The 56,047-nt window shown below is 71.3% G+C and carries 51 protein-coding genes, 1 tRNA gene and 4 pseudogenes (2 of these 56 only partly in view); 25 read left to right on the top strand and 31 right to left on the bottom strand.

The genetic code is table 11. From position 1 onward, the window contains the following. From BLV72_RS21255 to BLV72_RS21240, 4 genes are all read left to right on the top strand, one after another. On the top strand, positions 1 to 837 hold the 3' end of the coding sequence (locus tag BLV72_RS21255) for a dolichyl-phosphate-mannose--protein mannosyltransferase (protein ID WP_093464130.1). Its footprint begins 942 nt before the window's first position; only the last 837 of its 1,779 coding nucleotides appear in the window; the start codon falls outside the window, past its left edge; it ends in the stop codon at positions 835 to 837. Positions 838 to 984: 147 nt separating this feature from the next. Continuing rightward, positions 985 to 2,628, top strand: coding sequence for a penicillin-binding transpeptidase domain-containing protein (locus BLV72_RS21250; protein WP_093464128.1), 1,644 nt, complete (start codon positions 985 to 987; stop codon positions 2,626 to 2,628). 155 nt (positions 2,629 to 2,783) lie between these two features. Beyond that, the gene (locus BLV72_RS21245; RefSeq protein ID WP_093464127.1) at positions 2,784 to 3,284 is read left to right on the top strand and encodes a YbaK/EbsC family protein; all 501 of its coding nucleotides are present in this window, start codon (positions 2,784 to 2,786) and stop codon (positions 3,282 to 3,284) included. Continuing rightward, positions 3,281 to 4,180: an EamA family transporter gene (locus BLV72_RS21240; RefSeq protein ID WP_093464125.1), complete on the top strand. Its 900-nt coding sequence runs from the start codon at positions 3,281 to 3,283 to the stop codon at positions 4,178 to 4,180. Before BLV72_RS21245 ends, BLV72_RS21240 begins: the two co-directional genes overlap by 4 nt. Positions 4,181 to 4,231: 51 nt before the next feature. Here BLV72_RS21240 and BLV72_RS21235 read toward each other — a convergent pair whose 3' ends face one another. Next, a complete protein-coding gene (locus tag BLV72_RS21235) occupies positions 4,232 to 4,999 on the bottom strand; it encodes an alpha/beta fold hydrolase (RefSeq protein ID WP_093464124.1) in 768 nt (255 codons plus the stop codon). Then, positions 4,999 to 5,376: a DUF1330 domain-containing protein gene (locus BLV72_RS21230; protein ID WP_093464122.1), complete on the bottom strand. Its 378-nt coding sequence runs from the start codon at positions 5,374 to 5,376 to the stop codon at positions 4,999 to 5,001. The genes BLV72_RS21235 and BLV72_RS21230 overlap by 1 nt, the downstream gene beginning before the upstream one ends. A 74-nt stretch (positions 5,377 to 5,450) precedes the next feature. On the opposite strand from BLV72_RS21230, the gene BLV72_RS21225 reads away from it, so the two are divergent. From BLV72_RS21225 to BLV72_RS21215, 3 genes are all read left to right on the top strand, one after another. Then, positions 5,451 to 6,068, top strand: a complete 618-nt coding sequence (locus BLV72_RS21225) for a TetR/AcrR family transcriptional regulator (RefSeq protein WP_093464121.1) — start codon at positions 5,451 to 5,453, stop codon at positions 6,066 to 6,068. 109 nt (positions 6,069 to 6,177) lie between these two features. Then, complete coding sequence (locus BLV72_RS21220; protein WP_208905680.1) at positions 6,178 to 6,570, top strand: effector-associated constant component EACC1; 393 nt, start codon at positions 6,178 to 6,180, stop codon at positions 6,568 to 6,570. A gap of 2 nt (positions 6,571 to 6,572) precedes the next feature. Next, on the top strand, positions 6,573 to 9,299 hold the full coding sequence (locus BLV72_RS21215; protein WP_093464119.1) for a caspase, EACC1-associated type: 2,727 nt from the start codon (positions 6,573 to 6,575) through the stop codon (positions 9,297 to 9,299). Here BLV72_RS21215 and BLV72_RS21210 read toward each other — a convergent pair. After that, positions 9,272 to 10,072 carry an SDR family NAD(P)-dependent oxidoreductase gene (locus BLV72_RS21210; RefSeq protein WP_093464118.1) on the bottom strand — a complete coding sequence of 267 codons (801 nt, stop codon included), beginning with the start codon at positions 10,070 to 10,072 and terminating at the stop codon, positions 9,272 to 9,274. The two genes, BLV72_RS21215 and BLV72_RS21210, sit on opposite strands and share 28 nt — an antisense overlap. A gap of 143 nt (positions 10,073 to 10,215) precedes the next feature. Here BLV72_RS21210 and BLV72_RS21205 point away from each other — a divergent pair, with 143 nt between their 5' ends. Then, complete coding sequence (locus BLV72_RS21205) at positions 10,216 to 11,484, top strand: serine hydrolase domain-containing protein (RefSeq protein WP_093470467.1); 1,269 nt, start codon at positions 10,216 to 10,218, stop codon at positions 11,482 to 11,484. A gap of 162 nt (positions 11,485 to 11,646) precedes the next feature. Here BLV72_RS21205 and BLV72_RS21200 read toward each other — a convergent pair whose 3' ends face one another. Next, entirely contained in the window at positions 11,647 to 11,871 is a 225-nt protein-coding gene (locus tag BLV72_RS21200) for a DUF397 domain-containing protein (protein WP_093464116.1), read from the bottom strand. Beyond that, positions 11,855 to 12,697, bottom strand: coding sequence for a helix-turn-helix domain-containing protein (locus BLV72_RS21195; RefSeq protein WP_093470466.1), 843 nt, complete (start codon positions 12,695 to 12,697; stop codon positions 11,855 to 11,857). The genes BLV72_RS21200 and BLV72_RS21195 overlap by 17 nt, the downstream gene beginning before the upstream one ends. A 308-nt stretch (positions 12,698 to 13,005) precedes the next feature. On the opposite strand from BLV72_RS21195, the gene BLV72_RS21190 reads away from it, so the two are divergent. Genes BLV72_RS21190 through BLV72_RS21180 form a run of 3 tightly spaced genes read left to right on the top strand, consistent with a single transcriptional unit; the run spans position 13,006 to position 13,729 of the window. Continuing rightward, a complete protein-coding gene (locus tag BLV72_RS21190; protein WP_093464115.1) occupies positions 13,006 to 13,200 on the top strand; it encodes a hypothetical protein in 195 nt (64 codons plus the stop codon). Next, complete coding sequence (locus tag BLV72_RS21185) at positions 13,197 to 13,514, top strand: hypothetical protein (RefSeq protein WP_093464113.1); 318 nt, start codon at positions 13,197 to 13,199, stop codon at positions 13,512 to 13,514. The genes BLV72_RS21190 and BLV72_RS21185 overlap by 4 nt, the downstream gene beginning before the upstream one ends. Beyond that, the gene (locus BLV72_RS21180; protein WP_093464112.1) at positions 13,511 to 13,729 is read left to right on the top strand and encodes a hypothetical protein; all 219 of its coding nucleotides are present in this window, start codon (positions 13,511 to 13,513) and stop codon (positions 13,727 to 13,729) included. Before BLV72_RS21185 ends, BLV72_RS21180 begins: the two co-directional genes overlap by 4 nt. 87 nt (positions 13,730 to 13,816) lie before the next feature. Here the strand turns inward: BLV72_RS21180 and BLV72_RS21175 are convergent, their stop codons facing one another. From BLV72_RS21175 to BLV72_RS21155, 5 genes are all read right to left on the bottom strand, one after another. Further along, positions 13,817 to 14,587 carry an energy-coupling factor ABC transporter ATP-binding protein gene (locus BLV72_RS21175; RefSeq protein WP_093464110.1) on the bottom strand — a complete coding sequence of 257 codons (771 nt, stop codon included), beginning with the start codon at positions 14,585 to 14,587 and terminating at the stop codon, positions 13,817 to 13,819. Continuing rightward, complete coding sequence (gene cbiQ / locus BLV72_RS21170; RefSeq protein WP_059144757.1) at positions 14,584 to 15,348, bottom strand: cobalt ECF transporter T component CbiQ; 765 nt, start codon at positions 15,346 to 15,348, stop codon at positions 14,584 to 14,586. Before cbiQ ends, BLV72_RS21175 begins: the two co-directional genes overlap by 4 nt. Before the next feature lie 2 nt (positions 15,349 to 15,350). Further along, positions 15,351 to 16,505 carry an energy-coupling factor ABC transporter permease gene (locus BLV72_RS21165; protein ID WP_093464108.1) on the bottom strand — a complete coding sequence of 385 codons (1,155 nt, stop codon included), beginning with the start codon at positions 16,503 to 16,505 and terminating at the stop codon, positions 15,351 to 15,353. A 183-nt stretch (positions 16,506 to 16,688) separates the two neighbouring features. Then, a complete protein-coding gene (locus BLV72_RS21160; protein WP_093464107.1) occupies positions 16,689 to 18,932 on the bottom strand; it encodes an MMPL family transporter in 2,244 nt (747 codons plus the stop codon). A 136-nt stretch (positions 18,933 to 19,068) separates the two neighbouring features. Beyond that, a complete protein-coding gene (locus BLV72_RS21155) occupies positions 19,069 to 19,677 on the bottom strand; it encodes a TetR/AcrR family transcriptional regulator (protein WP_244321420.1) in 609 nt (202 codons plus the stop codon). Between the two features lie 150 nt (positions 19,678 to 19,827). Here BLV72_RS21155 and BLV72_RS21150 point away from each other — a divergent pair. Next, positions 19,828 to 23,192: pseudogene (locus BLV72_RS21150) on the top strand (S41 family peptidase). Between the two features lie 142 nt (positions 23,193 to 23,334). On the opposite strand, the gene BLV72_RS21145 reads toward BLV72_RS21150, so the two are convergent. The 4 genes from BLV72_RS21145 to BLV72_RS21130 form a co-directional block, all read right to left on the bottom strand. Continuing rightward, positions 23,335 to 23,670: a hypothetical protein gene (locus BLV72_RS21145; RefSeq protein WP_093464105.1), complete on the bottom strand. Its 336-nt coding sequence runs from the start codon at positions 23,668 to 23,670 to the stop codon at positions 23,335 to 23,337. Between the two features lie 119 nt (positions 23,671 to 23,789). Beyond that, positions 23,790 to 24,698 carry an SDR family oxidoreductase gene (locus BLV72_RS21140; RefSeq protein WP_093464103.1) on the bottom strand — a complete coding sequence of 303 codons (909 nt, stop codon included), beginning with the start codon at positions 24,696 to 24,698 and terminating at the stop codon, positions 23,790 to 23,792. Beyond that, positions 24,695 to 25,645, bottom strand: coding sequence for an alpha/beta fold hydrolase (locus tag BLV72_RS21135; protein WP_093464102.1), 951 nt, complete (start codon positions 25,643 to 25,645; stop codon positions 24,695 to 24,697). Before BLV72_RS21135 ends, BLV72_RS21140 begins: the two co-directional genes overlap by 4 nt. Further along, positions 25,642 to 27,171, bottom strand: a complete 1,530-nt coding sequence (locus tag BLV72_RS21130) for a flavin-containing monooxygenase (protein ID WP_093464100.1) — start codon at positions 27,169 to 27,171, stop codon at positions 25,642 to 25,644. The genes BLV72_RS21135 and BLV72_RS21130 overlap by 4 nt, the downstream gene beginning before the upstream one ends. Positions 27,172 to 27,359: 188 nt before the next feature. Here BLV72_RS21130 and BLV72_RS21125 point away from each other — a divergent pair, with 188 nt between their 5' ends. Next, entirely contained in the window at positions 27,360 to 28,061 is a 702-nt protein-coding gene (locus BLV72_RS21125; protein WP_244321419.1) for a MerR family transcriptional regulator, read from the top strand. An 80-nt stretch (positions 28,062 to 28,141) separates the two neighbouring features. Here BLV72_RS21125 and BLV72_RS21120 read toward each other — a convergent pair whose 3' ends face one another. Next, complete coding sequence (locus BLV72_RS21120) at positions 28,142 to 28,945, bottom strand: exodeoxyribonuclease III (protein ID WP_093470464.1); 804 nt, start codon at positions 28,943 to 28,945, stop codon at positions 28,142 to 28,144. 63 nt (positions 28,946 to 29,008) lie between these two features. Between BLV72_RS21120 and BLV72_RS21115 the strand changes: the two genes are divergently transcribed. Further along, entirely contained in the window at positions 29,009 to 29,563 is a 555-nt protein-coding gene (locus BLV72_RS21115; RefSeq protein ID WP_093464097.1) for a GNAT family N-acetyltransferase, read from the top strand. A gap of 61 nt (positions 29,564 to 29,624) precedes the next feature. On the opposite strand, the gene BLV72_RS21110 is transcribed toward BLV72_RS21115, so the two are convergent. Continuing rightward, positions 29,625 to 30,791: a trypsin-like serine peptidase gene (locus BLV72_RS21110; protein WP_093464095.1), complete on the bottom strand. Its 1,167-nt coding sequence runs from the start codon at positions 30,789 to 30,791 to the stop codon at positions 29,625 to 29,627. Between the two features lie 322 nt (positions 30,792 to 31,113). On the opposite strand from BLV72_RS21110, the gene BLV72_RS21105 reads away from it, so the two are divergent. After that, the gene (locus BLV72_RS21105) at positions 31,114 to 31,614 is read left to right on the top strand and encodes a Dps family protein (RefSeq protein WP_093464094.1); all 501 of its coding nucleotides are present in this window, start codon (positions 31,114 to 31,116) and stop codon (positions 31,612 to 31,614) included. Positions 31,615 to 31,780: 166 nt separating this feature from the next. Here the strand turns inward: BLV72_RS21105 and BLV72_RS21100 are convergent. Next, positions 31,781 to 32,248, bottom strand: a pseudogene (locus BLV72_RS21100) (ArsI/CadI family heavy metal resistance metalloenzyme). An 81-nt stretch (positions 32,249 to 32,329) separates the two neighbouring features. Here BLV72_RS21100 and BLV72_RS21095 point away from each other — a divergent pair. Further along, positions 32,330 to 32,731, top strand: a complete 402-nt coding sequence (locus tag BLV72_RS21095) for an ArsR/SmtB family transcription factor (protein WP_093464093.1) — start codon at positions 32,330 to 32,332, stop codon at positions 32,729 to 32,731. A gap of 412 nt (positions 32,732 to 33,143) precedes the next feature. Here the strand turns inward: BLV72_RS21095 and BLV72_RS21080 are convergent. From BLV72_RS21080 to galU, 7 genes and pseudogenes are all read right to left on the bottom strand, one after another. After that, positions 33,144 to 33,217, bottom strand: a tRNA-Ala gene (locus tag BLV72_RS21080). 75 nt (positions 33,218 to 33,292) lie between these two features. Beyond that, positions 33,293 to 34,491, bottom strand: a pseudogene (gene sepX / locus BLV72_RS21075) (divisome protein SepX/GlpR). Positions 34,492 to 34,633: 142 nt separating this feature from the next. Then, positions 34,634 to 35,257 carry a GNAT family N-acetyltransferase gene (locus BLV72_RS21070; RefSeq protein WP_059148783.1) on the bottom strand — a complete coding sequence of 208 codons (624 nt, stop codon included), beginning with the start codon at positions 35,255 to 35,257 and terminating at the stop codon, positions 34,634 to 34,636. Beyond that, a complete protein-coding gene (locus BLV72_RS21065; RefSeq protein WP_093464091.1) occupies positions 35,254 to 35,805 on the bottom strand; it encodes a MogA/MoaB family molybdenum cofactor biosynthesis protein in 552 nt (183 codons plus the stop codon). Before BLV72_RS21065 ends, BLV72_RS21070 begins: the two co-directional genes overlap by 4 nt. After that, positions 35,802 to 36,284 (bottom strand): cyclic pyranopterin monophosphate synthase MoaC, encoded by a 483-nt coding sequence (gene moaC, locus BLV72_RS21060; RefSeq protein WP_093470463.1) that lies wholly within the window; start codon positions 36,282 to 36,284, stop codon positions 35,802 to 35,804. Before moaC ends, BLV72_RS21065 begins: the two co-directional genes overlap by 4 nt. A 65-nt stretch (positions 36,285 to 36,349) precedes the next feature. Continuing rightward, the gene (gene glp, locus BLV72_RS21055) at positions 36,350 to 37,669 is read right to left on the bottom strand and encodes a molybdotransferase-like divisome protein Glp (protein ID WP_093464089.1); all 1,320 of its coding nucleotides are present in this window, start codon (positions 37,667 to 37,669) and stop codon (positions 36,350 to 36,352) included. 4 nt (positions 37,670 to 37,673) lie between these two features. Beyond that, on the bottom strand, positions 37,674 to 38,576 hold the full coding sequence (galU, locus tag BLV72_RS21050) for a UTP--glucose-1-phosphate uridylyltransferase GalU (RefSeq protein ID WP_093464087.1): 903 nt from the start codon (positions 38,574 to 38,576) through the stop codon (positions 37,674 to 37,676). A gap of 85 nt (positions 38,577 to 38,661) precedes the next feature. Here galU and BLV72_RS21045 point away from each other — a divergent pair, with 85 nt between their 5' ends. Further along, the gene (locus tag BLV72_RS21045) at positions 38,662 to 39,261 is read left to right on the top strand and encodes a 5-formyltetrahydrofolate cyclo-ligase (protein ID WP_093470462.1); all 600 of its coding nucleotides are present in this window, start codon (positions 38,662 to 38,664) and stop codon (positions 39,259 to 39,261) included. A gap of 124 nt (positions 39,262 to 39,385) precedes the next feature. On the opposite strand, the pseudogene BLV72_RS21040 reads toward BLV72_RS21045, so the two are convergent. Next, a pseudogene (locus tag BLV72_RS21040) lies at positions 39,386 to 42,147 on the bottom strand (penicillin acylase family protein). Between the two features lie 234 nt (positions 42,148 to 42,381). On the opposite strand from BLV72_RS21040, the gene BLV72_RS21035 reads away from it, so the two are divergent. The 5 genes from BLV72_RS21035 (at position 42,382) to mscL (ending at position 46,889) form a co-directional block, all read left to right on the top strand. Further along, complete coding sequence (locus tag BLV72_RS21035) at positions 42,382 to 43,887, top strand: potassium/proton antiporter (protein WP_093464086.1); 1,506 nt, start codon at positions 42,382 to 42,384, stop codon at positions 43,885 to 43,887. A 176-nt stretch (positions 43,888 to 44,063) separates the two neighbouring features. Then, positions 44,064 to 44,438 (top strand): FmdB family zinc ribbon protein, encoded by a 375-nt coding sequence (locus BLV72_RS21030; RefSeq protein ID WP_093464084.1) that lies wholly within the window; start codon positions 44,064 to 44,066, stop codon positions 44,436 to 44,438. 97 nt (positions 44,439 to 44,535) lie between these two features. Beyond that, positions 44,536 to 45,381, top strand: a complete 846-nt coding sequence (locus tag BLV72_RS21025) for an S-methyl-5'-thioadenosine phosphorylase (protein ID WP_093464083.1) — start codon at positions 44,536 to 44,538, stop codon at positions 45,379 to 45,381. A gap of 182 nt (positions 45,382 to 45,563) precedes the next feature. Further along, positions 45,564 to 46,289: a hypothetical protein gene (locus BLV72_RS21020; protein ID WP_093464082.1), complete on the top strand. Its 726-nt coding sequence runs from the start codon at positions 45,564 to 45,566 to the stop codon at positions 46,287 to 46,289. A 132-nt stretch (positions 46,290 to 46,421) separates the two neighbouring features. Further along, positions 46,422 to 46,889 carry a large conductance mechanosensitive channel protein MscL gene (mscL, locus tag BLV72_RS21015; RefSeq protein WP_093470461.1) on the top strand — a complete coding sequence of 156 codons (468 nt, stop codon included), beginning with the start codon at positions 46,422 to 46,424 and terminating at the stop codon, positions 46,887 to 46,889. A 7-nt stretch (positions 46,890 to 46,896) separates the two neighbouring features. Here mscL and BLV72_RS21010 read toward each other — a convergent pair whose 3' ends face one another. After that, entirely contained in the window at positions 46,897 to 47,085 is a 189-nt protein-coding gene (locus tag BLV72_RS21010; RefSeq protein WP_093464080.1) for a hypothetical protein, read from the bottom strand. A gap of 3 nt (positions 47,086 to 47,088) precedes the next feature. Further along, positions 47,089 to 47,631, bottom strand: a complete 543-nt coding sequence (locus BLV72_RS21005; RefSeq protein ID WP_244320888.1) for an AMP-binding protein — start codon at positions 47,629 to 47,631, stop codon at positions 47,089 to 47,091. Between the two features lie 202 nt (positions 47,632 to 47,833). On the opposite strand from BLV72_RS21005, the gene BLV72_RS21000 reads away from it, so the two are divergent. After that, positions 47,834 to 48,976 carry a P1 family peptidase gene (locus BLV72_RS21000; RefSeq protein ID WP_093464077.1) on the top strand — a complete coding sequence of 381 codons (1,143 nt, stop codon included), beginning with the start codon at positions 47,834 to 47,836 and terminating at the stop codon, positions 48,974 to 48,976. Positions 48,977 to 49,062: 86 nt separating this feature from the next. After that, positions 49,063 to 50,103: an FAD-dependent oxidoreductase gene (locus BLV72_RS20995; protein WP_093464076.1), complete on the top strand. Its 1,041-nt coding sequence runs from the start codon at positions 49,063 to 49,065 to the stop codon at positions 50,101 to 50,103. Between the two features lie 7 nt (positions 50,104 to 50,110). Here BLV72_RS20995 and BLV72_RS20990 read toward each other — a convergent pair whose 3' ends face one another. The 3 genes from BLV72_RS20990 to BLV72_RS20980 form a co-directional block, all read right to left on the bottom strand. After that, positions 50,111 to 52,261, bottom strand: a complete 2,151-nt coding sequence (locus tag BLV72_RS20990; RefSeq protein WP_093464074.1) for a PTS fructose transporter subunit IIABC — start codon at positions 52,259 to 52,261, stop codon at positions 50,111 to 50,113. An 85-nt stretch (positions 52,262 to 52,346) separates the two neighbouring features. Next, a complete protein-coding gene (pfkB, locus tag BLV72_RS20985; RefSeq protein ID WP_093464073.1) occupies positions 52,347 to 53,291 on the bottom strand; it encodes a 1-phosphofructokinase in 945 nt (314 codons plus the stop codon). After that, complete coding sequence (locus BLV72_RS20980) at positions 53,288 to 54,049, bottom strand: DeoR/GlpR family DNA-binding transcription regulator (RefSeq protein WP_093464071.1); 762 nt, start codon at positions 54,047 to 54,049, stop codon at positions 53,288 to 53,290. The genes pfkB and BLV72_RS20980 overlap by 4 nt, the downstream gene beginning before the upstream one ends. A gap of 297 nt (positions 54,050 to 54,346) precedes the next feature. Between BLV72_RS20980 and BLV72_RS20975 the strand changes: the two genes are divergently transcribed. Beyond that, positions 54,347 to 55,084: a 3-oxoacyl-ACP reductase family protein gene (locus tag BLV72_RS20975; RefSeq protein ID WP_059148799.1), complete on the top strand. Its 738-nt coding sequence runs from the start codon at positions 54,347 to 54,349 to the stop codon at positions 55,082 to 55,084. Positions 55,085 to 55,220: 136 nt separating this feature from the next. On the opposite strand, the gene BLV72_RS20970 is transcribed toward BLV72_RS20975, so the two are convergent. Continuing rightward, on the bottom strand, positions 55,221 to 56,047 hold the 3' portion of the coding sequence (locus BLV72_RS20970; protein WP_059148800.1) for a sigma-70 family RNA polymerase sigma factor. 178 nt of this gene lie beyond the right edge of the window; only the last 827 of its 1,005 coding nucleotides appear in the window; its start codon lies beyond the right edge, outside the window; it ends in the stop codon at positions 55,221 to 55,223.

Here is a 56,047-nt window from a genome sequence, read left to right as displayed (position 1 = left end):
GCGGGCGCCCTCCGCCCCTACCGGGCGGTGCTGCGGCGCGATCTGGGCTGGGCGTTCGTCTCGCTGGTGCCTGTGGCGATCGTCACGTACATCGCCTCCTGGTCGGGCTGGTTCGCCTCGAGCGGCACCTTCGACCGGGGGCGCGGCTGGCAGCACAGCGGCTACTTCCGGCACTGGGCCGAATCGCGGAAGCCGGACGGCGGCGGCTATGGCACCGGCGGCGCCTTCGACTGGCTGCTCAACCCGCTGCGCAGCCTGTGGCACTACGAGTCCGAGGTTTACCAGTTCCACGTCAACCTGGACTCGCCGCATGTCTACCAGTCCAATCCGTGGAGCTGGATGGTGCAGTCCCGCCCGGTCTCGTACTTCTACGAGTCCCCGCGGGCCGGCCAGGAGGGCTGCCCCACCGACGCCGCCGAGAAGTGCGCCCGCGAGGTGCTGGCGCTCGGCACCCCGCTGCTGTGGTGGACGGCCTGTTTCGCGCTGCTGTACCTGCTGTTCCGGTGGGCGCTGCGGCGCGACTGGCGGGCGGGCGCGATCCTGTGCGGGATCGCGGCGGGCTATCTGCCGTGGTTCCTCTACCAGGACCGGACGATCTTCTCCTTCTACGCCGTCGTCTTCGTGCCCTTCCTGTGCCTGGCGGTGGCGATGATGATCGGCGCGCTGCTGGGGCCACCGGGGGCGAGCGAGACCCGCAGGGTGATCGGCGCCGTCGGCTCGGGCGCGCTCGTCCTGCTGATCATCTGGAACTTCATCTACTTCTTCCCGCTCTACACGGGCCAGACGATGCCGATGGACTCCTGGCGCGCCCGGATGTGGCTGGATACCTGGATCTGATCCCCGGCCCGCCGTCCGGATCCGGCCCCCGCCCCCGCGCCCCCTACGGTGAGGGCGCGGGGGCTTCGCTTGGTGCCGGTAGAGTGCCGGGCACCGCGGCCTCCATCGACTGATGGGGGCTATCGAGAACACTGTGGGGGTTCTGTAATGCGGAGTGGCGCGAGAGCCGCGATCGTCGGTGCGGTGTTCGCCGCCATGGTCGGTGTTGCCGGTTGCGGCAGCGGCCAGGACGATTCATCCAGTGCGAAGGACGGTGCGAGCGCCGGCTCGGGTGACGACAAGCCGTCCCTGAAGAACGTGAAGACCGGCCCGCCCAGCGCGGCCGAGGTCAAGACCACCGCCCGCGCGTTCCTGGCGGCCTGGTCGGCGGGCGAGACGGCGAAGGCCGCCGCGCTTACGGACGACACCGGCGCGGCCACCACGGCGCTGGGCGACTACCGCAAGAAGGCCCATGTGGCCAAGGTGGCGCTGGAGCCGGGGTCGGCGAGCGGTGCGAAGGTGCCGTTCTCGGTCAACGCCCAGATCTCCTCCGGCGGTCGCAGCGTCCCCTGGACGTATGAATCCTCGATGACCGTCACGCGCGACACCAAGACCGGTAAGCCGGTCGTCGCCTGGAAGCCCTCGGTGGTGCAGCCCGACCTCGCCGAGGGCGACACCCTGAGGACCGGCGCGTCCGAGGCGCCGCCGATCAAGGCGGTGGACCGCGACGGCAAGGAGCTGACCGCCGCCGAGCACCCGACCCTCAAGACCATCCTGGCCGCGCTGCGCGAGCGGTACGGCAAGAAGGCGGGCGGCAAGGCGGGCGTGGAGACCTATATCGAGCGCGCCAAGGGCTCCAAGTCCCCCGACAAGACGCTGAAGGTGCTCTCCAAGGGCACCCCGGGCACGCTCCGTACGACGATCGACGCATCGCTGCAGAGCACCGCCGAGCAGCAGGTGAGCAAGCGCACCAAGGCGTCGGTGGTGGCGGTCAAGCCCAGCACCGGTGAGATCCTCGCGGTGGCCAACTCCCCCGCGAGCGGCTTCAACACCGCCCTGCAGGGCTCGTACGCACCCGGCTCGACGATGAAGATCATCACCTCGGCGACGCTGATCGACAAGGGTCTGGCGGCGTACGGCAAGGCCCATCCGTGCCCCAAGTACTTCAGTTACGGGGGCTGGAAGTTCCAGAACGACAAGAAGTTCGAGATCAAGAACGGCACCTTCGAGCAGAGCTTCGCCCGCTCCTGCAACACGGCCTTCATCAGCCAGGCGGGAAAGCTGAAGAACGACGACCTGACCAACGAGGCCCGGAACGTCTTCGGCATCGGGCTCAACTGGCAGACCGGCGTGCCCTCCTTCGACGGTGCGGTGCCGGTGCAGTCGGCGGCCTCCAAGGCCGCCTCGCTGATCGGCCAGGGCGGGGTGCGGATGAACCCGCTCAACATGGCGTCGGTCGCGGCCACGGCCTCCACCGGCACCTTCCGCCAGCCGTACCTGGTCGCGCCGTCGCTGGACGACCGGACGCTGGCCAAGGCGAGCAAGACGATGAAGTCGAGCACCCATGACCAGCTGCGCAAGCTGATGCGGCTGACGGCCACCTCGGGCACCGCCGCCGAGGCGATGGCCGGGATGAGCGGCGACTTCGGCGCCAAGACCGGTTCGGCCGAGGTGGACAACCAGGAGAAGCCCAACGGCTGGTTCAGCGCGTACCGCGATGACATCGCGGCCGCCGGTGTGGTCCCCGAGGGCGGCCACGGCGGCGACACCGCGGGCCCGATGGTGGCGGCGCTGCTGCGCGCGGGCGGCTGAGCCGGAAGTTCCCTCTGGTTCCGCCGGTCTGACGGCACAGGAGACGGGCGAGCGCTCAAGCGCCCGCCCGTCTCCTTCGCGTTCGGCCGACCGGCCGGTGCGACCTCGGGGAAATGCCCTGGCGTGGGCGGCGGGCCCGTGGATAGCGTCGCTCCATGGCCGATCCCACACCCACCCCTGACACCGCCGCCCACCCCCGCTTCGCCGACGCCCTGCGCGAGCTCGGCCTGGCTGTCGAGGTGCGCCGGTTCCCCGATGCCACCCGCACCGCCGCCGAGGCCGCCGCGGCCATCGGCTGTGAGCTGAGCCAGATCGTCAAGTCGCTGGTCTTCGAGGCGGACGGACAGCCGGTGGTGGTGCTGATGGACGGGGCGTCACGGGTCGACGTCGAGCTCGTACGGCACGAACTGGCCGCCGGGAGCGTCCGCCGGGCGAACGCGGCGCTGGTACGGGAGACCACCGGTTACGCCATCGGTGGGGTGCCGCCCTTCGGCCACCGCACCCGCACCCGCGTCCTCGCGGACCGCCGGCTGCTGGACCACGAGACCGTATGGGCCGCGGCGGGCAACCCGCACACCGTCTTCCCGCTCGCCCCCAAGACCCTGATCGCGCATGCCGACGGCACCCTGGTGGATGTGCGCGAGCGGTCCGCGTGACCCCGCTCGTCGCGGCCGCGGTGCTCATCGCGGCCGTCACCCACGCGTCGTGGAACGCCATCGCGCACGGCATCCGTGACCAGCTGCTCGCCTTCACGCTGGTGGGTGGCGGCGGGGCGCTGTGCGGGCTGGCGCTGCTGCCGTTCGCCCCGCTGCCCGCGGCGGACGCCTGGCCGTATCTGCTGGCCTCCGCGGCCATCCATGTGGTCTATCAGCTGCTGCTCATGCGCTCGTTCCACCTGGGCGACTTCGGCCAGATGTACCCCATCGCGCGCGGCACCGCCCCGCTGGTGGTGACCGTGGCCGCCGCGGTCTTCGTCGGCGAGCGGCCGGACCGCTGGCAGGCGGCGGGAATCGCGCTGGCCTCGGCCGGGCTGGTGGGGGTGGCGCTGTGGGGCGTCAGGGGCTCCCGCCACGCCGACGACGAGGAAGGCGGGCAGGACGGCGGGGAGCACGGCGGGGCCGCACCGCGGTGGCTCGCCCTTACGGCCGCCATCGCCACCGGGCTGTCCATCGCCGCGTACACCGTCGTGGACGGCCTGGGGGTACGCGCCTCCGGCAGCGCGCCCGGCTACATCGCCTGGCTGATGATCCTGGAGGGCTTCGCCATCCCCGCCTGCGCCCTGGCCATCCGCCGCGGTGCGCTCCTCCGCCAACTGCGCCCCGTCGCGGCGCGCGGACTGCTCGGCGGACTGCTGTCGGTCTCCGCCTACGGCCTGGTCCTCTGGGCCCAGACCCAGGCCGAACTCGCCCCGGTCGCGGCGCTGCGCGAATCGTCGATCATCGTGGGCGCGGCGATCGGGACGCTGTTCTTCAAGGAGCGGTTCGGCGGTCCGAGGATCGCGGCGGCGGGGCTGATGGTGGCGGGCATCGGGCTGATGCTGCACGCGAGTTGATGCACTACGTGCTTCGGGCCGCCTCTCGTCGCGACATCCAGGTGTATGCGACTACGCGTGGTCCAGCGACGCCCAGAAGCGGGTGAGCGCCTCCGCCCCGCGGGCGGGGTCGTGCGTCATCCACCAGTGGCCCAGCCCGTCGAGGACCTCCACCCGGGCACCGGCGCGGCGCGCGGCGCGGCGTCGCTGCTCGGCGGTTCCGACCGCGTGGTCCTCGGTGGCGAGGAACACGAGTCCCGGCCGCCGTGCCGCGTTTTCCAGGTTCCGGCCGAGCTCGGCCATCACCGGTGGCATGGCGGAGGTGTAGAGCGCGATCACGGCCCGGCCCATCGCCTCGTTCTGCCCCTGGGCGACCCACTCGGCCGCCGTCTCGCCCATCCCCCGCTCGACGAGCGTGGCGATCCGCTGCTCGACGGGGGCTCCGAAGCGCGCGGCCACATCGGCCTCTCCGATTCCCGGTGTCTGCCATCGCCGGGCGAGCTCATGCCAGACGTAGTCGGGTTCGAAGGCCGCGATCGTGTCGCTGGCCCAGCTGCGTACCAGCTCCGGGCGGCTCATCACCGCGTTGAGGACGTGTCCGCCGCCCCAGTCGTGGCCCACCAGGTCCACGGGCTCGGCGAAGCGTGTCAGCTCCTCGATCAGCCAGTCGCGGTACTCCCCGACGGTCGCCCCGAATCCGGGCGGCAGCGGCGCGCCGAACCCGGGCGGGGACAGGCAGACGAGGTCGGCCGGAGCAGCGCCGGCGGCCTTCAGTTCGGCGAGCAGGTGATCCCAGACGGCCGCCGTCTCGGGATTGCCGTGTACGAAGACGGCGGACATCAGACCACGCTCCCCTGGAGCGGCACGGTCGGCTGCAGGACCGATTCCACCAGCGCCTCGCTACGGAAATGGGACGCCGCCCGATAGTCGGGGTCACGGATCATGTCGGCGAACGCCTGGCGGCTGGGGTAGCGCACCAGGAGCACCGCGTCCCATGCCTGCCCCTCCTCGGCGACCAGGGCCCGACCGCCGTCCCCGAGGTACTCCACCCGCAATCCGTACCGCGCGTTGATCTCCGGGCCCAGCGCATCGACGTAGCGCTGGTAGCTCTCACGACCGCCGTCCGGGCGGAACCGCAGCAGGTTCAGCATCACCACGGGGCCGCCGGGATCTTCGGCCAGCAGCGCGTCGAGGGCGCGCTCATCCATGTCGATCATCGAAACCTCCAGTCAGGATGAGTGGCACCGTATAAACTTGTTGGACAACACGCAAGTTAGTGAGGACTCTCGTCATGACGACCCCCCGCCGCACCCAGAAGCAGCGTCGCGACCAGGCCGAAGCCGCATTGCTGGCGGCCGCCGCCGAGCTGGTCGTCGAGCAGGGAGTGCGCTCGCTGACGCTGGCGCGGGTGGGTGAGCGAGCCGGGTACAGCCGCGGAATCGTCACCCACCACTTCGGCTCGAAGCAGGCCCTCCTCGAGCTCCTGGCCCGCACCGCACAATCCGGGTTCGTGCCGGGCCTGGCCGATCTGCCCCCAGGGCTGGACCGCCTCCTGCGGCTAGTCAACGGCTACATCGGCGAACTCGGCCAGGTGGGCGCCGCCAGTCGCGCGTTCCTGCTGCTGTGGGCCGAGGCGGCCACCATGCCCGAACTGGCACCGATCTTCCGCGAGCGGGACGCGTCGTTCAGGGCCGATCTGCGCGACGATGTGGCGGCCGGTATCGCCGACGGCACCATCCGCCACGACCTCGCGCCCGAGGAGGTCGCGGTGGCGATCGTCGGACAGCTACGGGGCATCGGACTGCAACGACTTCTCGACCCCGGCGCCGTCGACACCGAACGCCTGCGGCGGTCGGTCACCGAGCAGTGGCGCCGGGCGCTGGCCACCCCACCACCGCGGCAGCCATGAGCAGGCGGCTCGCCCCCCGAACTCCGTTGACCTCGCTCTTCGTTGCTCCTGCGCGGACGCCCCTGGTTAGGACAGAATCGGGGGAGACGGTCGTCACAAGGGGGGCTTGGTGCGGATCGACGTAGCGGTGAACGGCGGGGAGGCGGAGCTGCGATCGCTCCTCGACTGGCTGAGACGGGATCCGGCCGCGCGCCGCGGCGCCCATGTGGAGCTGGTCCAGGCCGAGCCGGCGCCGGGCCAAATGGGCGTGCTCACCGATGTGCTGCAGCTGGTCACCGAGAACGCCTGGAGCGCGGCCTCCTTCGCGCTGGCGCTGTCCACCTGGCGGCAGACCCGTCCGCACGCCCGGCGGATCACCGTGCGCCGTGGTGACCTTACGGTCGACCTCGACGGCGGCGACGACGAGGAGCTGCGGCGTCTGATCGACGCGCTGGAGCGCCCGGCCGCGCCCGAACCGGAACCGGAACCGGACCGTCAGGCCAACGGAGGGGGAGGGCGGTAGCCGTGGCCGTTCTGCCCGACCCGTCCGCCACCCGCGCGGTGCTCATCGGCACCAGCCGCTATGCCCACTTGGAGCAGATCCCGGCGGTGGCCAACAACCTGAGCGCGCTGGCCGCCGCCCTGTGCGCGCCGGGCTCCTGGGGGCTGGCGCCCGAGCACTGCACGGTCATCGAGGACCCCGCCACCGCGGTCGAGGTCCTCGATGCCATCCGGACCGCGGCCGAGGAGGCCACGGACACCCTGCTGGTGTACTTCGCCGGACACGGTCTCGTGGAACCGCGCCGCGGCGAGCTCTTCCTGGGGCTCACCGGGTCCATACAGCACCGCTCCTACACCGGGCTGCCGTACGGCACGCTGCGCGACGTCGTGCTCGACGGGCGGGCCGGGCGCCAGGTGATGCTGCTCGACTGCTGCTTCAGCGGACGCGTGCTCGGCTTCATGGGGGCGGCGGCCGCCGAGGCGGTCATCGACCAGGTGGAGATCGAGGGCACCTATCTGCTGGCCTCCGTCCCCGACACCAGCTTCGCGCTCGCCCCGCCCGGCGAGCGCCATACGGCCTTCACCGGTGAGCTGCTGCGACTGCTGCGCCAGGGGGTGCCGGGTGGGCCGGAGTTGCTGGACCTGGACACGGTCTACGCGCAGGTGTACGCGGCGCTGCGGGCCAAGGGGCGGCCGCTGCCGCAGAAGCGCGACCGCAATACGGCGGGCGGACTCGCCCTGGCCCGCAACGCCGCCTGGGCACCACCCGGCTTCGGCCCGCCGCCCCCGCCGTACGACCACGAACCGGCCGCTTCGGCCCCCTCGGCCCCCGAGCCCGTGCCGCTGCCCGAGGTGCCGCCGATGCCCACCTGGTCGCCGATGGCCCTGCCGTCGCCCGCGCCGCTCCCCGCCCCCGGCGGGGCCTCTCCGGGCCGCCGCCGCGCCGTCGCCTACGGGCTGGCGGGAGCGCTCTTCGTGGCCCTGGTGGCCGCGGGCATACCTCTGGCGATGTCGTGGATGAAGGGCTCCTCCAAGGACGACTCCGGGCACAACACCTCGAAGTCGTCCAGCACCCCGAAGCCGAGGCCCACCTCCGGGAACAACGCCGCGGCCGAGGGGGGCGTCGTCAACCCCTCGACGAAGTCGGGCGGGACGCTGAAGTTCATCAGCAAGGACGACGCGGATTCATGGGACCCCCAGCGCAGCTATTACGGCTTCGTCTGGAACTTCTCCCGCTACTACGCCCGCCAACTGGTCACCTATGCCCCCAAGCCCGGTAAGGACGGCACCGAATTGGTTCCGGATCTCGCCGAGCGGAAGGCCGAGGTGACCGACGGCGGCAAGACGTACACCTACACCCTGCGCGCCGGGATCACCTGGGAGGACGGCACCGCGATCACGTCCCAGGACATCAAATACGGTATCGAGCGGATCTGGGCACAGGACGACATCTCCGGCGGCCCCACCTTCATCCAGCAGGCGCTCGATCCCGGCCTCACCTACAAGGGGCCGTACAAGGACACGTCCAAGGACAAGCTCGGCCTGAAGGCCATCCAGACTCCGGACGACAGAACCATCGTCTTCAAACTGCCGAAGGCCAACGGTGACTTCGAGCGCATGCTGGCGACACCGTCGGCATCACCGGTGAAGAAGACGAAGGACACCAAGGGGAAGTACCAGGACAACCCGTTCTCCTCGGGGCCGTACAAATTCGGGAGCTACGAGCCGCGCACATCACTGGAACTGATCCGTAACACCGAGTGGAAGCGGGCGTCCGACCCGATCCGCACCGCCCTTCCCGACCGGATCACGGTGAATATCGGCAGCGACGAGCAGACGAATACGAAAGCCCTGTTCGCGGGCGACTATGACCTGGACCTGGAATCCTCCGGACTCACCGCAGCCTCCCTCGCCCAGGCCACGAGCAGTTCCGGCCTCAGGGCCCGGCTGGACAGCCCGTCCAACGGGTCGCTCCTGTTCGCGGCCCTCCCCCGCTCCGTCAAACCGCTGAACAACGTCCACTGCCGTAAGGCGGTCCTCTACGCGGCGGACAGGGAGAACATGCGGACCGCCGCGGGCGGTTCACAGACCGGCGATATCGCGCCCCATATGCTCCCGCCCACCATCGTGGGCTCCGACTCCTCCTACGATCCGTACGGGACACTCCACAACAAGGGCAAGCCGGACACCGAAAAGGCCGAGGCCGAACTGAAGGCGTGCGGAGAGCCCAACGGATTCCGGACCACTATCGCGGTGCGCAACAATCGCCCCGCCGAAGTGGCTGTCGCGATGTCGCTCCAGGCATCGCTGCGGAAGGTCGGCATCACCACCGAGGTCGCTCAGGTCGACGGCAGCCGTTTCAGCGAGACGATGGGCGCGCCCGCGACGGTGAAGAAAAAGGGATACGGCATCGTCCTGTACCGCTGGCTGGCCGACTTCCCGACCGGCCAGAGCTTTCTGCAGCCGCTCGCCGACAGCCGTTTCATCCTGCCCACCGGTAATTTCAATGTCGCGGAGCTGGACGACCCCACGGTCGACGACCTCTTCGACACGGCGATCGCCGAACAGGATCCGGCGAAGGCCGGGAGCGACTACGCGCAGATCAATCGGAGGATCTCCGACTCCGCCGCGTATCTGCCCATTCTGTTCCAGAAGAGCGTGATCTGGCGCGGCTCCCGGCTGACCAACGTCTATACGAGCGAGCCCTGGGAGGGCCGTTACGACTATGTCTCGCTGGGCGTCTCCGAGTGACCGAAGGCCCGGCGCACCGCCACGTTCGTGGTCATGATGCCGCCGTCCACGGGGAGGGTGGTCCCGGTGATCCAGGCGGCGTCGGATGAGGCGAGGAAGGTGATGGCGGCCGCGATGTCGGCGGGTTCGCCGACCCGGCCGAGGGGGTAGACCTCGGCGGCGCGGCGCAGGGTGTCCTCCTGACCGTCCCATCCGGGGGTGCGGATCGTACCGGGGGCCACCAGGTTGACGCGGACGCCCCGCCGGGCGGCGTGGGCGGCCAGGGTGCGGGTGAGGCTGCCCAGGCCCGCCTTGGCGGCGCTGTAGGCGTGGTTGCCGAAGTCCTGGAGGCCGTTGACCGAGCCGACGTTGACGATCGCGCCCCGGCCCTTAGCGGCGGCCAGATGCGGCAGCGCGGCGCGGGAGCAGCGGAAGGCGCCGCCGAGGGTGACATCGATGTCCTGCTGCCACTCGTCGTCCAGCTGGTCCTCGAACAGCGGGGTGTCGACGTGGCATGAGTGGGCGCTGTTGACCAGGACGTCCAGCCTTCCGAAGCTCCTTATGGCGTGCGCCACGGCCGCCTCGGCGTCCTCCCGCCGGGCCACATCGCAGCCCAGCGACTCGGCCTCGCCGCCGTCGGCCCGTATGGACGCGGCGGCCTTCCCGGCCCGTTCGCCGTCCAGGTCGGTGATCAGCACCCGGGCGCCCTCGTCGGCGAAGCGGCGGGCGGTGACCTCCCCGATCCCGCGTCCCGCGCCGGTGAGCATGACCGCGTAGCCCTCGAATCTCCGCACCGTGTGCCCCTTCTCGTCGGCTCTTGGACCGCCGCCGCCCCACGGTGGCGCGTCCGCCGGTGATCCTGCCCGGCCCCGGCATGATCCTCACCCACGGGACGTTGCACCATAAGGAGAAACACAGCACACACGCGCGGGTCGGCATGGCGGGAGTCGGATCAGTGGTGGACGTCCAGGGCACGGCGGCCGACGGTTTCGAACCGGTCCGGGACGCCTTCGCGGCGAACTTCACCCGGCACGGCGAGCGCGGTGCGGCCATGGTGCTCTACCGGGAGGGCGAGAAGGTCGTCGATCTGTGGGGCGGCACAAAGGCCCCCGACGCGGAGGCCCCCGACGACGACAGCGAGCGCGGCCCCGAGGCCTCCGGCGGCGGCCGTGAGCCCTGGACCCAGGACACCGCCCAGGTCGTCCGGTCGGTCACCAAGGGCGTCGCCGCCGCCGTGCCGCTGCTGCTGCACCAGCGCGGCCAGCTGGACCTGGACGGCCGGGTGAGCACCTACTGGCCGGAGTTCAAGGCGGCCGGCAAGGAGCGGGTACTGGTGCGGCATCTGCTGGCGCACCGCACCGGCGTGCCCGTGCTCGACACCCCGCTGACCCCCGCCGAGGCCGTCGACGGCATATCCGGGCCGCGGGCCGTCGCCGCCCAGCGCCCCGTATGGGAGCCCGGTACGGCCCACGGCTATCACGCCCAGACGTACAGCTGGCTGCTGGGCGAGCTGGTGCGCAGGGTCACCGGGCGGACCATCGGGCGCTGGATCGCCGAGGAGATCGCCCGGCCGCTGGGGCTCGACCTGTGGCTCGGGCTGCCCGAGGAGCAGCGGGGCCGGGTCGGCCGGATCGCGGCGGTGGAGGCCCTGGCGGCGCCCGCCGCCCATGGGCCGCGGATTCGTCCCAAGCGGTCGGTCGCCGAGGCCTATCGGGACCCCGAGTCGCTGACCCGGCGGGCGTTCGCCGCGATCACCCCGGTGCCGGACGAGAACGACCCCGCCTATCTCGCCGCCGAGCTGCCCGCCTCGGGCGGGGTGGCCACCGCCGAGGCGCTGGCCCGCTTCTACGCGGCGCTGATCGGACCGCTGCCCTCGGCCCGTACGGCCCGCTCGGGGGGCAGGCTGTTCGCCCCGGCGACGCTGACCATGGCCCGTACGGAGGAGTCCGCGGGGCCGGACCGGGTCCTGGTCGTCGGCACCCGATACGGCCTCGGCTACATGCTGCACGGCCCGGCCTGCCCGCTGCTGGGGCCGGGCTCCTTCGGCCACCCGGGGCGCGGAGGCTCGCTCGCCTTCGCCGACCCGGAGGCGCGCATCGGCTTTGCCTACGTCACCAACGGTATGCGGCGCGGTGTCACCGCCGATCCGCGTGCGCAGGCGCTGGTGCGCGCGGTGCGGACCAGCCTGGCGGCGCGGGAGGCGTAACGGCCCGAGGGGCCGCACCGGCCGGGCGGCGCGACAGAGGTGGCGTTACCGCGCGCCCCGGACCCGTTGCGGCCCCATGCGGCACGAGCCGTACCCGGGGCAGCGCGACGGCCCCTGCCGAGTGGCCAGGGGCCGCGAAAGCTGATGGGTCGTCAGCGGGGGTCAGGCGTCGTGAAACTCTCCGCCCCTGACAGCCGATATGAATGATGCCCAGGACGACGGGGGGAAGACCAACGTCGGACCGTTCGGGTTCTTGCTATCGCGAACAGGCACTACACGGACAACGGTAGCGGTCTTCGGCGCCCACTCGACACAGCTGCCGCCCCCGTTACCGCTATAACTGGACTTGACCCACTCCACACCGGAGAGATCAGGAATGGTGCTCATCAGATGGTGCCTCCATCAGGGACCGAATGAAATTCGCCGTATCGCTCGGCGACAGAGCGCAAGCTCTCAGCAGATCGTAAGCCCGCCGACGTGCCGAGACCGTGGCAAGATCCTCAAGTAGGGTCCCCGTCGAAATGCTCTCTTCATAGGCCACTTGAGCGCCCTTTGCGAGGGTCATCAACGTCAGCGTTCCCCCTACCAAAGCATGTCCCCCGTGTTCGAACGGTAGAACCTGCACCACGGTCGTGGGTGTCAGCGTCAGGTCAACTAGACGGGCAAGTTGTGCCCGCATCACGGCCGGTCCGCCGAAGGACCGTCGTAGTACTGCCTCATCGAGGATCAGCGAGACGTCCGGTGGAGGGTCAGCGCTCAACAGAGCTTGCCGACTCATTCGAGCGGTGACCAGCTCTTCAATCTCGTTCAGCGTGGCTTTGGGGTCGAACTTCTCGAACAAGGCACGAGCATAGTCCTCGGTCTGAACGAGCCCCGGCACGATCTGACCGGCGTACTCCTCAATGAGCCGAGCTTGTGCCTCAAGTTCCATCCGGCGCCGGAACTGGTCAGGGTGGATCTCCCGTCGGGCAAGCCGATATAGCTCCTGAAAGATCCCGTCTGTTCCAAACGCGGCATCCAGTCGCCTAGGTAGGTCAGGCGGGGGCATAGCGTCGGCCGTCTCGATGCGAGACAGGTGGCTTGTGCTCACCATCACCACATCCTTCAACTGACCAAGGCTCATGTTCGCTCGCTCACGATGGGCGCGCATCTTCGCCCCGAACAGGTGTCGGGCGGATCGGTCGGGCGTGAGTTCGCGTGGTCGTGCCGCCACCTGGCCCCCCATTTCCCCAATTGAACATCGGGACATGAACGTCTCCTGAGAGTACGCGAGTTGCGCGACCCTTCCATCAGGAAAGCAAGACCCCCGCGACGGGCGAACGTCCGGGGGCGTGGCCAACGCTGGATTGGAGCGTCAACGTGCTGGACTCTATCGCCCGCGTACTCGAATGGGTGAGGGCAGTTCTGGCCTTACGGCCGCCCGGCCGTCACCGTGCCGTCCCGAACCTCCCCGGGTCGTATCCGGCGCCTTCCCGGCCCGTGGCGGGGGCCGTGGACTCCCCGAGCGTCACGCACCGACCGGTGCCCCCGCGCCCTTACACCGACTCGCCGACCCTCGAACTGCACACCATCCCCCTCCTGCCGCTGGACAGCGAGCTGCCCGCCCTGGTGCGTCCCTACTCCGTGGCCGATGAGCGACGGCGGCGACAGCGGTCGAAGAGCGTCCCCCGGGTGGAGTTGCTCTGTGCTCCGCACGGGATGGTGGTGATCCGGTGACCGCCACCGGCCACGCCGCGCCCACCCCGGCCCCCGGCTGCGTCCTGTGCGCCGCCCCCGGCACCTTCGGGCCCCGTCACCCCGCCGAGCCGCGTTCGGGCCTGTGCCCCGCGTGTATCGCGGCCGGAAAGCCCACCCGCGACGGCCTTGAACAGGCCGTGGTGATCGTCGCCGGACAGACCCTCTCGGGGGCGGAAGCCCTCGACCTGGCCACCGCCCCGCCGGAGGAACTGTCCTACCACCTGGGCGCGGTGAAGCGCAGCCTGCGCAGCGTGCTCCAGCTCCTGGCCCCGGTCGAGGGGGAGGGCCGGTGAACGCCCACAAGGCCCGGCGCGGGGGCGAGCGGCCGAGGATGACGATGCGTGTCTACACGATGGCGCGCGACGGGATGGTGACCGCGCGGCGCGCGTTGGTGGCCGTGCTGGTCGGGGAGGACGTCAACCCCTACGCGTTGGGGCAGGCGTGGCCGCCCTGCCAGTGCCCCCGCCACCGGGAGGAGAACGCCGCCTACCGCTCCCGGCATACCTGAGACGGCCGTCAGCACGCCGCGTCCGCACGCGGGTGAGCGGACCGCTACCTCACCGGCACCCTCGCCCCACCGGAAACACCGGCATCCTCACCTCACCGGCACCGTCACCGAGCGGGGGTCGAAGCCGAAGGGGAGCTCCAGCCGGTGCTCGCGCATCAGCTCCTCGTCGCACAGCAGCTCCTGCGTCCCGCCGTCCGCCGCGATCACCCCGCCGCTGAGCACCACCGAGCGCGGGCACAGTTCCAGCGCGTACGGCAGATCGTGGGTGACCATCAGCACGGTCACCTCCAGGGAGCGCAGGATGTCGGCGAGTTCGCGGCGCGAGGCCGGGTCGAGGTTGGACGAGGGCTCGTCCAGGACCAGGATCTCCGGCTCCATGGCCAGCACGGTCGCCACGGCCACCCGCCGACGCTGCCCGAAGGAGAGGTGGTGGGGCGGCCGGTCGGCGAACTCCGCCATCCCGACCCGCTCCAGGGCGCGGCGCACCCGCTCCTCCAGCTCCGGGCCGCGCAGTCCGGCGGCGGCCGGGCCGAAGGCCACGTCCTCGCGCACGGTCGGCATGAAGAGCTGGTCGTCCGGGTCCTGGAAGACGATGCCCACCCGGCGGCGGATCTCGGCCAGATGCGCCTTCGCCACGGGCAGCCCGGCGACCGTGACGGTCCCGGCGCCCGCCGTAAGGATGCCGTTGAGGTGCAGCACCAGCGTGGTCTTGCCCGCGCCGTTGGGGCCGAGCAGCGCGACGCGCTCGCCGCGGGCCACGGTCAGATCGACGCCGAAGAGGGCCTGATGGCCGTCGGGGTACGCATAGGCCAGACCGGCCACCTGGAGGGACGGCGGGGTGGTGGCGGAGTCGGTCATGGGAGCATCCATCCGGTCAGGCAGACCGCCAGCGCGGTCAGCGGGAGGGCGGCGGCGTGCATCCACTGGGCACGGGACGCCGTCACATCGTCGATCACCGGCATGGTGCCCGTATAGCCCCGGCTGACCATCGCCAGGTGGACCCGTTCGCCCCGTTCGTACGAGCGGATGAACAGCGCCCCGGCAGAGGAGGCGAGCACCCCCCAGTGACGCACTCCGCTCGCCTCGAACCCGCGTGACTGGCGGGCGATCCGCATCCGGCGCATCTCATCGGAGATGACGTCCCCGTAGCGGATCATGAACGAGGCGATCTGCACCAGCAGCGAGGGCATCCGCAGCCGCTGCAGCCCCAGCAGCAGGGCGCGCAGCTCGGTCGTGGAGGCCAGGAGGACGGAGGCGGCGACGCCGAGGGTGCCCTTGGCGAGGATGTTCCAGGCGCTCCACAGCCCGGACTCGCTGAGCGACATCCCCAGCACCGCCACCCGCGGGCCCTCCGCGATGAACGGCATCAGCACGGCGAAGGCCACGAACGGGATCTCGATCAGCAGCCGCCGCAGCAGATACCCGGCCGGTATCCGGGCCGCCGCCGCCACCCCGGCCAGCAGCAGCGCGTACGCCCCGAAGGCCCAGACGGCCTCGCGGGGCGTGGAGACGACGACGAGGACGAAGCAGAAGACGGCGGCGATCTTGCAGTGCGGGGGGAGGGCGTGGACGGGCGACCGGCCCTCCCGGTAGAGCTTGTGCGCGTGTCCCGCGCCCATCGTCAGCCCCGCCCGCTCTCGGCCGTCGCCCGGCGCCGCCGTACGACGATGAAGACCCCGGAGCCGACGGCGAGCGTGGCGCCCACCCCGATCACCCCGGCGAGCCCGCCGGAGAGCCGGGCGTCGGAGATGTCCTTGACGCCGTAGTCGGCGAGCGGGGAGTCCTTGGCGGCGTGGTCCTCCTCCTTCGCGTCGATCCCCTTGTCATGGGCGACCTTCTCCAGCCCGTCGGGGCTGGCGGAGGCGTAGAAGCTCACGACCCCGGCGCACAGCAGCGCGGCAGCGAGCCCGGCGAACCACACGCGCCGCGCCGACCGCTGCGGCACGGCGGCGGGCTCACGGGTCGCGACGGGCTCGCGAGTCTCGGAGGTCTCGGAGGCGGGTGCTTCGGAGGCCAAGGGCGTCTCGGAGGTCGCCGTCGAGGGTTCGGCCGCCGGAGCCCCGGCCCGGGCCACCGCTCCCGGCGCGGCCGGAGCCAGCGGGCTGTCGCGGATCTCCAGCGGACGCGCGGTCACGCCCCGAGCCCCGTAGACCAGATCGGGCCGTACGGCCACGACGGCACCGACGGTCAGCGCGGTGATCGCCGCCTCGCCGATGCCGATCAGCACATGCACCCCGACCATCGCCGCGAAGACCTTGCCGATCGCCACATCGGCCGTGCCGCCGAGCGCGTAGATCGCCGTGAAGGCCACCGCGGCGGCCGGTACGGAGACCAGGGCCGCCACGAAGGACGCGACGGTGACCGTACGGCGGCGTTGGGGGGCCAGCTTCACGATCGTGCGGAAGATCGCGTACGCCACGACCGTGGTGACCAGGGCCATATCCGTGATGTTGACGCCGAGCGCCGTAAGGCCGCCATCGGCGAACAGGACGCCCTGCATCAGCAGCACCACGGAGACGCACAACACCCCCGTATACGGCCCCACGAGTATCGCGGCCAGCGCCCCGCCCAGCAGATGCCCGCTGGTCCCGGCGGCGACGGGGAAGTTGAGCATCTGCACGGCGAAGATGAACGCCGCCACCAGCCCGGCCAGCGGCGCGGTCCGCTCGTCGAGCTCCCGCCGGGCACCGCGCAAACTGACCGCGACGGCCCCGGCGGCGACCACACCGGTCACCGCCGACACCGGCGCGTCGATGAATCCGTCGGGCACATGCATGGCGGGACTCCGCTCCTGAGCTGCTGCTATCGGCCCGATGGTAGCCCGTACCTGCAAGTCGTTCGCAAGAGCGCGGTCATCGCGGAATCGGGCGGGATCCCGCCCGTCCACATGCCGACGGCGGCCTCCCGGGATCGGAAGGCCGCCGTCGGGCCGGAACGTTACGCCGGCGTCAGACGCGGTTCAGACGCGGGTCAGCTCGGCGTCCGGGTCGGAGTCGTGCTGCTGGGCCGCGGGGGTCGCCTCGAGCTGCTTGCGCAGGCCCTCGCCCTCCACGTCCACATTGGGCAGCGCCCGGTCCAGCCAGCGCGGGAGCCACCAGGCCGCCTTGCCGAGCAGCGCCAGGACCGCCGGGACGATGGCCATACGGACCACGAAGGCGTCGAAGAGGACGGCGGTGGCGAGGCCGAAGCCAATCATCTTGATCATCGACTCGGACGAGCCGATGAACCCGGCGAAGACGCTGATCATGATGACCGCGGCCGCGGTGACCACCCGGGCGCCGTGCCGGAAGCCGGTGACGACGGCCTGGCCGGGGCGCTCGCCGTGGACGTACGCCTCCCGCATCCGGGTCACCAGGAAGACCTCGTAGTCCATCGCCAGACCGAACACCACACCGATCATGAAGATCGGCATCATGCTCATGATCGGGCCGGTCTCCTCGACGCCGAACACATCCGCCAGCCAGCCCCACTGGAAGACCGCGACCACCGCGCCGAGCGCCGCGACGACGGAGAGCAGGAAGCCGAGCGCCGCCTTGAGCGGCACCAGGACGGACCGGAAGACGACCATCAGCAGCAGGAAGGCCAGTCCGACGACGAGCACCAGATAGGGCACCAGCGCGTCGTTGAGCTTCTGCGAGATGTCGATGTTCATCCCCGTCTGGCCGGTCACCAGCACCTCGGCGCCGGTGTCGGCCTTGAAGCCGCTCGCCTCGTCCCGGATGTCGCCGACCAGGTTCTCGGTGTCGATGCTGCTCGGCTTGTACTTGGAGATGACGGTGAGCGTCGCGGTGTCACCGGCCTTGTTGAACGTGGCCGGACTGACCCCGGCCACACCGTCCAGGCCGGTGATGGTCTTACGGACCTGCTCGGCCGCGCCCTTGGCGTCATCGCTGCCCTTGGCGTCGACGACCACCATCAGCGGACCGTTGTAGCCGGGGCCGAAGCCATCGGAGATCGCGTCGTACGCCTGGCGCTTCTGGCTGCTGACCGGCTGCGAGCCGTCGTCCGGCAGGCCGAGCTCCAGGCTGACGGCGGGCACCGCGGCCGCACCGAGGCCGAGCACGGCCACCAGGAGCACCATCAGCGGGCGGCGCAGCACGAAACGCGCCCAGCGGGTGCCCATATTGGGCTTCTCCTCGGCGGAGGCGTCCGGACCCGCCGCGAGGCGCTCCTCCAGCCGCCGGCGCGCCTTGCGCCCGAACACCCGCTTGCCCGCGAAGCCCAGCACCGCCGGGATGAGGCTGACCGCGATGAGGACGGCGATGACGACCGTACCGGCCGCGGCGAAGCCCATCTTGGTCAGCATGGGGATGTTGACGACCGCGAGGCCGACCAGCGCGATGACCACCGTAAGGCCGGCGAAAACGACCGCGGAGCCCGCGGTGCCCACGGCACGTCCGGCGGCTTCCTCCCGGTCCCGCCCCTCGGCCAGCTCCGCGCGGTAGCGGGAGACGATGAACAGCGCGTAGTCGATGCCGACCGCGAGGCCGATCATCATCGCCAGTGTCGAGGTGGTGGTGGACAGCCCCAGGGTGGTGGCGAGCGCGGTGATCGACGAGATGCCGATGCCGACGCCGATGAGCGCGGTCATCAGCGGCAGTCCGGCGGCCACCAGCGAGCCGAAGGTGATGGCGAGGACGACCGCGGAGATCGCGATGCCGATGATCTCGGTCGATCCGGTCTCCGGCATCTCCTGCAGCGCGTCACCGCCGATCTGCACCGTCAGGCCCGACTTCTCGGCCTCCTCCCCCACCTCCTTCAGACCGTCCTTGGCGGGGTCCTTCAGCTCCATGGAGTTGACCTTGTAGCTGGTCAGGATGTACGCCGTGGAGCCGTCCTTGCTGACGGCCCGGGCCTGATAGGGGTCGGCGACCGAGGCGACCTGCGGCGAGCTGGCCTTCAGGTCGGCGACGGTCTTGGTGACCACCGCCTTGTTGTCCGGGTCGGTCATCTTCTCGCCGCTCGGGGCGCGGAAGACCACACGGGCGGTGGCGCCGTCCGCGTTACCTCCGGGGAACCGCTGTTCCAGCAGGTCGAAGGCCTTCTGGGCCTCGGTCCCCGGGATGGAGAAGCTGTCGTTGGCGGGCTGTGAGGCGGTGGCGGCGCCGACGCCCGCGACCGCGAGCAGCGCCACCCATATCAGGGCGACGAAGCCGCGTCGCCGGAAGGCGAACCGGCCGAGTTTATAAAGGAAGGTGGCCACGAGAAGAGGTGCTCCCGTCGGTTGGATGGCACTGGGCAGGGATGGGTGACCGAGCCGGCGACGAGAGCGGCGCGCCGGTCGGGGCCTTATGTGGTTGTGCGGGGAGAACGGGGAGGGAGGAAGTGAGAGGGAAGGGCTACGCGGCGCCGAGCGCGGGGAGGATCACGGCGTCGATGTAGTCCAGGAGGTACGTCTGGTCCGGCTGCTGACCGTCGACGAGCGGTCGGGCGATGAACGCGCCGCACACCATGTGCACGACGAAGTTCAAGGCGGGCCGGTCCGGGGCGATTTCGCCGCGGTCGACGGCGCGCCTCAGCAGCGTGTTGAGCGCGTCGATCTCGGGATAGATCAACAACTCTCGCAGGGCCTCATGAAGGTCCGGGTTGTCGTGGCTTGCGTGGGCGAGTCCCCTCATCAGCGCGGCGTCCCGCTCCCGGGCACTCTCCGAGCACCGCACGATCTCCTGCAGATCCCCGCGGAGCGTTCCGGTGTCGACACCCTCGAGCAGAACGGGCTTGGTGTGCCGCAGCGCGGTCGCGACCAGCTGCGGCTTGCCTTTCCACTGGCGGTAGAGCGTGGCCTTGCTGGAGTGCGTACGGGTCGCGACGGCGTCCATCGTCAGACCGTCGTACCCGACCTCGCCGAGCAGCTCCACCACCGCCTCGTACAACTCCCGCTCGCGCTCGGGGGAGAGTCGGCTGCGACGCACCCGGGCGGTGTCCCGGTCCTCCGTCGCCTGGTCCATGGTCGGCACGGCGTGTCGCCTCCCTCCGAACGAAACGGTTTCGTACTCCTCCAGCATAGGCTCGCCACTATCGAAACAGCGCCGTTTCGCTCGTGGTCTAGGTCACAGAACCGAGTTGCTCCAAATGGCGTAGCTCGAAAACATGGGTGGGTGGAGCCTTACGGAAGCGACGACGACCTGGCCTATCTGCGATTTCCGCATCTGCACGGCGACTTGCTGTGCTTCGCGGCCGAGGACGACCTGTGGGTCGCCCCGCTGACCGCCCCCGGCGGGCCCCCCGAACGGGCCTGGCGGCTGACCGTGGACCGTACGCGCGTCGGACCTGCCCGCTTCTCCCCGACGGCTCCCAGATCGCCTTCACCACCTGGCGCAGCCTCGACCCGGAGATCTATCTCGTGCCCGCGGCCGGCGGCCCGGCCCGCCGGCTGACCTACTGGGGCAGTACGGACGCCCAGGTCTGCGGCTGGACCCCGCCGGACCAGGACGGCGTCTCCCAGATCCTCGCGGTCTCCTCCCATGAGCAGCCGTTCTCCCACTTCTCCTGGGCCTACACGCTGCCCACCGACGGCAGCCCCGGCGGGCGGCTGCCCTGGGGGCCGGTGGCCGATATCGCAGTGGCCGATCTCGACGGCGAGCGCCGCACCCTGCTGCTGACCGGCAAGCCGCCGCATGAGCCCGCCACCTGGAAGCGCTACCGGGGCGGTGCGACGGGCCGGCTGTGGCTGCACGGCACCCGGCTCGCGGAGGAGCTGAACGGCCATCTGGACGCGGCGATGTTCGTCGGCGGCCGGATCGCCTTCCTCTCCGACCACGAGGGCATCGGCAACCTCTACTCCTGTCTGCCCGACGGCACCGATCTGCGCCGCCACACCGACCACGCCGACTTCTACGCGCGCCACGCCTCCACCGACGGCTCCCGCGTCGTCTACCAGTGCGCGGGCGAGCTGTGGCTGGTGGACGACCTGGGCCCGGACGGCGTGCCGCGCAAGCTGGACATCCGGCTGGGCGGGGCGCGGACCGGGCGGCGGCCCTACCAGGTGCCGGCCGCCTCGCACATCGACTCGCTGTCGGTGGACACCACGGGCCGGGCCAGCGCGGTGTGCGTCCGGGGCAGCCTGTACTGGCTCACCCACCGCGACGGCCCCGCCCGCACCCTCGCCGACACCCCGGGCGTCCGGGTGCGGCTGCCCGTGATGCTGGGCTCGACCGGCCGGGTCGCGTATCTCACCGACGCGGAGGGCGAGGACGCCATCGAGATCGCGCAGCTCCCCCGGGCCAGCGGCCCCGGCGAGCCGCGCCGGCTGGCCGCCGGGCTGCTGGGCCGGGTGCACGAGCTGGAGTCCTCGCCGGACGGCGACCTGCTCGCGATCGCCGCGAGCGACGGGCGGCTGCTGCTGGTGGACGCCTCCGCCGACGGGGACGGCGAGGTCACCGAGCTGATCCGGTCGGACAACGGCCCGGTGGGCGACCTGGCCTTCTCCCCCGACTCGGCATGGCTCGCCTGGTCCCATCCCGGGATAGGCCGCACCCTGCGCTCGATCAAGATCGCGCGGCTGGCCGACCGGACCATAGTGGACGTGACCAACGGGCGGTTCGAGGACGAGGAGCCGGTCTTCACCAGCGACGGCCGCTATCTCGCCTTCCTCTCCTGGCGCGGCTTCGACCCGGTCTACGACGTGCACACCGGCGACCTCTCCTTCCCGCTCGGCTGCCGCCCCTATCTCGTACCGCTGTCCTCCGCCACCCCCTCACCCTTCGCGCTCTCCCCCGAGGGGCGCCCGGCGGCGGGCGGGCTGGACCCGGACGACAGCGGGGACGACGGGGACGGCACGGTGACGGTCGAGGTGGAGGGGCTGGCCAGCCGGGTCACGGTCTTCCCGGTGTCCGCGTCCAAGTACTCCTCGCTGCACCCGGTCAGCGGCGGCGGACTGGTGTGGCTGCGCTGGCCGATCTCGGGGGCGCTCGGCGAGACGTTCGCCAACCCGGCCGAGACCTCGAGCCGCCCCACCCTGGAACACTTCGACCTGGCGAAGGCCAAGCGGACCGAACTCACCAGCGAGCTGGACTGGTACGCGGTCAGCGGCGACGGCACCCGGCTGGTGGCCTACGACGACGGCGATCTGCGCGCGATGCCCGCCACCGAGACCGGCGACAGCGACTCCACGGTCCACCTCGACATGCGGCGGATCCAGCACACCGTCGATCCGGCGGCCGAGTGGCGGCAGGCGTACGACGAGGCCGGGCGCATCACCCGGCACTACTTCTGGGACCCGGGGATGTGCGGTGTCGACTGGGACGGGGTGCTCGACCAGTACCGTCCGCTGGTCGAACGGGTCGCCTCGCCCGAAGAGTTCGCCGATCTGCTCCGCGAGACCCTCGGCGAGCTGGGCACCTCGCACGCCTACGTCGCCGCCGCGCGCCGCAACGAGGGCCCGCGCCACTACCAGCGCCCCATCGGGCTGCTGGGGGCCAACCTCACCCGCACCAAGGACGGCCGGTGGGCGGTGGCCCGCATCCTGCCCGGTGAGTCCTCCGACTCCCGGGCCCGCTCGCCGCTGGCCGGTCTGGGCATCCGGGACGGCGCCGTCCTCACCCATGTCGACGGGCGCCCGGTGGACCCGGTGGCCGGTCCGTACCCGCTGCTGACGGCGGCGGGGGGCACGACGGTGGAGCTGACCTTCGAGCCGCCGGACGGCGAGGGGCCGGCGCGCCGGGTCGCGGTCTCCCCGCTGATCGACGACCGGCCGCTGCGCTACCAGGACTGGGTCGCCCAGCGCCGGGCCGTGGTGCGGGAGTTGAGCGGCGGGCGGTGCGGCTATCTCCACATCCCCGATATGGGCGGCTCCGGGTGGGCGCAGTTCAACCGCGATCTGCGCCGCGAGATGTCGCTGCCCGCGCTGATCGTGGACGTCCGGGGCAACGCGGGCGGCAATATCAGCGAGCTGGTGGTGGAGAAGCTCACCCGCAAGGTCATGGGCTGGGACCTCACCCGCAACGCCGAGCCCGTGTCGTACTCCAGCAACGCGCCGCGCGGGCCGATCGTCGCGGTCGCCGACGAGGCGACCTCCTCCGACGGCGACATGATCACCGCGGCCTTCAGGATCCAGGGCATCGGTCCGGTGGTGGGGCTGCGCACCTGGGGCGGGGTGGTCGGGATGACCGGCCGTCACCGTCTGGGCGACGGCACGTCGATCACGGTACCGATGAACGCCGCGTGGTTCGACGCCTACGGGTGGGGCGTGGAGAACCACGGTGTGGAGCCGGACATCGAGGCGCCGCGTTCCCCCGTGGACTGGGCGGAGGGCCGCGCTCCGCAGTTGGGGGTCGCCGTCCGTACGGCGCTCGATCTGCTGGAGCGGCATCCGGCCACGACCCCGCCGGACTACTCGGACGTGCCCGATCTGCGGCGTCCCCAACTGCCGCCGCGCAAGGGAAGTAAGCCCTCGCGCAAGGGGAAGAAGCCGGGGAAAAAGCCGACCAGCAAGGGAAGTAAGCCGCCGCGTAAGGGGAAGTGAGCCCCGCGTAAGGAAGCGAGCGCGCACCCGCCGGGAGGCGGCCGGGGCGGGAGCGGGGCCGGGCGCAGGCAGGCGCAAAAGCATGCGCAAGGGCGCATTCCCATGGTCACCCATGGGGATGCGCCCCTCCCGCCCTGGCGCGTCACATCTCTTCGAAGGGCTCCTGGTCCATCGTCTCGTCGCCCATGCCCGGCTGACGGCGCTCACGGCTCATCCGCTGGGACTGCCCGCGGGCCTCGGGCCGGTCCTGCTGGCCACGGCGCTGCTCCTGCCCCGGCTCCCGGCGGGAGCGCTCCTCCATACGCTCACCGGACTGCATCCGCTCGCCGGACTGCATCCGGTCACCGGACTGCATGCGCTCGCCGGACTGCATGCGCTCACCAGGCTGCTGGCCGCGCCGCGGCTCCTGGCTCCGCCCGCCCTGCGGCTTCCGCTTGGCCTGCTGACCCTTGTCGTTCGGCTGGTCCTTGGGGCCCATGTGTCACTCCTCATCGGGTGAATGGCGTCGGGCCCGACAAGAGTTACATGTGCCGACTTTCTCCGCATTCCGGATCGGAGGAGTCGAAGAAAGCGCAGGTCAGCTAGGTTGACGGAGCGTTACTGGTAACGCTCCGTGTCCGCCGTGCGCGCCTCCTCGTCCGCCGCGCCGCCCTCGCCCAGCAGACGACCGCCCCGCTCCTCCCGGGTCGCCGCCAGCCTCGGTTCGGCGCGGCGCATCTCGCGCCGCCCCACGGCGTGGATGAACGCGGGCAGATAGCCGCGCACCGACTGCATACCGCGCAGCCACCACTGCGCGTACACATGCGCCGACCGGCGCTCGATGCCTGCCACCAACCGGTCCACCGCCGGGCCCAGCGGATAGGTGCGGCCCGCGGGCCAGGGCAGCCGCTGCCGCAGCTCGCGCATCACCTCGTCCTGGTCGGCGCCGCGCACCATATCGGTGTCCGTCCAGCTCAGATAGCCCACGCCGACCCGCACCCCACGGTGGCCCACCTCGGCCCGCAGACTGTGGGCGAACGCCTCGACCCCGGACTTGGACGCGCAGTACGCCGTCATCATGGGCGCGGGCGCGAGCGCGGCGAGCGAGGCGATCTGCAGCAGATAGCCGCGGCTCGCGATCAACGCGGGCAGGAAGGCGCGGGCCGTGGTGACGCTGCCCAGCAGATTGACCTCGATCACCCGCCGCCAGGCCGTCTCGTCGGAGTCGAGGAACGGACCGGCCTGGGCCACACCCGCATTGGCACAGACGATGTCCACCGCGCCGAACCGCTCCACGACCTCCCCCGCCACCCGCGCCATCGCCTCGGCGTCGGTGACATCGGCGTGCCAGTGGGCGGAGTCGGTCGACAGCCGCTTCGAGACCCGCTTCAGCTCCTCGGGCTCCAGGCCCACCAGCGCGACCTTCGCACCACGGGCGGAGAGCTTGCGCGCGAGCAGCTCGCCGACGCCCCGCGCCGCGCCCGTCACCACCGCGACCTGGCCCTCAAGGCTCCTGCGCGCACTCATGTCGTCTGCTCCTTCGCTTCAACTGCTGTTGTGGGGTGGGACGTCCCGAACTCCTCGACCAGGCCGCGGATCACGCCGGTGACCGCCTCGGGGTCCTCCACCGGGGTCATATGGCCGAGCCCCGGGAGCTCGATGAGACCGGTGCAGTGCGGCAGCGCGGCGGCCAGGGCGTCGGCGTGCTCGGGCGGGGTGAGCCGGTCGGCGGTGCCGACGATGACGGCCGTCGGCATGGTCAGTTCGCCGATGCGCGCGTCCAGTTCGAGGTCGAGCAGAACCCGGCCCCATCCGCCGCGTACGGCGCGGGGGCAGGCGTGCAGGATCCGCGCGCACATGTCCACCGCGGCCGGGTCGGCACCGGGGCCCATCGTGGCGTAGCGCACCAGCCGCCTGGCGAGCGGGGTGACCGGGCCCAGCGGGGCGCGTGAGCCCAGGAGCACGCGGTGCACCCGCGCCCGTGCCCGCGGGGAGCGCAGCGGTACCACCAGCGACCGGTCCACCAGCCGTGAGGCGCCCGTGCTGCACAGCACCACGGCGGCCGCGCGCTCGCGCAGCGCGGGACGGTCGGCCGCGGCCATCAGCGTCATCCCGCCCATGGAGTGGCCCGCCAGCACGGCCCGTCGACCGGACGGAAGGGCCGCTTCCAGCACCGCCACCAGGTCGTCGGCCAAGGCGTGGGTGCTGTAGCCGCCGGGCCCCGGGGCCGGGCTGCGGCCATGGCCGCGCTGGTCGTAGACGATCACCCGGTGGTCGGCCGCGAGGGCGCGCACCACCGGCGCCCAGAAGGCCGTGGAGCAGACCCAGCCGTGCGCGAGCAGGACCGCCGGGGCGTCCTCGGGGCCGTGCAGCTCCGTGTGGAGCCGGCTCCCGTCGGCCGAGACGACCGTCAGCTCGCGCTCCGGGGCGGGCGGGGCGTACGGCCCGACGGGTGGCGAAGGAAGCCGCCTCACCGCGATCCCCTCCCCGCACCGGCCGTGGACACCGTGGCCTTGGCGGGCCCGGTGTGCGGCCGCAGCACCGTGTACTCGTTGAGGTCCACGCGCCGGGTGACCTTTCGCAGCTCGCTGGTGGTCCCGGGCCACAGGGTGGTGTTGCGGCCGTTGTCCAGGTACCAGCTGTCGCAACCGCCGGTGTTCCACACCGTGCGCCGCATCCGTTCCTGGATCATGTCCGTGTAGGCGCGCACCGCGGACGGCCGGGCGTCCAGCGCGACCTTGCCGCCCAGGGTGTCCAACTGGCGCAGATAGTCGGCCATATAGGCGAGCTGCGCCTCTATGACGAGGATCATCGAGCTGTTCCCGAGGCCGGTGTTGGGCCCGATGATGGTCAGGAAGTTGGGGAAGCCCGCCGGGCTTGTGCCGCGCAGCGCCTCCATCCCGCCCTTCCACTCCTCCGCGAGCGTCGTCCCGCGCGCGCCGGTCACCCGATGGGCTATCGGGACGTCGGTCACATGGAAGCCGGTGCCGAAGACGATCGCGTCGGCCTCGGTCTCGGTGCCGTCGGCCCCGACGAGGGTGGAGCCGCGCACCTCCTTCAGCCCGGCCGGGACCACGTCCACATGCGGCTGGGCGAGCGCCGGATAGTAGTCGTTGGAGAGCAGGATGCGCTTGCAGCCGATGCGGTAGTCCGGGGTCAGCGCCGCCCGCCGCGCCGGGTCCTTGATGGCCCGTCGCATATGGGCACCGGCCAGCCGCTCGACGAACCGCATCTCGCCCGGCCGCTTGGTGAAGGCCCCGACCTGCAGCTCCCGGATGCCCCACAGCACCCCGCGGCGCAGCGCCCGGGTGGCCGGGATCCTCGTGTGCAGCCATCGCTCCAGGCCGCTGATCCGGCGGTCCATCCGCGGCAGCACCCAGGGCGGGGTGCGCTGGAAGAGGGTGAGCCGGCCGACCTCGCGCTGGATGGCGGGGACGATCTGTATGGCCGAGGCGCCGGTGCCGATCATCGCCACGCGCTTGCCGCGCAGATCGGCGGTGTGGTCCCAGCGCGCGGAGTGGAAGACGGCGCCGGGGAAGCCGTCGAGCCCGGGAATGTCCGGGATCCGGGGGTCGGCGAGCGGACCGGTGGCGCTGACCACGACATCGGCGGTCAGCGAGCCCCGCGCCGTCTCCACCTCCCAGTGCACCGCCGCGGAGTCCCAGCGCAGGGAGCGCACTTCGGCGCCGAAGCGCAGATGCGGCCGCAGCCCGAAGGTGTCGGCGACCCGCTCCAGATACGCGCGGATATGCGGCTGGCCGGAGAAGTTCCGCGGCCAGTCGGGGTTGGGCGCGAAAGAGAACGAATACAGATGCGAGGGGACATCGCAGGCACACCCCGGATAGGTGTTGTCCCGCCAGGCCCCGCCGACCGCCTCCGCCCGCTCCAGGACCACGAAGTCCGTGATGCCCGCGCGGCGCAGCCGCACCGCCGCACCCAGACCGCCGAATCCGGCTCCGATCACCGCCACCCGCACATGCTCATGCGTCAGCCCAGCCATGCCGCCGCCTCCCACGAACGCGAATACGACCGCGCCAGCAATCACTGGCACGATGGGAGCGTAGGACAGGGATCTACCGAGCGGTAGGGGCTGTGGACAACGAAGTTACCGGCGGTCGCACCCGACCGGACGCGGCATAGGCTGCACTTGTGGCGACGAGCGAAGCGGACGAGGTACGCGAGTACCGCATGCCGGAACTGGCCGAGAAGGCCGGGATCACCGTGCGCACCCTGCGCTTCTACCGGGAGCGCAAGCTGATCCCGCCACCGCGCCGCGACGGCCGGATCGCCTGGTACAACGACCACCATCTGGCCCGGCTGCGGACGATCGCGGGGCTGCTGGAGCGCGGCCACACCCTCGGCGGCATCGCCGAGTTGATCGCCGCCTTCGAAAGCGGCCGCCGGGACGTCGGCGAACTGCTCGGGCTGCCCGGCGCGGTCGCCTCCTGGCCCTCGGAGACCCCCGTCCGACTCACCCCCGAGGCGCTCGCGGACTACTTCCACGGCGAGGTCACCGCGGAGAACCTCACCACCTCGCTCGACCTCGGCTATCTGGCCGTGGACGGCGACGAGATCGTCCACCTCAGCCGCCGCCTGCTGGACGTCTCACACACCCTGGTCGAACAGGGCGTCCCGCTGGCCGCGGTGCTCGCCGCGGCGCGCGAGGTGCGTGAGCATGTGGACGCGATCGCCGAGACCTTCGTCACACTGCTGCGCACCCATGTGGCGGCGGACGCCCTGGAGCGCGGCGAGGACGTCGGCGAGACCGTGGAGCGGCTGCGGCCGCTGGCCACGAGCGTGGTGGACGCCGAGCTGACGATGGCCATGAACCGCCGCATGCGGGCGGAGACGGACGAGACGCCCCCCGGCGGCCACTCCGGGAATCAGTGAGCCCACGGAGGCCGACGAGCCGGCCGGACCAGGACCCCGGCGGACATCAGCAAGCCCACGGGGCCAGTGCCCCGTGAAGGTCAGTGCGCCGAGCCGTAGGCCACCGTCACCGGGGCATGGTCGCTCCACCGCTGGTCGTAGGCGGCCGCCCGCTCCACGACCGCCTTGACCGCGCGCCCGGCGAGCCCCGGGGTCGCGATCTGGTAGTCGATGCGCCAGCCCGCGTCGTTGTCGAAGGCCCGGCCGCGGTAGGACCACCATGAGTACGGACCGGCGATGTCCGGATGCAGGGCGCGCACCACGTCCACGTACCCCGCCTCCTCGAAGACGCTGGTCAGCCAAGCGCGCTCCGCCGGAAGGAACCCGGACTTCTTCTGGTTGGCCTTCCAGTTCTTGAGGTCGGCCTCTTGGTGGGCGATGTTCCAGTCGCCGGCCACCAGCGCCTCGCGCCCACCGGCCGCCGCCCGTTCGCGCAGCTCCTTCAGATACGGGAGGAACTCCGCCATGAAGCGCTCCTTCTCGTCCTGGCGGTCCGTGCCGACCTCGCCCGAGGGGAGATACAGACTGCCGACGGTCACGCCGGGCAGATCGACCTCCACATAGCGGCCACTGCCGTCGAACTCGGACGACCCGAAGCCGACCCGGACGCCCTCCAGCTCACGCCGGGCGTACACCGACACCCCGGCCCGGCCCTTGGCCGCCGCGGGGGCGTGCACCACATGCCAGCCGTCGGGTTCGCGGACCGCCTCCGGCAGCTCCTTGGGTTCGGCGCGTACCTCCTGGAGGCACACCACATCGGCCGCGGTAGCGTCCAGCCAAGGGCCGAAGCCCTTCTTGGCGGCGGCGCGCAGCCCGTTTACATTCACGGTCGTCACGGTGAGCACCTCCGGCACGATACGCGACAAAAACCACGCGCCCATCCACTGCATAGAAGTACGATTCGACGCATGAATATTCAACCAGTCCGCTACGACCACCCCGACGCCCTCAAACTCGACGAGGAAGTGCAGGCGGAGTACGCCGTGCGCTACGGCGAGGGCGATCTGACGCCCATGGACGCGGCCCATTTCGACCCGCCGCACGGCCTCTACCTCATGGCCTACGACCCCGACGGCACCCCGGTCGCGACCGGCGGCTGGCGCAGCCAGGAGCGGAGCGACGAGGGCTACGAGGACGGGGACGCCGAAATCAAGCGGATGTTCGTGGTCCGCGCGGCGCGCGGACGCGGGCTGGCCCGGCGGATCCTCGCGGCGCTGGAGGACAGCGCGCGGGAGGCGGGGCGGGTGCGGATGGTCCTGGAGACCGGCACCGAGCAGCCCGAGGCCATAGAGCTGTACACCTCCTCCGGCTACACACCGGTGCCGAAGTTCGGGCTCTACCGCTTCGAGGAGAGCAGCCGCTGCTACGCCAAGCTCCTTACGGCCGCGCCCGTGGAGCCATCCATGAGCCCGACCGCGAGCCCGTCCGTAGAGCCCTCCGCGAAGCCATCCGCAAGGCCATGACGAGGGGCCCGCTCCGGATCCGGAGCGGGCCCCTTACGTCTGCCGTGCGCCTGCGGGCCGATCAGCCCTGACCGGCGTACTTCTTGCTGATGGCCTCGAACACGCCCTTCGCCTCGGCCCCCAGATGCGGACCGGCGAGCCAGGTGTGTCCGTAAGAGCCGATCGAACTGTTGGACACCAGCACCGTCTTGCCGTCGTTGTTGACGAACCAGCCGCCGCCCGAGGTGCCGCCGGTCATCGAGCAGCCGATCCGGTACATGGTCGGCGAGGTGGCTGAGAACGACAGCCGGCCCGGCCTGCTGGTGCAGTTGAACATCTTCGCCCCGTCGTAGGGCGGTGCCTGCGGATAGCCGTACGCGCCGATCGAGCTCACCCGGTCCGCCGACGGCGCCCCGAACCACACCGGCACCGAGGCCCCGACCGTCTCCTGCAGCGACTTGCCACCGCCGCCCTCGGGCTTCACATGCAGCACCGCGAAGTCGTACGCCGACCCCACCCCGCCGGTCTTACCGCCGTTCGCGATCCACTCGGACGAGGTCTGCGACCAGTCCGCCCACCACACGCCGTAGGGGCTGACCTCGTTCTGGGCCGCGGTCTGGGTCTGCTCGGCCCCCAGCCCGTTGTCGTTGTACGAGGGCACGAAGACGATGTTGCGCATCCAGCCGCCCTGCTTACCGGAGTGCACACAGTGGCCCGCGGTCCACACCAGGTTGGACTTCCCCGGATGCGCCGGGTCGTCGACGACCGTGCCGGAGCACACCATCGGCCCCTCGGGGCTGTCGAAGAACACCTTCCCGACCGGCGCCATGTTCTGGTGGTACGGCCGCGAGACCTGCTTGGCCGGCACGGCGGGCGGCTCGGGGTCGGTGGCCGCCTGGTCCTGGCCGGCGCTCTGCGTGGAGACGGTGGTCGACGAGTCCTTCGCCTTGGCCATCCGGGACGGCTGCCAGAAGTCCTTGATCATCGGATTGGCGAATTCCGACGCCTTGCGGGCCCACTTGTCCCAGTCCTTCCAGCCGCCCTCCTTCCACTTCTTCAGGTCGTCCAGACTCGTCGGGACGCCTTCCGGCAGCTGGATCCCGTCCTTGGCCTGCTGCCCGGCGGACGCGGCCGAGGAGTCCGACGTGGAAGCCGCCTCGTCGTCACCGGGCCCGCAGGCGGAAGCGGAGACCACCAGCAGCGCGGTCATGGCCGCGGCCGCCACGGTGGAACGGCGTATAAGTGGCATGGAGCCTTATCCCCCTGTTGTGGTGCAGTTGTTGTGCTGTGCTGTGTCGCGTCTGCCCTACGGCGTTTTCACGCCACGAAGCCACTGGACAGGGCATCTACTATGCCCGCGCCCCTGGCCTGCGCCATCACCCGTCCCCCGGCCCGCACCAAACACGAACGCGGTCAGCACGATTCCATGACATCGGCGATCCCCGGTGCCCACCCGACTGGATCAGGCGCAGTGGCGGCGGAGAGAGACCTCCATAGGCTTGATCGCATAGGACGTCGGGCCTTCTGTCCCAGGGGTCTGCCGTGCCGTGACGCTTCGAAGGAGACACGCCATGCCCGCTTCTCCTGGCGGTTCCCGACGCTCGGAGACCGATGCCGCCGGATTCACGGCCTCGCCGCAGTTCGCCCAGGCGTTGCAGCAGATCGTGGTGGATCTCGTCGAACTGCACCTCCAGGGGAAGCAGGCCCACTGGAACCTGGTCGGCCACAACTTCCGGGACCTGCATCTGCAGCTGGATCAGATCGTGGACGACGCCCGGGAGTCGGCCGACGCCATCGCCGAGCGCATGCGCGCCCTCGCGACCGTGCCGGACGGCCGCTCCGACACCGTCGCGGCGACCACCACACTCCCCGCGTTCCCGGCGGGAGAGGTGAACGTGAGCGCCGTTGTCGACCTCGTCACCACGCGCCTGCGCACCACCGTCGACACCCTGCGCACCCACCACGACCAGATCGACAACGAGGACCCCTCCACGGCCGACCTGCTGCACGCGATCATCGATTCCCTGGAGAAGCACGCCTGGATGGTCAGCGCGGAAAACCGATCCGCCTGACACCACTCCCCGCAAGCCCCTGCCGGCTTTCCCCGGCGGGGGCTTGCTTCTTTGAGGCTCTGCCGGCTCACTCGGGTCTTTGATGTCATCGCCGGGCAGGCGCTGGAGTGAAGCGGCGCATCACCGGCACCAGCGGCCATGCTGGTGGCGCCTCCGCGGCTTGCCGTCAGGCTCGGCGTCCGCCGCTCGCGACGGCCTCCGTCGGGGCAGGCTCGCTTGCACAGCAGGCGTCGGCTGTGTCGAGTGCCGCGCTCTTGCCCATCTGATCAGCGTCACCTTTGACGACGTAGACCTCCCAGGGCTCCTTGCCGGGACCGTGGACCCAGACCTTGTCCTGGAGGGCGTAGCAGCAGGAGGTGTCGTTCTCCTCGAAGGTGGCGAGCCCCGCGCCTTGAGGCGGTCGGTGGCGGCGGTGACCTGGTCGGTGGACGCCACCTCGACGCCGAGGTGATCCAGTCGCGTCTCCTGCTCCGCCTCGCCCTCGATCAGGACGAGCTTCAGCGGCGGCTCGCTGATCGCGAAGTTGGCGTATCCGGGACGGCGCTTGGCGGGCTCGACGCCGAAGAGCTTGGAGTAGAACGCCACCGAGGCTTCGAGGTCGGGCACGTTCAGGGGCGAGCTGCACACGAGACATGACGAGTGTCCCCATCGGGTTGTATCGATATCCTTCGATACAAGATTGCGACCTTGGATCGAAGAACGTCAATATAGAAGCATGTCGAAACAAGAGCTTGCGGTGCTCGGCCGGCATGGCGCCGACGGCTGCTGCCCAGGACTGCTGACCGCTCCCCTGGACGAGGCACAGTCCATCGAGCTGGCGAAGGTGTTCAAGGCGCTGGGCGATCCGATCCGGCTGCGGCTGCTGTCGATGATCGCCTCCCGGGCCGGGGGCGAGGTGTGCGTATGCGACCTGACCCCTGCCTTCGATCTGTCGCAGCCGACGATCTCCCATCACCTGAAGCTGCTGCGGCAGGCCGGGCTGATCGACTGCGAGCGCCGGGGCACCTGGGTCTACTACTGGCTGCTGCCGGAGATGACCGACCGGCTCGCCGGGATCCTCTCCCGCCCCGCCGGGCAGCCCCTGCCCGAGCCTGCCGGAACGGCGCGCGACGCCTGATGGCCGCCGAGCAGGCTAACGCCGAGACGATCCGCATCACCGCCTGACGGCCGAGCACTCCGATGAGGCACTGGCGATCTACCAACTCGGCATCGACGAACGGAACAACCGCTGCGCGTACGCCGGTGTCGTCGAACGCTCCGTCTACGTTCACCCGGCAGCGCGCAGCCGAGGGGTCGGGCTCGCAACGAAAGCCGCGAAGTCGGATACGGCTCTGGCCGGTTGGGGGCTGATCGCGGTCGAAGAGGTCGCGCTGTGGGTGCTGTCCGAGCTGATGACGAACGCCGTGCGTCACGCACAGGTGCCGGGCAGGGCGATGGAAAGCGGGATCCGAAGTAGTCGCTGTACTTCGCTGCCGTACGGCACCAAAAAGCCCCCGCCGAATTTCCCCGGCGGGGGCTTTGAGCTGCTGTGGACCTGAGGGGATTTGAACCCCTGACCCCCTCGATGCGAACGAGGTGCGCTACCAGTCTGCGCCACAGGCCCTTGCAACGAGTGAAACTCTAGCATCCCCTCCGGGGTGCTTGGTAATCCGTTCGTCGCTGGTCAGTGAAGGGCCCGTCACTCGTTGGCAGCACGCGGCCGGTCCTCGTCGGCGTACTGGTCGAAGAGGGGAGTGCGGCCGCGGTCGCGGGCGCCGCGGGGCGGGGTGGCGGCCGGGTCCGGGGCCGGGGCGGGGCTCTGGGCGGCGGCGGGGTCGACGGTGCTGGAGCGGGCGGAGCTCCAGGCGTCGGGGGCGGCCAGGTCGACGCTGCCGGTGGCGCGCGGGGCGACGGGGGCGGTGACGTAGGTGGGCAGCGGGACGGGCACCGGTTCCCAGCCCGCCCCGGCGGCCGGGCCCCGCTCGCGCTCGCGCTCCTGGTCCACCCACTCGGCGTGATCGGTCTGCTCGACCAGCGCGCGGCGCCCGGCCGCGTGCCGGGAGGGCACCGGTGCGGGGGCGGGCTCGGCCTCGGCGGGGGCGGGAGGGCCCGCGGGGCCGTCGTCGGCGGTCCGGCCCTCGGCGGGCGGATGGGCCCGGGGGCGGCGCTCCCGCAGCCGCTGCGCGGCCTGCTCGGCGTGGCGCTGGTCCATGGTGAACGCGAAGCGGCGGCGCTCCTGGGCGCGGAGGTAGGCGATATAGGCGCTCAGCAGTATGGCCGGAATGCCCGGGGCCCACAGGAAGGCCAGGCCACCGACGGCGGCGACGATCGCGCCGAGCGTGAAGGCGAGGAAGAGCATCACGGTGGTGCGGCGGCGGCGCGCGAGCACTCGCGCGCGCCGTCCACGGTCCAGCGCGCTCCAGCCTCCGCTGCCGCCCGCGCCTCCCGCGCCGCCCGTGCCACGCGCACCGCTCGCCGCCCCGGCCGCCGGTGCCGGCACGGCCTCGGCGGGGGCTTCGGCGGTCACGGGAGCGGGGGCGCGCAGGGTTACGGGGTCGGCGAAGGCCCGGACGTCGACCGCGTCGGTCACCGCGTCCGGGTCGGCCGCGTAGCGCCCCGGCCCGGACGCGGGGGCGCCCCCGCGGCGGGGGCGTCCGCGTCCTCGGCGGTGCGCTCCGCGGGGTCGTCCGCCGGGTCCCCGGGGCGCTCGAGGTCCGCGCGGCTCTTGGCGTAACGGCGCTCCATGCCCGCCCGTCCGGACAGCAGCCGGATGGCGGTGCTGAAGCGTTCCGTCGGACGGGCCTCATTGAGCTCGTCCTGCCTACGAAGCCACATCGGCACCAAATAGGCGGCCCAGGCCCCGACGATGACTGCGTAGATGAGGCCACTGCTGCTCACGCTCACACGGTAGAGGGGTCCGCATGAGGCCATCTGCCAATTGGCGCGGTGTGTCGCACGATCTGGCTGATATCTCGAAAGTTTTTTGTGATTGATGAGATGACCAGGCTGGAAATGTTCTCCCGTTATTCGAACAGGTATTTCATTTCTGCGATGCGCCTGGTCGGGTCCGGTGCCACCGGCTCAGCAGTCCCTCGGACAGTTCCTCCACCGTGAGGGCGTAGACCAGATGATCCCGCCATGCGCCGTCGATGTGGAGATAGCGCGGCCGCAGTCCCTCCTGGCGGAATCCGAGTTTCTCCACCACCCGGCGGCTGGGCAGGTTCTCGGGCCGGATGCACACCTCGACGCGGTGCAGTCCGACGACGCGGAAGCAATGGTCGACGGCGAGCGCGACCGCGGTCGGCATCACTCCGCGCCCGGCCACCGCCTGGTCGATCCAATAGCCGACATGGCCCGAGCACATCGACCCCCAGGTGATCCCGGCGACCGTCAACTGCCCGGCCAGCCGCCCCTGGTACTCGATGATGAACGGCAGCATCCGCCCGGCGTGCGCCTCCGCCCGCAGATGGCGGACCATCTGCCGGTAGGTGGGCCGGTGGGTGACGGGGCCGCCCGGCGGGGGCGGCGGGATGGTCGCCTCCCAGCGCCGCAGCCACTCCCGGTTGCGCTGGTTGACCTCGCGCCAGGCGCGCTGGTCGCGCAGCTTTATGGGGCGGAGGACGGTGTCGCCGTCCGCCAGTGCGACCGGCCAGGGGGCGTTCAGCGCGCGCTCCCGTCCGGCCCCGCGGAATCGGCGGGAGCAGCGGGGTCGGCGGGTCTGCGGTGGTCCCCGCCGTGGATCTGGTCCACCGCGTGGGCCAGGAGGCGGCCGAGCACCTTGAGGCCGTCACGCACCCCTCCGGTGGAGCCGGGCAGATTGACGACCAGGGTGGTGCCGGCGACCCCGGCGAGCCCCCGGGAGAGCGCGGCGGTGGGCACCTTGGCGAGCCCCTCCGCGCGGATGGCCTCCGCGATGCCGGGGATCTCGTAGTCCAGGACGGCGCGGGTGGCCTCGGGGGTGCGGTCGGTGGGGGTGAGGCCGGTGCCGCCGGTGGTCACCACGACGTCGTACGAGGCGGCCACGGCGTCCCGCAGGGCGGCCTCCACCGGATCGCCGTCGGGCACCACGCGCGGGCCGTCCACGGCGAAGCCGAGGGCGGTCAGCCCCTCGGCGATCAGCGGGCCCCCGGTGTCGGCGTAGACCCCGGCGGCGGCGCGGTTGGAGGCGGTGACGACCAGGGCGCGGCGGTGTGGCGCCGCTGAGCCGCTCATGTGCGGCTCCAGTCACCGGACTTGCCGCCCGTCTTCTCCTCCACCCGGACGTCGGTGATGACGGCGCCCTTGTCGACGGCCTTGACCATGTCGATCACCGTCAGGGCGGCGACCGAGACCGCCGTCAGGGCCTCCATCTCCACGCCCGTGCGGTCCGTGGTCTTCACGGTGGCGGTGATCTCGACGGCGTCGTCGGCGACCGTGAGGTCCACCGTGACGCCCGACACCGCGAGCGGATGACACAGCGGGATCAGGTCCGGGGTCCGCTTGGCGCCCATGATGCCCGCGATCCGGGCGGTGGCGAGGGCGTCGCCCTTGGGGAGGCCCTCGCCGCGCAGCAGTTCCACGACGCGCGGCGCGACGCGTACGCGGCCGCTCGCCCGGGCGGTGCGCGCGGTGACGTCCTTGGCCGAGACGTCGACCATGCGGGCCGCGCCCGACGGGTCGAGGTGGGTGAGATGGTCCTGGGCGCTGCTCATCATTCTCCCGGTCCGGGCCAGGTGGCTCCTGTGTGGGACGACACCGTACCCGCCGCTGGTGGCGGCTAGGCCAGCAGGACGACGTCCACCTCGGCGCCGGGGGCGACCTCGGTGGCGTCCTCGGGGACGACGATCAGCGCGTTGGCGTGTGCCATGGCCTTGATCAGGTGCGATCCCGCGCCGCCCACCGGGCTGACGGTGGCCGGGCCGTCGATCGTGGCCGGCTCGTACCAGCCGCGCAGGAACTGGCGTCGGTCCTTGGGCGAGGAGGTGACGCCCTCGGGGCAGACCGCCTGCACGGTGGTGCGGTGGATATCGGTGCCGCCCAGCATGGTGCGGATGACGGGGCGCACGAAGAGCTCGAAGGAGACGTACGAACTCACCGGGTTGCCGGGCAGGGCGATCAGCGGGGTGTCCTCCGGGCCGACGCGGCCGAAGCCCTGGGGCTTGCCCGGCTGCATGGCCAGCTTGCGGAAGTGCACCTCGTGCATCGCCTCCTTGACCACGTCGTACGCGCCGACGCTGACCCCGCCGCTGGTGACGACGACATCGGCGCGGACCAGCTGGTCCTCGACGGCGGCGCGCAGTGTCGCCGCGTCGTCGGCCACCGCGCCCACCCGGTAGGCGATCGCGCCGGCCTCCCGGGCGGCGGCGGTGAGCTGGAAGCTGTTGGAGTCGTGGATCCGGCCGGGGCCCACTTCCTCGCCGGGCTGGACCAGCTCGCTGCCGGTGGAGAGCACGACCACCCGCGGCCGGGGCCGCACCTTCACGGTGGCGCGGCCGAGCGCGGCCAGCAGCCCGATCTGCGGGGCGCCCAGGACCGTGCCGGCGCGCAGCGCGAGCTCGCCCGCGTCCGCGTCGCTGCCCCGGGGGCGTACGTGCTGGCCCTCCTTCACCGGGCGGAAGACGCGCACCCTGCCGCTTCCGCCGTGGGGGTCCGAGCCGCGCGCGGGCATATGGGTGACCGGCCCGCTGTCGAGGCCGCCGTCGGTCCACTCGACGGGGACGACGGCCTGGCCGCCGGGCGGGGTCGGGGCGCCGGTCATGATCCGGGCCGCCTCCCCGGGGCCCACGGCGGGCAGGTCACCGCTGCCCGCCGCGATGTCGCCGACGACGGTCAGCACCGCGGGATGGTCCTCGGTCGCGGCCGCGACGTCAGCCGTACGGACGGCGTAGCCGTCCATGGAGCTGTTGTCGAACGGCGGAAGCGCGCCGGGGACGGTGACGTCCTCCACCAGAACGCAGCCCTGGGCTTCGAGCAACTGCAGCTCGATGGGCTCCAGCGGGTGGACGTGCCCGAGGATGTCGTCCAGGTGCTCGGCCACCGTCCAGACCCGGTCCTGGTCCGGGCCGTGATCGGCGGCCCGTTCTGCGGTGCTGCTCAAGGTGCTACATCTCCTCAGTGACGTAACTGCGAAGCCATTCCCGGAACTCCGGGCCCAGGTCTTCACGTTCGCACGCGAGTCTGACAATGGCACGCAGATAGTCGCTACGGTCGCCTGTGTCGTAGCGGCGTCCCTTGAAGACGACGCCATGCACCGGGCCGCCGAGGTCCGGACTGGAGGCTAGCGCCTGCAGGGCGTCGGTGAGCTGGATCTCGCCACCTCGGCCCGGCTCGGTCCTGCGCAGCACCCCGAAGACGGCCGGGTCGAGCACATAGCGGCCGATGACGGCGTAGTTGCTGGGCGCGTCCGCGCGGTCGGGCTTCTCGACCAGGCCGGTGACCTGCACGACGTCGTCGTCCACGGTCGGCTTGACCGCCGCGCAGCCGTAGAGGTGGATCTGTGCCGGGTCCACCTCCATCAGAGCGATGACGCTGCCCCCGTGCCGCTCCTGGACATCGACCATGCGGGCCAGAAGCGGGTCGCGGGCATCGATGAGGTCGTCGCCGAGGAGGACGGCAAAAGGCTGGTCACCTACGTGCGGGGCGGCACAGAGCACGGCGTGGCCGAGACCCTTGGGGTCTCCCTGGCGGACGTAGTGCATGGTCGCAAGGTCGCTGGACTCCTGGACGCGGGCGAGTCGGGTCTCGTCGCCCTTGCGGGTCAGTGCCTCTTCGAGCTCGTAGTTGCGGTCGAAGTGGTCTTCCAGGGGTCGCTTGTTACGACCGGTGACCATGAGGACGTCGGACAGTCCGGCGGTGACGGCTTCCTCGACGACGTACTGGATCGCCGGCTTGTCGACAACCGGCAGCATCTCCTTGGGGGTGGCCTTAGTGGCCGGAAGAAAGCGGGTTCCGAGCCCCGCGGCAGGGATGACAGCCTTGCTGATCCGAGTACGCGATTGAGTCATGTTCCGAACCCTATCCGGTCCCTTTGGGGCAAATGATGAGTATTCGGTGAATATGGCATGAGACAGGGAGTTTGCGCACCCAGTGATCAACTTTGACGGTAGTAAGCGCGCATTGCGGAGACGTCACCTGACGATGAGGTCCAGGTTGACGGCGGATGACATCGAGAAGGCCGGCGCCGCTCTGGCGTGTCGTGCCCTGGAGCTTCCCGAGATCGCCGGGGCGGCCACGGTGGCGGCCTATGTGTCCGTGGGGAGCGAGCCCGGCACGCACGCCCTCAGGGAGGCCCTGCGCGCCCGCGGGGTGCGGGTGCTGCTCCCGGTGCTGCTCGAGGACGACGATCTGGACTGGGGCGAGGACGAGGGGCTAAAGCGGCTGGCGCCCGCCCGGCGCGGTTTGCTGGAGCCCGAGGGGCCACGGCTCGGCCCCGAGGCGGTGATCCGGGCGGACGTGGTGCTGCTGCCCGGGCTCGCGGTGGACCGGCGCGGGATGCGGCTGGGCCGCGGCGGCGGCTCGTACGACCGGGTGCTGGCCCGGCTGGCGGGCGCGGGGGCCGATCCGGCGCTGGTGGTGCTGCTGTACGACGGTGAACTGCTGGACGAGGTGCCCGAGGAGGGCCACGACCGCCCGGTGCACGCGGCGGTGACCCCGTCGGGCCTCCACCGCTTCACGCCGCGGCCCCGCTGAAGGCGCCCGGAGGCGTCTCCCGGCGGGGCCGCGAGGGTCGGCGGGCCCGGGGACCGACCGGGAGCGGAAACGCCCCTCAGACGGCCACCGGGCCGTTCGGAGCCCCGTGCGGGCCCCGGAGTCGCTACGGGGTGAGCGCCAGCTCGTCCTCCGTCGACTTGTCCACGGCGCTCTTGTTGAACGCCCAGGGCAGCAGCTCGCCCTTCGCCCACTTCTCGGTCTGGTCCGTGTAGTGCGCGTTGTAGGCGTGGCCGGAGGCGCCGGTGAGGTTGATCCAGCGCGACTTGTCGAGGTTGTCGAGGTTGACGACCATCCGCATCGACGGGACCCAGGTGACGTCGTAGCCGCCCGCCGCGTTCCAGCCAGTGGCGTTGACCGCCGCCTCGCCGCCGGAGAGGTTCCAGGGGCCGCGATTGAGGAGCCACTGCACCACGCCGGGGCCATCGGTGCCCAGGGTCTGGTTCTTCAGCGTCAGCCGGTGCAGCCGGCCCCAGCTCCAGCTGTTGATGTCCTTGCCCAGCTTGGCGGTGAGCTCGGAGCGCGCGGCCCGCATCGCCTGCCCGAGCAGCTCGTCACGGTTGGTGGCGCCGGGCTTGTTGCGGGTGCCCGCCGTCTTCCACCAGCTGTTCTTCGGATCCTTGATGATGTCGCGCACGACCTCGTACCAGCGGTCGCCGCCGTCCGGCTGAGCCATGTCGGCGTCGCGCTTACCGCATTCGCGCACCAGCCGGGCGTTGCCGTTCAGGTCCTCCAGCGGGCCCGAGTCGTCGGCCGGGCGCACCTTCAGGCACTCCCCTTGACCCGCAGCTCCTTGGGGAGCTTGTCGCCGAAGGCCAGCTTGAGGGTGTTGCGCCAGACGGCGTTGAAGTACGCGGCGGCCGCCGAGTCGGAGTCCTGGGTGTAGTCCCAGCTCTCCAGCAGCTTCTGCGCCTGCCGTACGTAGTCGTCCTTGACGTCGATCTTCAGCAGATAGGGCGTCAGCACCTTGGCGATCTCGCTGCTGTTGTCCATCTGCAGGGACTGCATGTCGTCCGTGGAGATCTTCCCGCCGTCCTTGGTCTTCGACTCGATGAGGTCGGTGATGCGCTGGCTTCGCGCACCGTACGCCCAGTCGTCGGTCAGCAGGTACGGGTAGTCCTTCTTGTCCACGACGGCCTGGTTTGCGGTGACGATATAGCCGCGATCGGGGTTGAGCTCCCAGGGCAGCGCCGACTGCGGAATGTATTTGCTCCACTTGTAGCGCGAGTCCCAGCCGGGCGCCGGATAGCGGCCGTCGCCCCTGGAGCGCACCGGGATCTGGCCGGGCGCCTGATAGCCGATGTTGCCCTTGGTGTCGGCGTAGATGAGGTTCTGGGAGGGGACCGCGAAGTCGCGGGCCGCCTTACGGAAGTCGCTGAAGTTCTTCGCGGTGTTCAGCTTGAAGACCGCGTCCATGGTGTTGGACGGGGTGAGCGCGGTCCACTTCAGCGCCACCGCGTAGCCGTCGCCGCGGTCGGGGGCCACGTCATCGGCGCCGCTGCCCACCGGGGCGTTCTTGCCGACGGAGGTGAGCTCGTCATCGCGGTCGGAGACGATCGGCCCGTTGTTGGTGGTGCGGACGGTGATCGTCCGGCTCTTGCCGCCCGCGACCTTGATGGTCTCCTCGCGGGTGGTGAACGGGAGCTGCTTGCCGTCGTAGAGATAGCCGTTGTCGGTGACCTTCTCCAGGTACAGGTCACTGACGTCGGCGCCCAGGTTGGTCATGCCCCAGCTGATGTCCTGGTTGTGACCTATGACCACGCCGGGCAGACCGGCGAAGGTGAAGCCCGCCGCGTCGTACGGACAGGCGCTGGTGACCTGCTTGCAGTGCAGCCCCATCTGGTACCAGACGGACGGCAGCTGGGGCGCCAGGTGCGGGTCGTTGGCGAGCAGCGGCTTGCCGGTGGTCGTGTACTTGCCGGAGACGACCCACGAGTTGGAGCCGATACCGGTCCCGTTCGGGCCGAGCAGCGCCGGGACGTCGTCCAGGGTCTTGGAAAGCGAGGAGAGCTGGCTCTGCAGCCCCTGGCCGGCTCCGGTGGCCCCTCCGTCCGCCGTGCCGCCCGTACCGCTCGTGGAGCCAGCCGGGGTGGCCTTGGGGTCGAACTCGTCCGTCAGCTCGTTGACGCCGCCGCCCTGGACGATCGGCTTGTTCCGGCTGTACGGGTAGGACGGATAGAGCTCATCTATCTGCTTGGCGCTGAGCCTGCTGGAGGCCAGGGCGCGGTCCACCTCGTCCTGCATATTGCCGCGCAGGTCCCAGGCCATCGCCTTGAGCCAGGCCAGCGAGTCGACCGGGGTCCACTTCTCGGGCTTGTAGCCGTCGTTCTTGAAGTCCAGGGCCGCATACTCGACGGACAGCGCGTCGCCCTGGTGGTCCTTGAGATAGGCGTTGACGCCGTCGGAGTAGGCCCGCAGATACTTCTTGGTGGCGGGCGACACCTTGGTGTCGTACTCCTGCTTGGCCACCCGGTGCCAGCCCATGGTGCGCAGGAACGCGTCGGTCTCCACCTGGCCGGAACCGAACATCTCAGAGAGCCGCCCGGCCGTCATGTGGCGGCGGACGTCCATCTCCCAGAAGCGGTCCTGGGCCTGGACGAACCCCTGGGCCCGGAAGAGGTCCTCGGAGGTACCGGCGTAGATCTGAGGTATCCCATAGCCGTCACGTTTGACCTGAACGGGCCCGGACAACCCCTTCAGCTGCAGCGATCCCGTGGTCTCCGGGAATGAGGCACGAACTGTACTGATGCTCCAGTACGCGCCGTAGCCGACGCCCCCGACGAGCAGCAGCACGACTGCGATCACGATCAGGCGGAGACGTCGGCTCTTCTTCTTTTTGGGAGAAGAGCCGGTTGTGTTGGCGGGCATCGCTGTCCTTCGAGGGGCAGGGTGAACCTGGAGTGCTGGAGCAACCATAGGCGCAGCGCTGTCGCCGCCCCTACGCGGAGTCATGACTGACGCATTGCACCGGCCACCGGCCGGGCTCGTACACCTCGGCGAAGGCTCCTCGTGGGAGGCTCGCGTCAAGATCCCGTAAAATGTTAGGTAAGGCAATGAAGTTCCGGTCGGAGGGGACTTGTTCGCAGCGTCCCCTCCGCTCCCGTGAGAAAGGGTCGGCCCCTGACTGTTCACCACCTCAATGAACTGCTGTTGATCTGCTCGCTCGTCCTGCTTTTCGCGGTGGTGGCCGTAAGGATCTCCTCGCACAGCGGGCTGCCCACGCTGCTGATCTATCTCGGGATCGGCGTCGCCATCGGCACGGACGGGATCGGCGTCACCTTCAACGACGCCGAGCTGACGCAGGTCCTCGGCTACGCCGCGCTGGTCGTCATCCTGGCCGAAGGCGGTCTGGGTACGAAGTGGGGCGAGATCAAACCCGCCCTGCCGGCGGCCGCCGTCCTGTCCACCGTGGGTGTCGCGGTGAGCGTGGGACTCACCGCGACCGCGGGACACTATGTGGTGGGACTGGACTGGCGGCAGGCGCTGATCATCGGCGCGGTGGTGTCGTCCACGGACGCGGCGGCGGTCTTCTCGGTGCTGCGCACGGTGCCGCTGCCCAAGCGGCTCACGGGCGTCCTGGAGGCCGAGTCGGGCTTCAACGACGCCCCCGTGGTGATCCTGGTGGTCGCCTTCTCCAGCCAGGGCCACATGGAGCCCTGGTACACCCTGATCGGCACGATCGCCCTGGAGCTGGCGATCGGCGCGGTGGTCGGCCTCGCGATCGGCTGGCTGGGCGCCTACGGGCTGCGGCATGTGGCGCTGCCCGCCTCGGGTCTGTACCCGATCGCGGTGATCGCCATCGCGGTGACCGCCTACGCGGGCGGTGCGCTGGCGCACGGCTCCGGCTTCCTCGCCGTCTACCTCGCCTCGCTCCTCATGGGCAACGCGCGGCTGCCGCACTGGCCGGCGACGCGCGGCTTCGCCGAGGGGCTGGGCTGGCTCGCCCAGATCGGGATGTTCGTCCTGCTGGGACTGCTGGTCACCCCGCATGAGCTGGGCGATGACATCCTGCCCGCCCTGGTGGTCGGGCTGGTGCTGACCGTAGTGGCCCGGCCGGTGTCGGTCCTGCTCAGCACGGCGCCGTTCCCGCTGCTCTGGCGGGAGAAGGCGCTGCTGTCCTGGGCCGGGCTGCGCGGGGCGGTGCCGATCGTCCTGGCGACCATCCCGGTGGTCAGCGATGTGCCCGGCAGCAGCCGGATCTTCAACATCGTCTTCGTGCTGGTGATCGTCTACACCCTGGTCCAGGGGCCGACGCTGCCCTGGCTCGCCACCCGGCTGCGGCTCGAGGAACCCGAGCCGGCCGACCTGGGCATCGAATCGGCGCCCCTGGAGCGGCTGCGCGGCCATCTGCTGTCGGTGTCGATCCCCCAGTCGTCCAAGATGCACGGCGTCGAGGTAGGCGAGCTGCGGCTGCCCACGGGGGCCGCGGTCACCCTGGTGGTCCGGGGCGGGACCAGCTTCGTACCGCTGCCCTCGACGATGCTGCGGCGCGGCGACGAGCTGCTCGTGGTGGCCACGGACCCGGTGCGCGACGCCGCGGAGCGGCGGCTGCGGGCGGTGGGCCGGGGCGGCAAGCTGGCGGGCTGGCTGGGCACGGGAGCGGCCTGAGGGGCGGGAGCGGGGGCCCGCGGAGGCCCGCGAAGGCTTCGGGCCGGGAGCCGGGAAGGGGCCTCGGACGGTGGCTTCGATCACCGTATATCCCGTCCCAGTGGACTGACGCGCAGGAATACTGCACTATGGAGCGTCGTTAGCACTCATTGAGTGAGAGTGCCAGGAGGAAGAACGTGCCGACCTACCAGTACCAGTGCACCGAGTGTGGCGAGGGCCTCGAGGCGGTGCAGAAGTTCACCGACGACGCGCTCACCGAGTGCCCCAACTGCAAGGGACGCCTGAAGAAGGTGTTCTCCGCGGTCGGCATCGTGTTCAAGGGCTCCGGGTTCTACCGGAACGACAGCCGCTCCTCGTCCAGCAGCACGAGCGGCGGTTCCAGCAAGCCGGCGGCGAAGAGCGAGAGCTCCGACTCGTCGTCTTCCTCGTCTTCGTCCTCATCCTCGGACTCTTCTTCCTCGTCCTCCTCCTCCTCGACGTCTTCGTCGTCGGCCTCTTCGTCGTCGTCCTCGACGTCCTCCTCGTCTTCGTCGTCGAGTTCGGCCGCCTGACCCGGCCACCCCTCTTCGGCTTCATCGGCACCCCGCCACCTCCACCGGGAGGAGGCGGGGTGTCGTTCGTGCGGACACGGGTGGCTAGGGTGATCGCATGGTCGAGACCAGCAGGCAAGCAGACATAGGGGTCATCGGGGGATCGGGGTTCTACACGTTCCTCGACGACGTGACCGAGATCACTGTGGAGACTCCCTATGGGGCGCCGAGCGACTCGCTCGTTCTCGGCGACATCGAGGGGCGCCGGGTCGCCTTCCTCCCGCGGCACGGCCGCAAGCACCACCTGCCGCCGCACCGCATCAACTACCGCGCCAACCTCTGGGCCCTGCGCTCGCTCGGGGTGCGGCAGGTCTTCGGCCCGTGCGCGGTGGGCGGGCTGCAGCCGGAGTACGGACCTGGCACGCTGCTCGTCCCCGACCAGCTGGTGGACCGCACGAAGGCGCGTACGCAGACCTACTTCGACGGCGAGCCGCTGCCGGACGGCCGGATTCCGAACGTCGTGCACACCACCTTCGCCGACCCGTACTGCCCGGTGGGGCGGAACGCGGCCGTGGCCGCGGCGCGGGGACGCGGCTGGGAGCCGGTGGACGGCGGGACGATGTGCGTGATCGAGGGGCCGCGCTTCTCCACCCGGGCCGAATCGCGCTGGCATGCGGCGCAGGGCTGGTCGGTGGTCGGCATGACGGGCCACCCGGAGGCGGTGCTCGCCCGTGAACTGGGGCTCTGCTACACGTCGTTGACGCTGGTCACCGACCTGGACGCGGGGGTGGAGACCGGCGAGGGCGTCACCCACACCGAGGTGCTGAAGGTCTTCGGGGAGAACGTGGGCCGACTGCGTGAGGTGCTCTTCGACGCGGTGGGCAAGCTGCCGGAGAGCTCCGCACGGGACTGCCTGTGCACCCATGCCCATGACGGCTGGGATCTGGGGATCGAGCTTCCGTAGGGGCGGTGCGGGAGGGCACGGGAGGGCGTGGGGAGGGCGCGCCGGGGCGGATATCGCTCGCCCGGGTGACCGAGTTGTCCACAGCCCGGTGGCCGTCCACAGGCCCGAGCGGGATCGGGTGGGTGCGGGCATGGTGAGGGGGCCAGAAGCACTCGGTCTCTCACGGCAGGCGGTGATGTGCCATGTCCCATCCGTCCCCCACGCCCACCCTCGCGTTACCCCGCTCCGCTCCCCCGGCCCGCGCGGTGCCACGCTTCGATCCGGTGCGCACCGAGCGCTCCGGCGGATTCCGACTGCGGCGGGCCGTGCGGCGGCGCCGCCGTGCGATGGCGGCCGGGCTGGCGCTGACGGCCGCCGCGCTCGCGGCCGCGGCACCGCCCGGCCGGGGCCACACGGATGCGGAGTCCTCGCGGGCGCCCGCCCCGGCGGGCGAGGAGCGGCGGGGCGGCCCGCGCCCCGCGATGGTGTCGGCGCCGATCCGGATCGCCGACGCGGCGGCGGTGCGGCTGCTGCACCCCGGTGACCGGGTGGATGTGCTGGCCACCCCGCTCCCGGACGCCACACGGACCGGGTCGTCCGGTGCCACGGCACGGGTGGTCGCACGTGGGGTCCGGGTGGCTGAGGTGCCGGGATCCCGGAGCGGCAGCGCGGCGGACGGCCGCTCGGTGGACGGTGGAGCCGACGACCGCGCGCCGGATGCCGGTGCGGAGGCGGAGGCGAGCGGCGACGGCACGGGGAACGGTGGCGGCGGCGGGCTGAGCGGAGGGATGGACGGCGGCGGGGCGCTGGACGGAGGGGCGGACGGCGGCGGGGCACTGGTGATGCTGACGGTGCCGCGCGCGGACGCCACCGCGCTGGCCGGGGCCGCGGTCGGCTCCCGATTGGCGGTGACGCTATGCCACTGCTGACTCCCCCGACTTCCCTGATGCCCCTCTCACCTGCGGGTGTAGGTTGCGGAACCGTCCGCTCCAGCACCGACGCGGCAAGAGAGAGGCAGTGGGTTGAGCCAGGAGAAGGTAACCGAGGAGAAGAAGAGCGTCATGGAAGGGTTCAAAGCCTTCCTGATGCGCGGCAATGTGATCGATCTGGCCGTCGCGGTCGTCATCGGAGCCGCCTTCACCGCCGTCGTGAACTCGATAGTGAAGGGCCTCATCAACCCCATAGTCGGAGCCTTCGGCACGAAGGATCTCGAGAAGTACCGCTCCTGCCTCGAGGCGCCCTGCGAGACCAACGCCGCGGGCGATGTCATCCACGGCATTCCGATCCTCTGGGGAAGCGTGCTCTCGGCCGTGCTGACCTTCCTGATCACCGCGGCGGTGGTGTACTTCCTGATGGTGCTGCCGATGTCGCGCTATCTGGCGCGCAAGGCCGCCAAGGAGGAGAAGGCGGAGGAGGAGCAGGCCGTCGCGGAGGCCGAGGAGATCCTTCTGCTGCGCCAGATCCGCGACGAGCTGGTGGCGCAGCGCGGCGCCCCCGTCGACGGTGGGGGCAGCGGCTCCAGCGCCTAGGGACCCGTCAGAGGTGGTGGGGCGGCTTCTCATCGAGGAACCGGGCCAGACCAGCGGCATCGTCGGCGCTGTCGCCGCCGGGAATCCGCTCACCCCACCCGTGGTCCGTATCGTCCGATGACCGCTGCGCCAGTGGATCGTCGAAGATCAGCGCGGCGGCCGGATCGCGCGGTCCAGGGGCAGGGGCGGTGTTCATGCCTCAAGAGTACGGCCCGGGCAGCGGCTCGGTGTATCGGCCGAGCTCGTCGTGCCACCACAGGTCACGCCCGGGCATCCAGGACACCGGGCAGGCGAGCCGGTGGACGACCAGCACGGACCGCACCCCGGGGCAGCCGGCCAGCGCCCGGTCGACCTGCCGCTTGAGGGGCTGCAGCTCCCCGCGGTGCTGCCCGGCGTCCGCGGTGATGACGACCTTCGCGTCGACCGCCCTGATCCGCTCGCGCAGCTCATGGGGGCGCAGCCCCACGGGGAGGCTGGCGCGGACGACGTCGAGCCGGCCGCAGGCGAGCGTGGCGATCACGGACTCGGGCACCAGCGGCAGATGGACCGCCACCCGGTCCCCGGCGCGGACGCCGAGCCGGGTGAGCGCGGCGGCGGCCCGGGCCGCCTGGTCGAGCAGCTCGGCATGGGTGAGCTCCTCGGTGCGGTCCGGCTCGCTGATCCAGCGGAGGGCGACCCGGGCGGCCCGCCGAGTGTCGGAGGCCAGTGTCGGGAGCTCCTCCGTCCGAGAGCTACGGGGCACGGCGGTCTTCTTTCGGACGGGGGCGAACGGCATACAGCCCAGACTGCTGTCACGCCATCAACGTCTGATGAACGCCCTCTATATGAGAGCTCCTCACCCCGTCCTGTGGCCTTCGCCGGCGATCGCGGGCGGGCGGACAAGGGAGTGGTTCGCGTCTCGGCACCCGACCATGCCATGGCTTCCCGTGCTACGCATAGCTTCCATGGATGCCGAGCGGACAAACTCCGAATCAACCCCCACCGGTCCGGCCGACGGCCTCACGGATGTCCGTGGACTGCGAGTGGGCCATGCCCAGCGGTCCGGCGGCGGCCGGCTGACCGGGACGACCGTGGTGCTGGCCCCCGAGGGCGGTGCGGTCGCCGCGGTCGATGTGCGCGGCGGTGGTCCCGGCACCCGGGAGACCGATGCCCTCGATTCGCGGAATCTGGTCCAGCGCGTCGATGCCATCGTGCTGACCGGCGGCAGCGCGTTCGGGCTCGACAGCGCCTCGGGGGTGGCCTCCTGGCTGGAGGAGCACGGCCGGGGCTTCCGGGTCGGTCCCGATCCGGCGCAGGTCGTTCCGGTGGTCCCGGCCGCCGCCCTCTTCGACCTGGGCCGGGGCGGCGACTGGCGGGCCCGCCCGGACGCCGCGCTGGGGCGCGAGGCGATCGAGGCGGCGGCCGGTTCGGAGCCGGGGGCGCCGGTCGCGCAGGGCAATGTGGGGGCGGGCACGGGCGCGGTGGCCGGTGGGCTCAAGGGCGGCGCCGGTTCGGCCTCCACGGTGTTGCCGTCCGGTGTCACGGTGGCCGCGCTGGCGGTGGTCAACGCCGTGGGATCGGTCGTGGATCCCGGTACGGGTGTGCTCTACGGGGAGCATTACGGGCCGTCGGACGAGGGCGGGCCGCGCAGGCCCGGTGCGGCCGAGCACGCGGAGGCGATGCGCCGGCTGACCGCCGCACGGGCCGAGTCGGAGCGGCGGCAGGCCGCGTCGGTGCGGCCCCCGCTGAACACGACGCTGGCCGTGGTCGCCACCGATGCCGTGCTCACCCGGGCCCAGGCGCACAAGCTCGCGGGTACCGCGCATGACGGTCTGGCGCGGGCCATCCGGCCGGTGCATCTGCTGTCCGACGGCGACACTGTCTTCGCCCTGGCCACCTGCGGGCTGCCGCTGATACCGGAGGGCGGTCCCGAGGGCGCCGACGATCCGGCGTTCGGGGTGCACCGGGAGAGCGGTGCGCTGAACGAGGTGCTGGCAACCGGGGCGGATGTGCTGACCCGGGCGCTGGTCAAGGCGGTGCTCGCGGCGGAGACCGTGGACGGCCCGGGCGGTGTCTTCCCCGCGTACCGGGATCTTTACAGCCGCTGATCCGGCCCGTTGCCGCTCCCGGCCGGAGGGAAGGAAGCGTCCGGCCGGGAGAGAAACGGGCCGCAGAGACGGAGAGAAGGGGGCATATGGACACCGATCTGCTGATCGTCGGGGGTGGCCCGGCGGGCTGCGCCGCCGCCGTGATGGCGGCGAGCGTGGGGATGCGCTCGGTGCTGATCGAGTCGGGCGACGCGGTATGCGGGGCGCTGCGGCGGATCCCGGTGGTGAGCAATGTCCTCGGAGCCACCAACGGCCCGGATCTGGCGGCGGCGGTCGAGGCCGATCTGGCGCGATGTGATCTATGCCGGGTGGAGCTGGGCAGCCGCGCCACGCTGATCGACGCCTTCGACGACCGCGTCGAGGTCACGGTCGAGCCCCTGGCGCCGGTGGGGTCCGCGCGGGGGCGTGGAGCGCGGCTGACCGCTCCGTATGTGGTCGTCGCCACGGGGGTCGGGCCGCTGGGTCCTGAGGGCGCGGGATGGCTCGGGGGCGTGGCGGGCCGGGCGCTGCCGCCGCTGTGGGAGGCGGATCCGGCGGCGATCGACGGCCGGACGGTGCTGGTCCTGGGCGCGGACCGGCCCCTGGGCACCGTGGCGCGGGCCCATCCGGAGCTGAGGACCCGCTTTGTGGTGGCGTATCCGCCCGAGGACGCCTACAAGGCTGAGGAGATCCGGCGGGACTCGCGGGTGGAGCTGGTGGCCGTGCGGCGGCTGGAGTTCGGGCCCTCCTCGGCACCGGTCACGGCCGAGGTCCGAACGGTGGAGGGCGAGCGGCGGGTCCTCACGGCCGATCTCGCCTTCCTCAACCTGGGCAGCGCCCCGGCGCCACCGGCCGGGGCCGTGGCCACCGACCGGTCCGGGTACTGCCCTCCCGGGCGCCAACACCCCAGGGTCTTCACCGCCGGTGATCTGCGGTCGGTTCGCTTCCAGCGGATCACGACGGCCATGGGGTCGGGTGGCGAGGCCGCGCTCGGTGCCTACTACGCTTCGCGCGGTCTGCCCACGCGGGCCGACGGGCTGCCCACAGAGATCGGCCGCCCGCCCACGGAGAACGGCGATCTGCCCACAGAGACCGGCGGCCCGCCCATGGACGTGGGCGGGCCGCCGGACCCGGCAGGGGGTGGCTGAGATGCGGTCAGGCCGCGACCGCCACCTTCGACTCGTCCTCGGTGGTACCGCCCGGGGCGGCCTTGCCTCCCGCCTGGCCGGTGCCCTCCGCCTCCGCCGTCTTCCGCAGCCCCTTGAGGAAGACCACCAGACCGGCCGAGACGACCGTGCCCGCCACGATGGCCAGCAGGTAGAGGAACGGCTGGCCGATCAGCGGCACCACGAAGATGCCGCCGTGCGGGGCGCGCAACGTGCAGTCGAAGGCCATCGACAGCGCACCGGTGACGGCACCGCCCACCATCGAGGAGGGGATCACCCGCAACGGATCCGCCGCGGCGAACGGAATGGCGCCCTCAGTGATGAAGGAGGCACCCAGCACCCAGGCGGCCTTGCCGTTCTCCCGCTCGGTCTTGGTGAACAGCCGTCCGCGCACGGTGGTGGCGAGGGCCAGCGCCAGCGGCGGGACCATACCGGCGGCCATCACCGCGGCCATGATCTTGAGGCTTCCGGTGGAGGGGTCCGACACCGCGATACCGCCGGTCGCGAAGGCGTATGCCACCTTGTTGACCGGGCCGCCGAGGTCGAAGCACATCATCAGGCCGAGGAGGACGCCGAGACCGATGGCGTTGGCGCCGGAGAGGCCGTTGAGCCAGTCGGTCATCGCCTCCTGCGCGGAGGCGATGGGCTTGCCGATCACCACGAACATCAGGACGCCGACGATCGCCGAGGAGATCAGCGGGATCACCACCACTGGCATGATGCCGCGCAGCGCCGCCGGGACCTTGAATCGCTGGATGCCCATGACGACCGCGCCCGCGATAAGACCCGCGACCAGACCGCCGAGGAATCCGGCCTTGATGGTGGTCGCGATGTAGCCGCCCACGAAACCGGGGACCAGACCGGGCCGGTCGGCCATGCCGTAGGCGATATAGCCCGCCAGGACCGGCACCAGGAAGGTGAACGCCGCACTGCCGATCTGGAAGAGCAGCGCAGCCCAGCTGCTGCTCTCGGCCCAGACGAAGTGGTCCGCCACCGACTTGGCACCCGCGATCTCGTAACCACCGATCGCGAAGGCGAGCGCGATCAGCAGACCGCCCGCGGCGACGAACGGAACCATGTAACTGACGCCCGTCATCAGCCACTTGCGCAGCCGGGTGCCGAAGCCGTCACCGGCGGGACCGTCCTGGTCCATCGGCGCCGAGCCCCCCGCCGCGCCGTCGGCCGGTGCGCCGACCTCACCACGGGCGGCCTTCCCGCGCGCCTCGGCGATGAGTTCGACGGGGCGGTTGATGCCCGCCTTCACTCCGACGTCCACCGTCGGCTTACCCGCGAAGCGGGCCTTGTCGCGGACCTCCACATCGTGCGCGAAGATCACCGCGTCGGCGGCGGCGATGGTGGCCGCGGGGAGCTTGTCGAATCCAGCCGAGCCCTGGGTCTCGACCACCAGCTCGACCCCGGCCTCGCGACCGGCGTTCTCCAGCGACTCGGCGGCCATATAGGTGTGAGCGATACCGGTCGGGCAGGACGTGACGGCGACGATCCGGAAGGGAGCCACCGGCTCCGAGTCGGTGGCCTCAGCGGCGGCGGGCTCAGCAGCCGCGAGCTCAGCGGCGGCGGGCTCAGCGGCGGCGGGCTCACCTGCCGCGGCAGACTCACCTGCCGCGGCGGACTCCTCGGCCCCCGTTCGCTCAGCCCCCGTTCGCTCAGCTCCCGTCCCCTCGGCGGCGGGTGCGCTCTGCTCCTCGCCGCGGATCAGGGCGGCGACCCGTTCGGGCCGGTCGGCCGAGCGCAGCGCATCGGTGAAGTCGGCGTTCATGAGCTGCCGCGCCAGGCTCGACAGGATCGTCAGATGGTCGCTGTCCGCGCCCGCCGGGGCGGCGATCAGGAAGATCAGATCGGCCGGACCGTCCGCCGCGCCGAAGTCGATCCGGGCCGCGCTGCGCCCGAAGGCCAGGGTCGGCTCGGTGACATGCGCGCTGCGGCAGTGGGGTATGCCGATGCCGCCGTCCAGGCCGGTCGGCATCTGCTCCTCGCGCGCCGCCACATCGGCGAGAAAGCCGTCGAGGTCGGTGACGCGGCCGGCCGCGACCATGCGTTCGGCGAGCGACCGGGCGGCGGCTTCCTTGGTGTCGGCGGACAGGTCAAGGTCGACCAGATCCGCGGTGATCAGCTCACTCATCTCGCGGCTCCCTTGTGTGCGGTGCCGCCCTGGGGGAGGCGGGCGGACGGAGTGGGGATTGGGGGGTGGGAGTGGGGTCGGCCGGTCACGCGGGCTCCCTGAGCACACGGTCCAGCGGGATATCCGCCGTCGTGACGACGGCGGACGGATCGAGGTCTGCCGGGGTCGGCATGGCGCTGCCCGGCAGCTGCACCGCGGCCGCCCCGTGGGCCACGGCCGAGGCGAGTGCGGCGGGCCCGGCGCCGCCCGCCGCGAGGAATCCGGCGAGCGAGGCGTCGCCCGCGCCAACGTTGCTGCGCACGGCGGCGACCCGTGCGGTGCCGAAGTAGGCGCCCGTCCCGTCGACCAGCAGCTGACCGTCGGCGCCCAGACTGGCCAGCACGGCGCGGGCACCGAGCCCTCGCAGCTCCTCGGCCGCCTTGACCGCCTCGCCCACGGTGGCCAGCGGACGGCCCACGGCCTGGGCCAGCTCCTCGGCGTTGGGCTTCACCACATCGGGACGCTCGCGCAGGGCGGCGGTCAGCGAGGGGCCGGAAGTGTCCAGGGCGATCCGGGCGCCCGCCCGGTGGGCCCGCGCCACCAGTTCGGCGTACCACTCGGGCGCGAGCCCCCGGGGCAGGCTGCCGCAGCAGGCGATCCAGTCGGCGCTCTCGGCGCTCGTCCGGACGGCCTCCAGCACCGCCTCGGCCTCGGCGTCGCTCAGTTCGGGCCCGCCCGCGTTGAGCTTGGTGAGGGTGCCGTCCGGTTCGGCCACGGAGATGTTGACCCGGGTCGAGCCCGCCACGGGCACGCCCGCCGCCTCGATGCCCAGCTCCCCCAACAGCCGTGCGAGCAGCGCGCCCTCCGGTCCGCCGAGCGGCAGCACGGCCACCGTGCGATGCCCCGCTGCGGCCACGGCGCGCGAGACATTGACGCCCTTGCCACCGGGGTCGACCCGGTCGGCCGTGGCCCGCAGCACGGCGCCGCGCTCCAGCGCGGGGATCTCGTACGTACGGTCCAGGCTGGGGTTGGGGGTGACGGTGAGAATCATGCGCGTGCCACTTCCGTGCCCCGACGCTCGATGGCCAGGGCGTCCTGCGGGCTGAGCCCGGTGTCCGTGATGAGCAGATCGACATCGTCCAGGCCGCCGAACCGGGCGAAGTGCTCCCGGCCGAACTTGGCGGAGTCCGCGAGCAGCACCACCCGCCGGGCCGCCGCGATCATGGCGCCCTTGACGGCGCCCTCCGCGAGATCGGGTGTGGTGAGTCCGCCGTCCAGCGAGAAGCCGTTGGTGGCGAGGAAGACCACATCGGCCTTGATCTCTCCGTAGCCGCGCAGCGCCCATGCGTCCACGGCGGCCCGGGTGCGATGGCGGACCCGTCCGCCGACGAGGTGCAGCGCGATACCGGGGTGGTCGGCGAGGCGGGCGGCGACCGGCAGAGCGTGGGTGACGACGGTGAGGTTGGCCTCCAGCGGGAGGGCTGCGGCGAACCGGGCCGCCGTCGAGCCCGCGTCGATGATCACGCTGCCGTCGGACGGCAGCTCGGCGATGGCGGCGCGCGCGATGCGGTCCTTCTCATCGGCGGCGGTGGACTCGCGCTCGGCGAGATCGGGCTCGAAGTCCAGACGGCCGGCCGGGATGGCGCCCCCGTGCACACGGCGGACGAGCCCCGCCCGGTCGAGGGTGCGCAGATCACGCCGCACGGTCTCGGCGGTGACCTGGAACTCCTCGGCGAGGGACAGGACATCCACCCGCCCGCTTTCACGGGCGAGCCGGAGAATCTCCTGCTGACGCTCCGGTGCGTACATGTGGGTTTACGTCCCTTCCATGCCCGAACCTGTGATTTCGCGGCCAGATTACGTGGACGATGCCGGAAAGTAAACAGACTCGGGCACGAAACGAACTCGACCGGGCATGGACGGGTCGCGATCGCTCAGCGACCTCTGCCTCCGAGTTCCCGCCCCACGCATCGCCGCAGCGCACCGTCCGATTCCCGCCGGACTTCCACCACCCGCCCGACCAGGATCGAGTCATGTCCCCCTCATCGGGAGGGACCAGCACACAGCGGAATTTTCCTCGCATCATTCGTCAACAAGGAGAAGGACATGACACTCGACGGCAAGGCGGCCCTGGTCACCGGTGGCAGCCGGGGTATCGGCGAGGCCGTGGCGATCCGGCTCGCCGAGGACGGCGCCGATGTCGCCCTGACGTACCACAGCCAGGCCGACCGCGCGGCGGACGTCGTCGACCGGATCAAGGCGCTCGGCCGTCGCGCCTGGGCGGTGCGGGTCGACGGCGCCGACGCGCAGGAGGTGCGCGCCGCCGTGGACGGGGCCGCCGCCGAGTTCGGCCGACTGGACATCCTGGTCAACAACGCGGGCGTCGGCGTCCTCGGCCCCCTCGCCGAGCTGTCCCTGGACGATGTGGACCAGATCCTCGCCGTGAACGTCCGGGCGCCGTTCCTCATGGCGCAGGCGGCCGCCGCGCTGATGACCGACGGCGGGCGGATCATCAACATCGGCAGCTGTATGGCCGAGCGCGTCGCCTTCCCCGGCGGCAGCCTCTACGCGACCAGCAAGACCGCGCTCACCGGCCTCACCAAGGCCCTGGCCCGTGAACTCGGCCCGCGCGGGATCACGGCCAACCTGATCCACCCCGGCCCGGTGGACACCGATATGAACCCGGCGGACGGCGAGAGCGCCGCACTCCAGAGCGGCTTCACCGCACTCGGCCGCTACGGCCGTCCCACGGAGATCGCGGCGACCGTGGCCCATATCGCGGGCGACAGCGGCCGCTACATCACTGGCGCGTCGATCGCTGTGGACGGCGGCTTCGCCGTCTGACCGCCCGCCCCACACGGACCGCACCCGGACCGCACCCGGACACAAGCGAGCCCCGGCGCCAGGGGGGGAGGCGCCGGGGCTCGGTCCATGGGTTGGAGAGGGTCTGGTGGCGGCTGGAGTCTGCTGTCCCGAGAACTCAAGCCGCTGCGTCGAAACCGGTCTGGCGGGCCATCTTCTTCAGCTCAAGCAAGGCATGCTTCTCGATCTGGCGGATGCGCTCACGCGTGAGGCCATGCTGCTTGCCGACCTCGGTCAGGGTGCGCTCCCGGCCGTCGTCGATGCCGTACCGCGCCTTGATGATGGAGGCGGTGCGGTCGTCGAGGCGGCCGATCAGGTCCTCCAGCTCCTCGCTGCGCAGCAGCGTCATCACCGACTGCTCGGGCGACACGGCCGAGGTGTCCTCCAGCAGATCGCCGAACTGGGTCTCCCCTTCGTCGTCGACCGACATGTTCAGACTGACCGGGTCGCGGGCCCAGTCGAGCACATCCGAGACCCGCTCCATCGTGGAGCCGAGCTCCTCGGCGATCTCGGCGTGCTCCGGCTCACGGCCGTGCTCACGGTTGAACTCCCGCTGCACCCGGCGGATCCGGCCGAGCTCCTCGACCAGGTGGACGGGCAGCCGGATCGTACGGGACTGGTCCGCGATCGAGCGCGTGATGGCCTGACGGATCCACCACGTGGCATAGGTCGAGAACTTGAATCCCTTGGTGTAGTCGAACTTCTCCACCGCGCGCACCAGGCCCGCGTTGCCCTCCTGGATCAGGTCGAGCAGGGGCAGCCCACTGCGCGGATAGCGGCGCGCCACAGCCACGACGAGGCGCAGGTTGGAGCGGATGAAGATGTCCTTGGCGCGGGCACCTTCGGTGGCTATCGCCTCCAGCTCCTCGCGGCTCGCACCTGCGGCAGGGGCCTCCTCAACCTCGCCGTCCAGGATCTGCTGGGCATACACCCCCGCTTCGATGG

Source organism: Streptomyces melanosporofaciens (assembly GCF_900105695.1).
Taxonomy (GTDB): domain Bacteria; phylum Actinomycetota; class Actinomycetes; order Streptomycetales; family Streptomycetaceae; genus Streptomyces; species Streptomyces antimycoticus.
Note: the sequence above shows the minus strand (reverse complement) of the source record. Positions and strands in the feature narration are given on the sequence as shown.

Excerpts from the sequence above, each read along its gene's own strand:
- BLV72_RS21250 (WP_093464128.1), top strand. The coding sequence starts at position 985 with ATGCGGAGTGGCGCGAGAGCCGCGATCGTCGGTGCGGTGTTCGCCGCC.
- BLV72_RS21245 (WP_093464127.1), top strand. The coding sequence starts at position 2,784 with ATGGCCGATCCCACACCCACCCCTGACACCGCCGCCCACCCCCGCTTC.
- BLV72_RS21235 (WP_093464124.1), bottom strand. The coding sequence starts at position 4,999 with ATGTCCGCCGTCTTCGTACACGGCAATCCCGAGACGGCGGCCGTCTGG.
- BLV72_RS21230 (WP_093464122.1), bottom strand. The coding sequence starts at position 5,376 with ATGATCGACATGGATGAGCGCGCCCTCGACGCGCTGCTGGCCGAAGAT.
- BLV72_RS21225 (WP_093464121.1), top strand. The coding sequence starts at position 5,451 with ATGACGACCCCCCGCCGCACCCAGAAGCAGCGTCGCGACCAGGCCGAA.
- BLV72_RS21205 (WP_093470467.1), top strand. The coding sequence starts at position 10,216 with ATGGCGGGAGTCGGATCAGTGGTGGACGTCCAGGGCACGGCGGCCGAC.
- BLV72_RS21200 (WP_093464116.1), bottom strand. The coding sequence starts at position 11,871 with ATGAGCACCATTCCTGATCTCTCCGGTGTGGAGTGGGTCAAGTCCAGT.
- BLV72_RS21175 (WP_093464110.1), bottom strand. The coding sequence starts at position 14,587 with ATGACCGACTCCGCCACCACCCCGCCGTCCCTCCAGGTGGCCGGTCTG.
- cbiQ (WP_059144757.1), bottom strand. The coding sequence starts at position 15,348 with ATGGGCGCGGGACACGCGCACAAGCTCTACCGGGAGGGCCGGTCGCCC.
- BLV72_RS21165 (WP_093464108.1), bottom strand. The coding sequence starts at position 16,505 with ATGCATGTGCCCGACGGATTCATCGACGCGCCGGTGTCGGCGGTGACC.
- BLV72_RS21155 (WP_244321420.1), bottom strand. The coding sequence starts at position 19,677 with ATGGACCAGGCGACGGAGGACCGGGACACCGCCCGGGTGCGTCGCAGC.
- BLV72_RS21145 (WP_093464105.1), bottom strand. The coding sequence starts at position 23,670 with ATGGGCCCCAAGGACCAGCCGAACGACAAGGGTCAGCAGGCCAAGCGG.
- BLV72_RS21140 (WP_093464103.1), bottom strand. The coding sequence starts at position 24,698 with ATGAGTGCGCGCAGGAGCCTTGAGGGCCAGGTCGCGGTGGTGACGGGC.
- BLV72_RS21130 (WP_093464100.1), bottom strand. The coding sequence starts at position 27,171 with ATGGCTGGGCTGACGCATGAGCATGTGCGGGTGGCGGTGATCGGAGCC.
- BLV72_RS21125 (WP_244321419.1), top strand. The coding sequence starts at position 27,360 with ATGCCGGAACTGGCCGAGAAGGCCGGGATCACCGTGCGCACCCTGCGC.
- BLV72_RS21115 (WP_093464097.1), top strand. The coding sequence starts at position 29,009 with ATGAATATTCAACCAGTCCGCTACGACCACCCCGACGCCCTCAAACTC.
- BLV72_RS21110 (WP_093464095.1), bottom strand. The coding sequence starts at position 30,791 with ATGCCACTTATACGCCGTTCCACCGTGGCGGCCGCGGCCATGACCGCG.
- BLV72_RS21105 (WP_093464094.1), top strand. The coding sequence starts at position 31,114 with ATGCCCGCTTCTCCTGGCGGTTCCCGACGCTCGGAGACCGATGCCGCC.
- BLV72_RS21095 (WP_093464093.1), top strand. The coding sequence starts at position 32,330 with ATGTCGAAACAAGAGCTTGCGGTGCTCGGCCGGCATGGCGCCGACGGC.
- BLV72_RS21065 (WP_093464091.1), bottom strand. The coding sequence starts at position 35,805 with ATGAGCGGCTCAGCGGCGCCACACCGCCGCGCCCTGGTCGTCACCGCC.
- moaC (WP_093470463.1), bottom strand. The coding sequence starts at position 36,284 with ATGAGCAGCGCCCAGGACCATCTCACCCACCTCGACCCGTCGGGCGCG.
- galU (WP_093464087.1), bottom strand. The coding sequence starts at position 38,576 with ATGACTCAATCGCGTACTCGGATCAGCAAGGCTGTCATCCCTGCCGCG.
- BLV72_RS21025 (WP_093464083.1), top strand. The coding sequence starts at position 44,536 with ATGGTCGAGACCAGCAGGCAAGCAGACATAGGGGTCATCGGGGGATCG.
- BLV72_RS21020 (WP_093464082.1), top strand. The coding sequence starts at position 45,564 with ATGTCCCATCCGTCCCCCACGCCCACCCTCGCGTTACCCCGCTCCGCT.
- mscL (WP_093470461.1), top strand. The coding sequence starts at position 46,422 with ATGGAAGGGTTCAAAGCCTTCCTGATGCGCGGCAATGTGATCGATCTG.
- BLV72_RS21010 (WP_093464080.1), bottom strand. The coding sequence starts at position 47,085 with ATGAACACCGCCCCTGCCCCTGGACCGCGCGATCCGGCCGCCGCGCTG.
- BLV72_RS21000 (WP_093464077.1), top strand. The coding sequence starts at position 47,834 with ATGGATGCCGAGCGGACAAACTCCGAATCAACCCCCACCGGTCCGGCC.
- BLV72_RS20995 (WP_093464076.1), top strand. The coding sequence starts at position 49,063 with ATGGACACCGATCTGCTGATCGTCGGGGGTGGCCCGGCGGGCTGCGCC.
- BLV72_RS20990 (WP_093464074.1), bottom strand. The coding sequence starts at position 52,261 with ATGAGTGAGCTGATCACCGCGGATCTGGTCGACCTTGACCTGTCCGCC.
- pfkB (WP_093464073.1), bottom strand. The coding sequence starts at position 53,291 with ATGATTCTCACCGTCACCCCCAACCCCAGCCTGGACCGTACGTACGAG.
- BLV72_RS20980 (WP_093464071.1), bottom strand. The coding sequence starts at position 54,049 with ATGTACGCACCGGAGCGTCAGCAGGAGATTCTCCGGCTCGCCCGTGAA.
- BLV72_RS20975 (WP_059148799.1), top strand. The coding sequence starts at position 54,347 with ATGACACTCGACGGCAAGGCGGCCCTGGTCACCGGTGGCAGCCGGGGT.